61 protein-coding genes and 2 tRNA genes (2 of these 63 running past the window's edge) are annotated in these 55,242 nt (G+C 68.0%); 30 read left to right on the top strand and 33 right to left on the bottom strand.

Features of this window, described 5'->3' with window-relative positions; all coding sequences use genetic code 11:
- Positions 1–943, bottom strand: the 5' portion of a protein-coding gene (locus JOD67_RS11040) for a glycosyltransferase 87 family protein (RefSeq protein WP_205117341.1). Its footprint begins 242 nt before the window's first position; the window shows 943 of its 1,185 coding nt (coding positions 1–943); its start codon is at positions 941–943; its stop codon lies beyond the left edge, outside the window.
- Between the two features lie 157 nt (positions 944–1,100).
- Here JOD67_RS11040 and JOD67_RS11035 point away from each other — a divergent pair, with 157 nt between their 5' ends.
- The 4 genes from JOD67_RS11035 (at position 1,101) to JOD67_RS11020 (ending at position 3,917) form a co-directional block, all read left to right on the top strand.
- Entirely contained in the window at positions 1,101–1,826 is a 726-nt protein-coding gene (locus JOD67_RS11035) for a GNAT family N-acetyltransferase (RefSeq protein WP_205117340.1), read from the top strand.
- Between the two features lie 80 nt (positions 1,827–1,906).
- A complete protein-coding gene (locus JOD67_RS11030; RefSeq protein WP_205117339.1) occupies positions 1,907–3,106 on the top strand; it encodes an MFS transporter in 1,200 nt (399 codons plus the stop codon).
- 113 nt (positions 3,107–3,219) lie between these two features.
- Positions 3,220–3,474, top strand: a complete 255-nt coding sequence (locus JOD67_RS11025) for a helix-turn-helix domain-containing protein (RefSeq protein ID WP_205117338.1) — start codon at positions 3,220–3,222, stop codon at positions 3,472–3,474.
- A 44-nt stretch (positions 3,475–3,518) separates the two neighbouring features.
- Positions 3,519–3,917 carry a DUF1304 domain-containing protein gene (locus JOD67_RS11020; RefSeq protein WP_205117337.1) on the top strand — a complete coding sequence of 133 codons (399 nt, stop codon included), beginning with the start codon at positions 3,519–3,521 and terminating at the stop codon, positions 3,915–3,917.
- Here JOD67_RS11020 and JOD67_RS11015 read toward each other — a convergent pair.
- Positions 3,910–4,953 (bottom strand): LLM class flavin-dependent oxidoreductase, encoded by a 1,044-nt coding sequence (locus JOD67_RS11015; protein WP_205117336.1) that lies wholly within the window; start codon positions 4,951–4,953, stop codon positions 3,910–3,912. The two genes, JOD67_RS11020 and JOD67_RS11015, sit on opposite strands and share 8 nt — an antisense overlap.
- A gap of 86 nt (positions 4,954–5,039) precedes the next feature.
- Here JOD67_RS11015 and JOD67_RS11010 point away from each other — a divergent pair, with 86 nt between their 5' ends.
- Positions 5,040–5,537 (top strand): GyrI-like domain-containing protein, encoded by a 498-nt coding sequence (locus JOD67_RS11010; RefSeq protein ID WP_205117335.1) that lies wholly within the window; start codon positions 5,040–5,042, stop codon positions 5,535–5,537.
- Here the strand turns inward: JOD67_RS11010 and JOD67_RS11005 are convergent.
- The 6 genes from JOD67_RS11005 to JOD67_RS10980 form a co-directional block, all read right to left on the bottom strand.
- Positions 5,523–5,843, bottom strand: a complete 321-nt coding sequence (locus JOD67_RS11005) for a putative quinol monooxygenase (RefSeq protein WP_205117334.1) — start codon at positions 5,841–5,843, stop codon at positions 5,523–5,525. The two genes, JOD67_RS11010 and JOD67_RS11005, sit on opposite strands and share 15 nt — an antisense overlap.
- Positions 5,844–5,861: 18 nt before the next feature.
- Positions 5,862–6,020 carry a hypothetical protein gene (locus tag JOD67_RS11000; protein WP_205117333.1) on the bottom strand — a complete coding sequence of 53 codons (159 nt, stop codon included), beginning with the start codon at positions 6,018–6,020 and terminating at the stop codon, positions 5,862–5,864.
- A 224-nt stretch (positions 6,021–6,244) separates the two neighbouring features.
- Positions 6,245–9,382: a type I restriction endonuclease subunit R gene (locus JOD67_RS10995; protein ID WP_205117332.1), complete on the bottom strand. Its 3,138-nt coding sequence runs from the start codon at positions 9,380–9,382 to the stop codon at positions 6,245–6,247.
- A complete protein-coding gene (locus JOD67_RS41850) occupies positions 9,382–10,656 on the bottom strand; it encodes a restriction endonuclease subunit S (RefSeq protein WP_205117331.1) in 1,275 nt (424 codons plus the stop codon). Before JOD67_RS41850 ends, JOD67_RS10995 begins: the two co-directional genes overlap by 1 nt.
- A complete protein-coding gene (locus JOD67_RS10985; RefSeq protein WP_307782353.1) occupies positions 10,653–12,398 on the bottom strand; it encodes a type I restriction-modification system subunit M in 1,746 nt (581 codons plus the stop codon). The genes JOD67_RS41850 and JOD67_RS10985 overlap by 4 nt, the downstream gene beginning before the upstream one ends.
- A gap of 382 nt (positions 12,399–12,780) precedes the next feature.
- Entirely contained in the window at positions 12,781–13,014 is a 234-nt protein-coding gene (locus JOD67_RS10980; RefSeq protein ID WP_205117329.1) for a hypothetical protein, read from the bottom strand.
- Positions 13,015–13,241: 227 nt separating this feature from the next.
- Between JOD67_RS10980 and JOD67_RS10975 the strand changes: the two genes are divergently transcribed.
- The 4 genes from JOD67_RS10975 to JOD67_RS42355 all read left to right on the top strand — a co-directional run bounded on the left by JOD67_RS10975 (position 13,242) and on the right by JOD67_RS42355 (position 15,604).
- Positions 13,242–13,475, top strand: a complete 234-nt coding sequence (locus JOD67_RS10975; RefSeq protein ID WP_205117328.1) for a hypothetical protein — start codon at positions 13,242–13,244, stop codon at positions 13,473–13,475.
- Positions 13,472–14,020, top strand: a complete 549-nt coding sequence (locus JOD67_RS10970; protein ID WP_205117327.1) for a DUF6879 family protein — start codon at positions 13,472–13,474, stop codon at positions 14,018–14,020. The genes JOD67_RS10975 and JOD67_RS10970 overlap by 4 nt, the downstream gene beginning before the upstream one ends.
- A gap of 25 nt (positions 14,021–14,045) precedes the next feature.
- Positions 14,046–14,900 (top strand): helix-turn-helix domain-containing protein, encoded by an 855-nt coding sequence (locus JOD67_RS10965; protein WP_307782352.1) that lies wholly within the window; start codon positions 14,046–14,048, stop codon positions 14,898–14,900.
- A gap of 332 nt (positions 14,901–15,232) precedes the next feature.
- Complete coding sequence (locus tag JOD67_RS42355) at positions 15,233–15,604, top strand: NUDIX domain-containing protein (protein ID WP_205117325.1); 372 nt, start codon at positions 15,233–15,235, stop codon at positions 15,602–15,604.
- Positions 15,605–15,718: 114 nt separating this feature from the next.
- On the opposite strand, the gene JOD67_RS10955 is transcribed toward JOD67_RS42355, so the two are convergent.
- The 7 genes from JOD67_RS10955 to galU all read right to left on the bottom strand — a co-directional run bounded on the left by JOD67_RS10955 (position 15,719) and on the right by galU (position 20,659).
- A tRNA-Ala gene (locus JOD67_RS10955) sits at positions 15,719–15,795 on the bottom strand.
- A 56-nt stretch (positions 15,796–15,851) separates the two neighbouring features.
- Positions 15,852–16,703 carry a divisome protein SepX/GlpR gene (gene sepX, locus JOD67_RS10950; protein WP_205117324.1) on the bottom strand — a complete coding sequence of 284 codons (852 nt, stop codon included), beginning with the start codon at positions 16,701–16,703 and terminating at the stop codon, positions 15,852–15,854.
- Between the two features lie 105 nt (positions 16,704–16,808).
- Positions 16,809–17,423: a GNAT family N-acetyltransferase gene (locus JOD67_RS10945; protein WP_205117323.1), complete on the bottom strand. Its 615-nt coding sequence runs from the start codon at positions 17,421–17,423 to the stop codon at positions 16,809–16,811.
- A 37-nt stretch (positions 17,424–17,460) separates the two neighbouring features.
- Entirely contained in the window at positions 17,461–17,946 is a 486-nt protein-coding gene (locus JOD67_RS10940; protein WP_239553806.1) for a MogA/MoaB family molybdenum cofactor biosynthesis protein, read from the bottom strand.
- The gene (moaC, locus tag JOD67_RS10935; RefSeq protein WP_205117322.1) at positions 17,934–18,410 is read right to left on the bottom strand and encodes a cyclic pyranopterin monophosphate synthase MoaC; all 477 of its coding nucleotides are present in this window, start codon (positions 18,408–18,410) and stop codon (positions 17,934–17,936) included. The genes JOD67_RS10940 and moaC overlap by 13 nt, the downstream gene beginning before the upstream one ends.
- A complete protein-coding gene (glp, locus tag JOD67_RS10930) occupies positions 18,407–19,627 on the bottom strand; it encodes a molybdotransferase-like divisome protein Glp (RefSeq protein ID WP_205117321.1) in 1,221 nt (406 codons plus the stop codon). Before glp ends, moaC begins: the two co-directional genes overlap by 4 nt.
- A 132-nt stretch (positions 19,628–19,759) precedes the next feature.
- Positions 19,760–20,659 (bottom strand): UTP--glucose-1-phosphate uridylyltransferase GalU, encoded by a 900-nt coding sequence (gene galU / locus JOD67_RS10925; protein WP_307782351.1) that lies wholly within the window; start codon positions 20,657–20,659, stop codon positions 19,760–19,762.
- Between the two features lie 454 nt (positions 20,660–21,113).
- Between galU and JOD67_RS10920 the strand changes: the two genes are divergently transcribed.
- Genes JOD67_RS10920 through JOD67_RS10910 form a run of 3 tightly spaced genes read left to right on the top strand, consistent with a single transcriptional unit; the run spans position 21,114 to position 22,690 of the window.
- Positions 21,114–21,710, top strand: coding sequence for a 5-formyltetrahydrofolate cyclo-ligase (locus tag JOD67_RS10920; protein ID WP_205117319.1), 597 nt, complete (start codon positions 21,114–21,116; stop codon positions 21,708–21,710).
- 29 nt (positions 21,711–21,739) lie between these two features.
- A complete protein-coding gene (locus JOD67_RS10915) occupies positions 21,740–22,129 on the top strand; it encodes a pyrophosphohydrolase domain-containing protein (RefSeq protein WP_205117318.1) in 390 nt (129 codons plus the stop codon).
- The gene (locus tag JOD67_RS10910; RefSeq protein ID WP_205117317.1) at positions 22,130–22,690 is read left to right on the top strand and encodes a P-loop nucleotide/nucleoside kinase family protein; all 561 of its coding nucleotides are present in this window, start codon (positions 22,130–22,132) and stop codon (positions 22,688–22,690) included.
- Here JOD67_RS10910 and JOD67_RS10905 read toward each other — a convergent pair.
- A complete protein-coding gene (locus JOD67_RS10905; RefSeq protein ID WP_205117316.1) occupies positions 22,687–25,227 on the bottom strand; it encodes a penicillin acylase family protein in 2,541 nt (846 codons plus the stop codon). The two genes, JOD67_RS10910 and JOD67_RS10905, sit on opposite strands and share 4 nt — an antisense overlap.
- 1,190 nt (positions 25,228–26,417) lie before the next feature.
- On the opposite strand from JOD67_RS10905, the gene JOD67_RS10900 reads away from it, so the two are divergent.
- Genes JOD67_RS10900 through JOD67_RS10875 form a run of 6 tightly spaced genes read left to right on the top strand, consistent with a single transcriptional unit; the run spans position 26,418 to position 33,712 of the window.
- Positions 26,418–28,568 (top strand): ABC transporter substrate-binding protein, encoded by a 2,151-nt coding sequence (locus tag JOD67_RS10900; RefSeq protein WP_205117315.1) that lies wholly within the window; start codon positions 26,418–26,420, stop codon positions 28,566–28,568.
- 39 nt (positions 28,569–28,607) lie between these two features.
- Positions 28,608–29,594, top strand: coding sequence for an ABC transporter permease (locus JOD67_RS10895; RefSeq protein ID WP_205117314.1), 987 nt, complete (start codon positions 28,608–28,610; stop codon positions 29,592–29,594).
- 12 nt (positions 29,595–29,606) lie between these two features.
- Positions 29,607–30,731: an ABC transporter permease gene (locus JOD67_RS10890; RefSeq protein ID WP_205117313.1), complete on the top strand. Its 1,125-nt coding sequence runs from the start codon at positions 29,607–29,609 to the stop codon at positions 30,729–30,731.
- Between the two features lie 53 nt (positions 30,732–30,784).
- Positions 30,785–32,059, top strand: a complete 1,275-nt coding sequence (locus JOD67_RS10885) for an ABC transporter ATP-binding protein (RefSeq protein WP_205117312.1) — start codon at positions 30,785–30,787, stop codon at positions 32,057–32,059.
- Positions 32,056–33,171, top strand: a complete 1,116-nt coding sequence (locus JOD67_RS10880) for an ABC transporter ATP-binding protein (RefSeq protein WP_205117311.1) — start codon at positions 32,056–32,058, stop codon at positions 33,169–33,171. The genes JOD67_RS10885 and JOD67_RS10880 overlap by 4 nt, the downstream gene beginning before the upstream one ends.
- A gap of 4 nt (positions 33,172–33,175) precedes the next feature.
- Positions 33,176–33,712 (top strand): hypothetical protein, encoded by a 537-nt coding sequence (locus JOD67_RS10875; protein ID WP_205117310.1) that lies wholly within the window; start codon positions 33,176–33,178, stop codon positions 33,710–33,712.
- On the opposite strand, the gene JOD67_RS10870 is transcribed toward JOD67_RS10875, so the two are convergent.
- From JOD67_RS10870 to JOD67_RS41845, 6 genes are all read right to left on the bottom strand, one after another.
- Complete coding sequence (locus tag JOD67_RS10870) at positions 33,709–35,370, bottom strand: hypothetical protein (RefSeq protein ID WP_205117309.1); 1,662 nt, start codon at positions 35,368–35,370, stop codon at positions 33,709–33,711. The genes JOD67_RS10875 and JOD67_RS10870 overlap by 4 nt on opposite strands.
- Positions 35,367–35,573, bottom strand: a complete 207-nt coding sequence (locus JOD67_RS10865) for a hypothetical protein (protein ID WP_205117308.1) — start codon at positions 35,571–35,573, stop codon at positions 35,367–35,369. Before JOD67_RS10865 ends, JOD67_RS10870 begins: the two co-directional genes overlap by 4 nt.
- Before the next feature lie 13 nt (positions 35,574–35,586).
- Entirely contained in the window at positions 35,587–35,823 is a 237-nt protein-coding gene (locus tag JOD67_RS10860; RefSeq protein WP_205117307.1) for a hypothetical protein, read from the bottom strand.
- A gap of 82 nt (positions 35,824–35,905) precedes the next feature.
- Positions 35,906–36,301 carry a hypothetical protein gene (locus tag JOD67_RS10855; RefSeq protein WP_205117306.1) on the bottom strand — a complete coding sequence of 132 codons (396 nt, stop codon included), beginning with the start codon at positions 36,299–36,301 and terminating at the stop codon, positions 35,906–35,908.
- 150 nt (positions 36,302–36,451) lie between these two features.
- Positions 36,452–37,930: a fused MFS/spermidine synthase gene (locus JOD67_RS10850; RefSeq protein WP_205117305.1), complete on the bottom strand. Its 1,479-nt coding sequence runs from the start codon at positions 37,928–37,930 to the stop codon at positions 36,452–36,454.
- 185 nt (positions 37,931–38,115) lie between these two features.
- On the bottom strand, positions 38,116–38,493 hold the full coding sequence (locus JOD67_RS41845) for an FmdB family zinc ribbon protein (RefSeq protein ID WP_205117304.1): 378 nt from the start codon (positions 38,491–38,493) through the stop codon (positions 38,116–38,118).
- A 247-nt stretch (positions 38,494–38,740) separates the two neighbouring features.
- On the opposite strand from JOD67_RS41845, the gene JOD67_RS10840 reads away from it, so the two are divergent.
- From JOD67_RS10840 to mscL, 4 genes are all read left to right on the top strand, one after another.
- Positions 38,741–39,262, top strand: a complete 522-nt coding sequence (locus JOD67_RS10840) for a TrmH family RNA methyltransferase (protein ID WP_307782350.1) — start codon at positions 38,741–38,743, stop codon at positions 39,260–39,262.
- Positions 39,263–39,344: 82 nt separating this feature from the next.
- On the top strand, positions 39,345–40,172 hold the full coding sequence (locus JOD67_RS10835; protein ID WP_205117303.1) for an S-methyl-5'-thioadenosine phosphorylase: 828 nt from the start codon (positions 39,345–39,347) through the stop codon (positions 40,170–40,172).
- Between the two features lie 3 nt (positions 40,173–40,175).
- Positions 40,176–40,796, top strand: a complete 621-nt coding sequence (locus tag JOD67_RS10830; RefSeq protein WP_239553805.1) for an SAF domain-containing protein — start codon at positions 40,176–40,178, stop codon at positions 40,794–40,796.
- 88 nt (positions 40,797–40,884) lie between these two features.
- Positions 40,885–41,280, top strand: coding sequence for a large conductance mechanosensitive channel protein MscL (gene mscL, locus JOD67_RS10825; protein WP_205117302.1), 396 nt, complete (start codon positions 40,885–40,887; stop codon positions 41,278–41,280).
- Positions 41,281–41,295: 15 nt separating this feature from the next.
- On the opposite strand, the gene JOD67_RS41150 is transcribed toward mscL, so the two are convergent.
- The gene (locus tag JOD67_RS41150) at positions 41,296–41,418 is read right to left on the bottom strand and encodes a hypothetical protein (protein ID WP_275577067.1); all 123 of its coding nucleotides are present in this window, start codon (positions 41,416–41,418) and stop codon (positions 41,296–41,298) included.
- Between the two features lie 37 nt (positions 41,419–41,455).
- Between JOD67_RS41150 and modA the strand changes: the two genes are divergently transcribed.
- Genes modA through JOD67_RS10810 form a run of 3 tightly spaced genes read left to right on the top strand, consistent with a single transcriptional unit; the run spans position 41,456 to position 44,051 of the window.
- On the top strand, positions 41,456–42,235 hold the full coding sequence (modA, locus tag JOD67_RS10820; RefSeq protein WP_307782349.1) for a molybdate ABC transporter substrate-binding protein: 780 nt from the start codon (positions 41,456–41,458) through the stop codon (positions 42,233–42,235).
- The gene (gene modB, locus JOD67_RS10815; RefSeq protein WP_307782348.1) at positions 42,232–43,020 is read left to right on the top strand and encodes a molybdate ABC transporter permease subunit; all 789 of its coding nucleotides are present in this window, start codon (positions 42,232–42,234) and stop codon (positions 43,018–43,020) included. Before modA ends, modB begins: the two co-directional genes overlap by 4 nt.
- Positions 43,017–44,051, top strand: coding sequence for an ABC transporter ATP-binding protein (locus JOD67_RS10810; protein ID WP_205117300.1), 1,035 nt, complete (start codon positions 43,017–43,019; stop codon positions 44,049–44,051). The genes modB and JOD67_RS10810 overlap by 4 nt, the downstream gene beginning before the upstream one ends.
- Here the strand turns inward: JOD67_RS10810 and JOD67_RS10805 are convergent.
- From JOD67_RS10805 to JOD67_RS10795, 3 genes are all read right to left on the bottom strand, one after another.
- Positions 44,039–44,383 (bottom strand): hypothetical protein, encoded by a 345-nt coding sequence (locus JOD67_RS10805; RefSeq protein ID WP_205117299.1) that lies wholly within the window; start codon positions 44,381–44,383, stop codon positions 44,039–44,041. The genes JOD67_RS10810 and JOD67_RS10805 overlap by 13 nt on opposite strands.
- A 2-nt stretch (positions 44,384–44,385) precedes the next feature.
- Positions 44,386–44,988: a winged helix-turn-helix domain-containing protein gene (locus JOD67_RS10800; protein WP_205117298.1), complete on the bottom strand. Its 603-nt coding sequence runs from the start codon at positions 44,986–44,988 to the stop codon at positions 44,386–44,388.
- A gap of 123 nt (positions 44,989–45,111) precedes the next feature.
- On the bottom strand, positions 45,112–45,309 hold the full coding sequence (locus JOD67_RS10795) for a DUF5302 domain-containing protein (protein ID WP_205117297.1): 198 nt from the start codon (positions 45,307–45,309) through the stop codon (positions 45,112–45,114).
- Positions 45,310–45,499: 190 nt separating this feature from the next.
- Here JOD67_RS10795 and JOD67_RS10790 point away from each other — a divergent pair, with 190 nt between their 5' ends.
- Positions 45,500–47,290, top strand: a complete 1,791-nt coding sequence (locus JOD67_RS10790) for a PKD domain-containing protein (protein ID WP_205117296.1) — start codon at positions 45,500–45,502, stop codon at positions 47,288–47,290.
- 43 nt (positions 47,291–47,333) lie between these two features.
- On the opposite strand, the gene JOD67_RS10785 is transcribed toward JOD67_RS10790, so the two are convergent.
- The 6 genes from JOD67_RS10785 to JOD67_RS10760 all read right to left on the bottom strand — a co-directional run bounded on the left by JOD67_RS10785 (position 47,334) and on the right by JOD67_RS10760 (position 52,098).
- On the bottom strand, positions 47,334–47,534 hold the full coding sequence (locus JOD67_RS10785) for a hypothetical protein (RefSeq protein WP_205117295.1): 201 nt from the start codon (positions 47,532–47,534) through the stop codon (positions 47,334–47,336).
- Positions 47,535–47,805: 271 nt separating this feature from the next.
- Positions 47,806–48,576: an SDR family NAD(P)-dependent oxidoreductase gene (locus JOD67_RS10780; protein ID WP_205117294.1), complete on the bottom strand. Its 771-nt coding sequence runs from the start codon at positions 48,574–48,576 to the stop codon at positions 47,806–47,808.
- A 42-nt stretch (positions 48,577–48,618) separates the two neighbouring features.
- Positions 48,619–49,620, bottom strand: a complete 1,002-nt coding sequence (locus JOD67_RS10775; RefSeq protein ID WP_307782347.1) for an LLM class flavin-dependent oxidoreductase — start codon at positions 49,618–49,620, stop codon at positions 48,619–48,621.
- A gap of 2 nt (positions 49,621–49,622) precedes the next feature.
- Positions 49,623–49,991 (bottom strand): thioredoxin, encoded by a 369-nt coding sequence (gene trxA, locus JOD67_RS10770; protein WP_205117292.1) that lies wholly within the window; start codon positions 49,989–49,991, stop codon positions 49,623–49,625.
- A gap of 47 nt (positions 49,992–50,038) precedes the next feature.
- The gene (locus JOD67_RS10765; RefSeq protein ID WP_205117291.1) at positions 50,039–50,779 is read right to left on the bottom strand and encodes a helix-turn-helix transcriptional regulator; all 741 of its coding nucleotides are present in this window, start codon (positions 50,777–50,779) and stop codon (positions 50,039–50,041) included.
- Positions 50,776–52,098: an amidase gene (locus tag JOD67_RS10760; RefSeq protein ID WP_239553803.1), complete on the bottom strand. Its 1,323-nt coding sequence runs from the start codon at positions 52,096–52,098 to the stop codon at positions 50,776–50,778. The genes JOD67_RS10765 and JOD67_RS10760 overlap by 4 nt, the downstream gene beginning before the upstream one ends.
- 102 nt (positions 52,099–52,200) lie before the next feature.
- Here JOD67_RS10760 and JOD67_RS10755 point away from each other — a divergent pair, with 102 nt between their 5' ends.
- On the top strand, positions 52,201–52,965 hold the full coding sequence (locus tag JOD67_RS10755; RefSeq protein WP_205117290.1) for a phytanoyl-CoA dioxygenase family protein: 765 nt from the start codon (positions 52,201–52,203) through the stop codon (positions 52,963–52,965).
- On the opposite strand, the gene JOD67_RS10750 is transcribed toward JOD67_RS10755, so the two are convergent.
- Complete coding sequence (locus JOD67_RS10750; protein WP_205117289.1) at positions 52,940–53,305, bottom strand: MmcQ/YjbR family DNA-binding protein; 366 nt, start codon at positions 53,303–53,305, stop codon at positions 52,940–52,942. The genes JOD67_RS10755 and JOD67_RS10750 overlap by 26 nt on opposite strands.
- Positions 53,306–53,323: 18 nt before the next feature.
- On the opposite strand from JOD67_RS10750, the gene JOD67_RS10745 reads away from it, so the two are divergent.
- The 3 genes from JOD67_RS10745 to JOD67_RS10735 all read left to right on the top strand — a co-directional run.
- On the top strand, positions 53,324–54,241 hold the full coding sequence (locus JOD67_RS10745) for a D-isomer specific 2-hydroxyacid dehydrogenase family protein (RefSeq protein WP_205117288.1): 918 nt from the start codon (positions 53,324–53,326) through the stop codon (positions 54,239–54,241).
- Positions 54,242–54,277: 36 nt separating this feature from the next.
- A tRNA-Arg gene (locus tag JOD67_RS10740) sits at positions 54,278–54,350 on the top strand.
- Positions 54,351–54,489: 139 nt separating this feature from the next.
- Positions 54,490–55,242, top strand: the 5' portion of a protein-coding gene (locus tag JOD67_RS10735) for a phosphotransferase (RefSeq protein WP_307782346.1). Its footprint extends 180 nt past the window's final position; 753 of the gene's 933 nt are visible here — the first part of the coding sequence; it begins with the start codon at positions 54,490–54,492; its stop codon lies beyond the right edge, outside the window.

The following is a 55,242-nucleotide window of genomic DNA, read 5'->3' as shown; positions in this document are numbered from 1 at the left end:
GGGTCAGCTCGCTGCTGAACAGCGTGGCCGCGAGCGGCACGACCCAGACCCAGTGATGGCTCCACGAGATCGGGCTGGCGAGCAGGCTGCCGAGTCCACACAAGGTCACTGCCAGGACGAGCTGGCCGCGGCGATGCCAGCGCGCGGCGGCGTACGCGGCGGTGAGGCCGACCACGACCGCGAGCACGATGCCCACGACCGGCGCCGCGCCGCCTTCGCCCAGGAGGCGGGTCGTGGAGCCGAGGACGGACTGGTTCGTGACGTAGTAGGTCGCGCCCGGCCAGATCTCGCCGGCCAGCAGCATGCGTACGTACCCGAACGTCTCGCGCTGCAAGACCAAAGCGGTGACGGCGGTGACCGCGACGGCCGAGACGACGGCCGTCAGCGCGGCGCGCCACTGCCGCGCGAACAACAGGTAGATCACGAACAGCCCAGGCGTCAGCTTGATCGCCGCGGCGATGCCCGTCGCCACACCCTGCAGGCGGTGGGCGTGGCGTCGGGTGAGGTCGAGGAAGACCAGCGCGAGCAGGACGAGGTTGACCTGGCCGAACGTGAACGTGGCTCGCACCGGCTCGACGAACACGATGCACACGGCCGTGACCAGGCTGAGTTTCCAGCCGTGCAGCCCGAGCCGTCGGATCACGAGCACCAGGGCGACGACGTTCAGCAGGATCCAGCCCGCTTGGGCGAGCGTCTGCGGGAGCGGCGCGAGCGGGACGAACAGCAGCGCCGCGAACGGTGGATAGGTGAACGGGAGACCCAACCGCGGCTCGCGCGCGGTGAGGATGTCACCGCCGCGCAGCAGCTCCCTCGCGAAGAACTGGTACACGTCGAGGTCGACGGTGATCGGATGCCACGGGATCAGCGTGCCCTTGGTGAGGATCGGCAGCGCGATCAGCGCGACGACGAACGGCAGCGTCACCACCGCGGCGGCCGCGAACACCCTCCGGGCGCGCCCACCGCGAGCCGTGGTCTCCGTACTGCCCTGCTCGCCTGGTGTGCTGTGCCGGGTCGCGGTCCGCTCGTCGATGCGTCCGAGGCTATCGCCCCGGCGCCCTGACCGCTTTCCGCCGTTCTGCTAGCTCTGGTAGCAAGGGAGGATGCGATCGATCCACACCCTCGACGAGCTGCGAGCGCTGACCGACGACCCGTACCTGCTCTGGTCCGCCCAGGGCTTCCGCCCGGGCGTGCGCGCCTGGACGGACGACAGCGTTGGCGCGGTGGCGATCGCCGTCGACTTCGCCGGGAAGGACCTGCTCGTGGTCGACGGTGCGCTCGAGGACGTAGTGCGGCTCGTCGCGGCGACCACGGGCGACAGCGCGCTGTGGCCGATCGGAGACGCGGATCTCCTGTCCAGGCTGCACGAACGGCTGCCCGGGTACGACCTGCGCCGCGTGTTCGGCTGGATGCAGACCACGCTCGCACCCGCGCCAGACCCGCGCGCCGAGCTCGCCACCGTGACCGAAGAGCCGGCGATCGACGCCCTGCTCGAGGCCGCGTTCCCCACCTCGCTCGCGCGCCCCGGCAAGCCCGGCGTGGCCCGCTGGTGGATCGTCCGCGGTTCTGACGGGTTGGACGGCCTGGACGCGTGCGGTGCCGACGCGTGGTCGACCGAGGGCGTCGGCTTCCTCGCCGGCGTCGCCACCTCGACCGCTGCTCGCGGCAAGGGCTACGGAAGGGCGATCGCCGCGACGGCCATAGCGACGCTGGTCAGCGACTTCGGCGCCGCCGCGCTCATGGTGGACGCCGACAACGTGCCCGCACGCAAGCTGTACGAGTCGCTCGGCATGTCGTACCGCCCCTTGCGGGCCATGGTTCCCCGTTGACGCAACGGGTAAGCTGCGACTGACAACAGAACAGCACGTGCACAGGGTCGATGGGTGGGAACACACCTGGAGGTTTGGTCGTGTTCCGCCCATACGTACGTCTACTGCGCGTCCCCGGTGCCGCGCTCCCCGCGCTGGCCAGCTTCGTCGGCGCTCTCCCGATCGGCATGCTCACGCTGAGCGTGCTCCTGTTCGTCCGGTCCAGCACCGGCTCCTTCGCCCTCGCCGGCGCCGTCAGCGGTGCGCTCACCGCCGGCAACGCCATCGGACTGCTGCTCCAAGGGAGGCTGATCGACCGGTACGGACAGCCACGCGTGCTCGTACCCACCGGGCTCGCATGCCTGGGATCCCTTGTCCTGTTGGTGATCAGCGCCAGAGCGCCGCTGAGCTGGCTGATGCTGCTCGCCTTCGTCGCAGGCGCCTGCATCCCGGCCGTACTCAGCTGCATGCGGGTGCTCTGGCCCGAGCTCGTCGCCGAACGGGACCGTCGAGACACCGCGTACGCGATGCTCTCGATGCAGTTCCAGGTCGCGCTGATCCTCGGCCCGCTCGTCGTCTCCGCGCTGCTCCTCGTCGCCCGGCCGGCAGTCGCCGTCCTGGTCGCCGGCGTGATGGCCGGAGGCGCCGGGATCCTGTTCGCGGCCACGCCGGCGTCCCGACGCTGGCAGCCGCCAAAGCGGTCCAGGACCCGGCGCGGGTCGAACGCCGGCGCACGGACCCTGCTCGTCGGCGGCGTCCTCGCAGGACTGTCCGCCGGCCTGCTCGCGGTCGGCATCCCCGCGGCCGCCGTGGCCACCGGCACCGCCTCGTTCGCGGGCGTGCTCTTCGCCGCCCTGTCGGCGGGCGAGCTCGTCGGCGGTGCCGCGTACGGCGCCAAGGCCTGGCGCACCCCGCACGTCCGCCGCCTGCTCGGCGCCCAACTGCTCGGCACCGGCGCCCTGCTCCTCGCCGCCGCGGCAGCAGGGTGGCCGCTCGCCCTGCTGGCCGCGCTCGCCGTACTCGGCCTCGTCCTCACGCCCGCTGCCATCTCCTCGTCCGCATTGCTCGACGACGTCGCGCAGGCGGGCTCACTGACCCAGGCCTACACGTCGATCGTCGCCGCCTCCCTCGTGGGCGCCGCGGCCGGCAACGCGCTCGGGGGTTGGATCGTCGCCCAGTTCGCCCCCTGGACCCCGTTCGCGGTTGCCGCCGTCACCCTGGCGGTCGCCGCACTATGGACCGCCAGTCGCCGTTTCTCTCTGCAGTTGTCAAGGACCGCCGGGTCGAGCACGGATGCCTGAAAGCCTCGCTCGCTACCGAACCAACGGCAACCGACGATGCAAGGGCTGTGGATAACCACGCGCTTGTCAGGACTCCTTGACAAACATGCGTGCGTCAGGACATCCTGACAGGCATGGAGAAGACGACAGAACACTTCGACGACCTCGACAAGCCGGTGCAGGTCGACGTCACCGTCGGAATCAGCGGTGACTGGCGAGCCGAGCCCATGAAGGTGATCACCGGCATCACCCAGGGCATCAAGTCCATGGAGACCACGCTGGCGGAGTCGGTCCGCCTCGCCCGCAAGCAGGGCGCCACGTGGGAGGAGATCGGCAAGGCACTGGGAGTCAGCCGGCAGTCCGCGTGGGAGCGGTTCTCGGTCGACTGACCCTCCCGTGTCAAGATGTCGTTGACAAGGACGGTGATGTCGCCATGGCGCTCCTCGCGCAGATCTTCGCGTTGCTAGCTGGACTCTTCCACGTCGTGGTGTTCGTGATGGAGTCCGTTCTGTTCGAACGTCCCCGCGTCTACCACGGGGTCTTCGGCGCGACCGCCGAGGACGTCAAGCCGATGCGCGTGTGGGCGTTCAACATCGGCTTCTACAACCTGTTCCTCGCCATCGGCGCGATCGTCGGCGTCATCCTCTGGTGGGCCGGGAACGACGTCGCCGGCAGGACGTTGCTCGTCTTCACGATGGCGGCCATGTTCCTGGCCGGCTGCGTTCTCTTCCTCTCCGATCGGCTCGGCCTTCGTACCGGCGGGAGCATCACCGGCCCGCTCGGGCAGGCCATCCCACCACTCATCGCCCTGATCGCGCTCGCGTTCAGCTGAGCAACGGAAGCAGCTGGTCGCCCACGCGCGCGATCTCCTGCTTGTACGGGGTATCGGACAGGATGAAGTGCGTGATGCCGAGCTTGGCGTACGCACGCAGCGCGTCCGCGACGTCGTCGGGTGAGCCGACCAGCCAGGTCGTGCCGGCGCCACCACCGCCGAACTTCCCCGGCGTCGTGTACAGGCAGGAGTCCAGCACCTCACCGCGTTCGGCGAGTTCGAGCAACCGCTGCTGACCAACAGCCTTGAAGAACTGCGGACGCGGCGCCCGCTGCGCATCCGCCAGCTTCGCGACCTTCGCCTCGGCGTCGCGCCACGCCTCCTCGGCGGTGTCGCGTACGAGGGTCGTGATGCGCAGCCCGTACTCCAGCGGCGCGTGTGCCCGTCCGAGCGAACGGCTCAGCCCCTCCAGCCGCGCGATCCGGTCGGCGATGCCGGCGAGCGGCTCGCCCCAGAACAACTGCACGTCGGCCTCGGTCGCCGACACCTGCTCGGCGGCCGGCGAGGCGCCGCCGAAGTAGAGGCGCGGCCCGGTGCCTGACGGGCGCGGGGCCACCGTCGAGTTCTCCACCTGGAAGTACTCGCCGGCGAACGTGACGTTCTCCTCTGTCCACAGGCGCCGAACGAGTTGCAGAAACTCCTTCGTTCGCGCGTATCGTTGAGCCTGGTCGCCCTCGCTGTCGCCGTACGCAGCGAGGTTGTCCTGCCCGCTGACGATGTTCACCAGCAGCCGGCCGCCGCTGAGCCGGTCGAGCGTCGCCGCGGCGCTGGCGAAGTGCGCCGGCCGCCAGTAGCCGGGGCGGATCGCCACGAGCGGGCGGAACGTCGACGTACGCGCGGCCAGCGCCGTCGCGACGGTGAACGTGTCCGGGCGTCCCCACCCCGTTCCGATCAGCGCACCGCTCCAGCCGTGCTTCTCGGCCGCGACGGCGAGGTCGGTGGAGAAGTCGAGCGTGCCCCACCCGTCCGCAGTGTCGTCGCCGCGATGGCCGGGCTCGACGGTGTTCGGGATGTACCAGAGGAACTCGAGGGTCATGCGTCAAAGCCTACTAGATAAGTAGGAATTGGCCAGAGTCTCGATTCCTTGACTCCGCCCCTGGGGCAGGCCTGACCATGATCGGCATGGAGCTCCTCGAGCCGCCCCGCGTCGTCGACCGCGCACGGGTCGACTGCCTCGGCATCCGGGTGGTCACGCCGTTCCGCGGCATGCTGCGGGTACGCGACGAGCTGCTCGCCGAGCTCGCCGCGTGCCTGAAGACCCACGACCTCGAGCCCGACGGGCCGTTCTTCCACAGGCTGCACCTCATCGACATGGACGGCCCGATGGACATCGAGGTGGGCGTGGTCACGTCCGCGCCGGTCGGGGGCGACGACCGCGTACGTCGCACGGAGCTCCCGGCGGGCCGGTACGCCACACTCACGTACAGGCTGCACGCGCGCCGGGCGAACAAGGCGCTGCTCGACTGGGCCGCGGAGCAGGGGCTGGCGCTCGATCGCTGGGACGTGGCCGAGGGAGATCGGTTCGCCTGCCGGTACGAGGCCTACCGCACCGACCCGCGAACCGAGCCCCGCAAGACCCAGTGGATCGCCGAGCTCAACTTCCGGCTAGCGGACGGCTAGCTCACCGAGCTCGGACCAGTCCGTTCCGGGCACCTGGAAGTTCACGATCCGCGGCGTCTCCGCGAGGTGCCGCGGCAACTCCTGCTGCGCCGTACGGAAGTGCTCCGAGCCCACGTGCGCGGCAGCGGCGTCGTCCTCGAACGCCTCGACGAGCACGTACTCGTTCGGGTCGTCGAGGCTCCGCGACCAGTCGAACCACAGGCAGCCCGGCTCGGCCCGCGTCGCCTCGGTGAACGAGCGCGAGATCTCCGGCCAGTTCTCGGCGTGCTCCGGCAGGATGCGGAACTTCGCGGTGATGAAGATCAACGGATTCCTCCACGTACGCTAGGGAACGAGGATCGCGCGCCCTCGGACGCGGCCCGCGTCGAGGTCGTCGATCGCCTTCTGGAAGTCGTCGAGAGCGTACTTCGCGGTGTGCAGGTTCACCGCCCCCCGCGCCGCGAGGACCATCAACTCGCACAGGTCGTTGTACGAGCCGACCAAGGTTCTGGCGGTCTCTCGGTGTTGTCTTCGTCTTGGGAGGAGGCTCTTGCGCTGGCCCGTTCTTCGCTTGCGTCTGGACGGGGCGGTCGCAGGGCATGTCACGGTCGACGATCAGGGCGACTTGCTCCACAGATGTCGGTGTAGAAGAGACCGAGATTCGTCGAACAAGTCGCTAGGGCTAGCTGTTCAACCTGTGCCGCACCGTCCCTCAGGGGGCAGGCTGCTCACACGTCCGTCGGCTCATCGATCGCGGCCTCGTAAAAGGCGTCTGCGAGCGCCACGGTGACGGCGCTGACGCCAGGCCCGTCGCTGAAGAAGTAGTCGGCCATGGTGGTGTGGGCCGACTTGTTCTCAACCACTGCCTCCATGACGGCCGCCTGGAAGTCCTGCGACTCCATGAACTGCTTCTTCGAATTGACCCTGGTCTGGTTGATCAGGTCCGGATAGGCCAGCAGCCGCTGGACGAGTCCCAGCACGAACTCTCGTACCTGCGATTCGGTGAATGACTCAGCACCGAAGAGGTCGTTCATCTTGTCGATGACGATCTGGAGTGCGACGTACTTCGGATCCTTCCTGGTGCCCGTACCAGCGGCGCCGATCCCCTTCAGATCGCCGTCGCCCGTCAGCGAGATGTCGACCGCGGTCCCCTTGATGTGTTTGACACCGATCAGGACCACGTCGGACAGGTCGACTTCCGCGGCCCACGATGAGTCTGCGATGACCTTCTCAAGGAGCCGAAGGAAGATCGACAACATCTCCATGCCAGGGTCGCCGTAGTCGACGATCTGACTCATGAAGTCGTAGAGCCGGACGAAGGTGGAGACGTCCTTACGGAACAGGTCGAGGGTGTTGAGTGTGACCTTGTCGTCGGCGTCGATCGCGGCCGCGTAGCGGCGGGCGAACTCGTTCTTGGCTGGGCTGATCGCCGCCGAGAGCGCGTTGTTGCCCTTCCGCGTGATCCATAGTTCGGCGACCTTCCGGACTTGATCTGACGTGTAGATCCCAGCCTGTTCGAGCTTGGTGGCGAGGTGGAACACGACATATGGGTCGGTCTCGGTCTCCAGGGTGGCGTTGGTGAAGTACGGCTCGAACGCCTCCCGGATGTCGTCGGGTTTGTTCACGAAGTCGATGACGAACGTCTTTCGCTTCTGGTCCCCACCCGCAGTGCGATGAGTGCGGTTCAGCCGCGAGAGTGTCTGCACCGCCGTGACACCGGAGAGCTTCTTGTCGACGTACATAGCGGAGAGCAGTGGCTGGTCGAACCCTGTCTGGAACTTGTTGGCAACCAGCATGATCTGGTACGTCGCGCCCTTGAAGGCGGCAGCGAGGTCCGATCCGGCGCCGGGGTTCAGATTGGCCTCGGTGAACTCGTCATCCTTGCTCGGCTGCAGGCCCCAGTCCGACTCCCACGTCTCGTCATCGGCCATTCTGACTGAGCTGGAGAAAGCGACCAGGGTGCGGTAGCTGTACGAGGAGTCCTGATCAGCCCGCTTGGCGATGTAAGCGTCGATCGCCTTCTTGTACTTCACCGCGGCCTTGCGCGAGTCGGTCACGACCATGGCCTTCGCTTTGCCCTCCAGCAGGCGGGCAACGTTGACGTGGAAATGCTCGACGATGATCTGAACCTTCTGGCTGATGTTGGTCGGGTGCAGCTTCACCCACCGCATCAGGCCCTTACGTGCCGCAGCCTCCTCCACCACCGTCGCACCATCGCCGCTCTCAAGCTGACGGGCGATCTTCAGCGCGGTGTCGTAGGACTGGTAGCCCCTGAGCACGTCGAGGATGTAACCCTCCTCGATCGCTTGCCGCATCGAGTAGAGGTGGAACTCGACCGGCTTCCCGTCAGCACCCTTGCGGCCGAAGAGCTCTAAAGTCTTGTTCTTCGGCGTCGCGGTGAATGCGAAGTAGGAGATGTTCTTCGACTCCGCCCGTTCAGTCATCTCCGCGGCCAGGATCGCCTCCACGTCGACCGAGCCGCCCTCCTCGATTTCCTTGATCTCCTCCGCGGTCAGCACTGCCTTGAGCTTCGAGGAGATCTGGCCGGACTGCGAGGAGTGCGCCTCGTCCGCGATCAGCGCGAACCGTTTGCCCTTCAGACCCTTGTCGGCCCGTATCTCGTCGAGGGCGAACGGGAAGGTCTGCACGGTCACCGCGATGATCAGCTCACCGTTCTTCAGCGCGGTCGCCAGTAACCCGGACTTCGACTTCGCTCCCGCCTTTCGGACGTCCTCCGGGCTGATCGTGGCCACGATGTTGCTCGATCCGTCCAGCTGCCGGATCGCATCCTGGAGCTGCCCGTCGAGCACGGTGCGGTCCACGACCACGATGACCGAGTCGAAGACCTTGTCGTCGTTCACGTGCAGCCGCGCCAGCCGATGGGCGGTCCAGGCGATGGTATTCGTCTTCCCCGAGCCTGCCGAGTGCTCGATTAGGTAGCGTTGCCCCACACCCTCTTCGCTCACCGCGGCCACGATGTTCGTCACGGCCTCCCACTGGTGGAACCGTGGGAAGAGCATGCTCGTACGCCGCACCGACGTGCCGGTGGCGACGTCCCACTCCTCCTTGGTCTCCACGATCATCAGCCGGCCGATGATGTTGAGCCAGGCGTCCTTCTCCCAGATCCGCTCCCACAAGTACGCAGTCGCCGACCACCCATCCTCACCTGGCGGATTCCCCGCACCACTGTCGTGACCCACGTTGAACGGCAGGAAATGCGTCGTCTCGCCCTCGAGCCGGGTGGTCATCGCAGCCAGATCGTTGGAGACCGCGAAGTGCACCAGGGCCCGATGCCCGAACGACAGCAGCGACTCGGGACGCCCATTGGTCAACGGGTGCCGGTTCCTGCGGTACTGATTGACCGCCTCATCCAGCGACTGGGTGAAGTCGGTCTTCAGCTCCACTGTCGCGACCGGGAGCCCGTTGACGAAGAAGACCAGGTCGAGGCTGCGCTGGTCAGCGGTAGAGAAGTGAACCTGCCGCATCACCCGCACGCGCATCGCGGCGTACAGTTCGTTGGTAGTCGCATTCAGGCTGGTCTCGGGGCGAAACTGCGCCACCTTCAGCAAGCCACCGCCGATGTACTGCACCCCCTTACGCAGGATGTTCAGCGTCCCGCCACCATGTTCAAGTGGCTTGTCGAGCACTGTCGTCAAGACGTCGAGGAACTTCGCCTTCGAACCTGCGGCCTTCAAAGCCTTCTCGTACGCCGGATTCTGCGTCTCCTCCAGCCACGCGAACAGGTCCTCGGGAAACAGCACCCGCTCCCGGTCGTAACCGGCGTCGTTCGGCGAGTACAGCCACCCGTGGTCGGCCAGGTACTCGCAGATCTCGGCCTCGAAGACGACCTCGTTGTGATCCGCCATCACACCATCTCCCGTACGTCGATCTGCCCCGTCACCGCCGCCGTGACCAGCGCCGCCCGACGCTCGCGGGCAATCGCGATGAATCGCTCGGTCTCTTCGAGCAACACGTCGATCTTCGCGGTCTGCCCGTCCAGGTAGGCGGCGATGCTTTTTTGCTCATCAAGCGGAGGGAATGGCATCTTGAACTTCCGGACCTGCCACTCGCTGACGTGGGGCACGCTCACGCCCGTGAACTGTGGCTCCAAGTAGGTGAGAAACGCATCGGTCGACATGACGTAACGCATGTATCCACGTCCAGCCTCGCTGATGGGCCGGATACGCATGACCCGCTGAAGCAACAGCGTCGGAAGATCGTTTCCGGAGACCGCTGCGACACGCACGCCGCCTCCCACAAACGGGCGGTCCATGCCGAATACAAGATCGCCGACTTCGAGTACGAACTCACTCGGAACAGCCGTCGCTTCGACATCCCAGTAGACGGTGTCGGCCCAGTTGATCCTCCCGGGCTTTACGTTCACTCCACGTAGCAGACGAACATGATCCTCATCGGCACTGAAGCCATTGCTGGGGAACGGATAGCCCGCGACGGTGTCACTCACGAAACCGAGTTGGACGACCCGCCAGTGGGACGGGGTCGGAGGAAGCCACGACTCAGCGTTGATCGTCATGGGACCACCGTCAAGCCCGGAGAAGACGGCCTGCTCAACGACAGCCCTACGGCGTCCCCGCAGCATCTCGATCAGGCGCTGCTGCTCCTCGATGAGCGTGTCGATGCTGGCAGTCTCGCGGTCGAGGTAGTCGGCGATGACGCGCTGCCCGTCTGCCGACACGAGGGGCACGGTCATCGCCTGCAGGTCGCTGATGTTTAACCGGGGAGTTCGAACGTTCCCGGTCTCGGTTCCGCCGATCCCCCGAACCAAGCTTGCCATCGTCGCCACTGTGGGTCCGCTGGTAAGGAGGTAGTTCAGCCATCGCTTGTCGACCTTCGGGTCGACACGCAGCACCGCGTAGTCCGGACTGACGATCCCGTCCTCCGGGGCGATGCCGAGTGCGCCCTGAAACGCCCGCATCCGGTTGATGACAAGGTCGCCCGCGCGGCAGAGCTTATAGTTCGACAGGTCCTCGGAAGCCGCCCGCGTGGTCGTTTCCGACTCCTGGCGACGTCGGACACCCCAACTGATCGATACCGACAGCAGCGGCAGTGTCTCGGCTCTCGCCCCCGCTCGCGCGTCGGATTGGCTAAGCAGCCATTTGAGACGGACCGAGCCGTTCACCCCTCAACCTCCCGCAGCAGCTCGAGGATCTTGGCTACCTGTTTCTCCAGGTCAGCGTCAATCTCAGCAAGGGGGCGGGGTGGGACGTACGTGTAGAAGTGGCGGGTGAAGGGAATCTCGTAGCCGGTCTTAACCTTGGTCCAGTCGATCCAGGCGTCGGGGACGTGCGGCTGTACCTCGGCGTCAAAGTACGCCTGAATGACTTCTACCTTGCCAGCTGCCCCAGCGTCCGAGCCACTGTATGTGAACAGGACGTTCTCGGTGTCCCGCTTCTTCGGGTCTGACTTGAGTTTGCCCTTGCGGTCGACTGCGGGGCTGCTGGACTCGTCCACGAGGGGGCGCTCGACCAGGATTGTCCAGTAGCCGAACTCGTCGTTGCGCAGCACCTTGGAGTAGTCCGGATCGGCGTCGGTGAAGTCGACGTACAACTTCACCACCTGGGCGCGGTCTGCGTCGCTGATCTCGCGGCCCTTTGAACCGAGGTTCTTCCGCATCTTGGTCCAGAACGACGTGCCGTCGATGAGCTGGACACGGCCCTTGCGATCGGAGTGCTTGTCGTTGTCGAGGACCCAGATGTAGGTGGCGATCCCCGTGTTGAAGAACATGTTCGTCGGCAGTGCGACGATCGCATCTACCAGGTCGTTCTCCAACAGCCATTGACGGATGTCGGACGGGCCGGACTCAGCAGCGCCATTGAAGAGCGGCGAGCCGTTCATCACGATCCCGGCCCGACCGCCGCCGTCCTCCGGCGCCCGCATCTTGTGTACCAGGTGGAGCAGGAAGAGCATCTGCCCGTCAGAGGTCGACGGCAGTCCGGGAGCAAACCGGCCGTAGGGGCCTGCTTCCTCGCGTTCTTTCGTGATCGCCTTTGCGTACTGCTTCCAGTCGACGCCGTACGGCGGGTTGGACATGCAGAAGTCGAACTTGCGGCCCTTGAACGCATCATCGGTGAGCGTGTTGCCGAAGGCGATGTTGGATGCGTCATGGCCCTTGGCCAGCAGGTCGGACTTGCAGATCGCATACGACTGCGGGTTGTACTCCTGGCCGAACAGGCCCAGCTTCGCATCGGGGTTCTGCCCGAGCAGGTGTTCTTCGGCCAGGGACAGCATGCCGCCGGTGCCCGCGGTTGGGTCGTATAGCGTGCGGATGATGCCGGCCTCGGTCAGGTCAACATCCTTCTCAGCGAAGAGCAGGTCGACCAGCAGCCGGATCGCGTCTCGCGGGGTGTAGTGGTCCCCGGACGTCTCGTTCGCGGCCTCGTTGAACTTGCGGATGATGTACTCGAACGCATCGCCCATGTCGGCGTTGGACACGACGTTCGGATGAAGGTCAACGGCCTTGAAGGACGTGATGACCTCGCGCAGGAGCCCTGCCTTCTCCAGAGCGAGGATCTCTTTCTTGAAGTCGAAGTACTCGAACACGTCGACATCCGGGGAGAACCGGTCGATGTAGTCAGCCAGGTTGTCCGCCAGCCCGTCGGCGTCAGCTAGCAGGTTGGCGAACGAGTAGTTCGAGGTGTTGTAGAACGGACGGCCAGTGGCCTTATTGACCTCAATCCTGAGCCGGTTCGGGTTGTCGTGCTTAGCCGCCAGCGTGCGCACGGTCCCCCGGTCGGGCTCGAGGATGCAGTCGAGGCGGCGCAGGATCGTGAGCGGGAGGATCACGTTGCCGTACTGGTTGGGGCGGTAGGGACCTCGAAGCTGATCGGCGATCGACCAGATGAAGCTACCGAGGCTGCTCACGGGGCTCCTTACGAGGCTCACTCGACGATAGATGTCGGACGCCCAGCGCGAGCCCGTGCGCGCCGTACGAACAGGCGGCATACCGTAGCCGGTGCGTCACAAGGAGATCATCGCGCATGACGACACCCCGCGTGCCACGAAGTCCGCAGTGCGACTGGCTCATCAAGCGACGGAAGCCGCACGAGCGACCTTCCTGACCCTGCTTCCTACCCCTCTGAAGCCGTAGCCGGCGTGTGCAGGAAGGGCGAAGTTGCACAGGCTCGACACGGCGCGAAAGGACCCGCCATCCCCAGGCCTAAGGGAACGGCGGGTCCGTTTCGTCGCTCCACCCGGGGTGGCCAAGCTCCGGTGGAGCGAGCTTTGGCGCCGGCAGGTCTTGATCTCAGATTCTGGTGTCGGCGAGCAGGGTGCGTGTCCATGCCCGGTCGGTTTCGAGCGCGTTCGCGCGGCGCCGCAGCCAGCCGCGGTACGCCCACTGCGCGCCTGGCCCGTAGTGCTCAGGTAGTTCGTCGGCGAGCTTGGCCAGCACGTGTGCGACCAGCTCACGCGTGGCCGGCGCCTCGGATGAGTTGGCGAGCAACTTGTCGAGACTCTCGACTATCGAGTCCGGGATCATCTGCTTCTCGGCCGCCTTCCCCGTTGCTGCGTTCTGGTGCGGCGCGACGGCCAGGGAACGTTCTTGGGGGCATCCAACCGTCGCGCCGTGATCAGATCCTGGGTCTTGGGATGCGAGAAACGGAAGGAAGTTGCTTGAGATTTCTCGGGATGTCTTGACGGATTCCCGATTTGGCGCGCACCATGGCCGGGCGTGGGCCATCAGATCACCACGGAGGAGACCCGGACATGGAGCAGCCGAAGCACCTCGTTCACCTTGGTACTGACAACGACACCGGCAAGGACGGCAGTCCCTCGTTCTACGCCACCAACGACGGCCGCTACGTCGTGCAGGGCTACAAGCTGACCGACGAGACGACCCGCTCGCAGCTGGTGCACTTCCCGCCCGAGCGCGAGGACGCGGTCATCGTGACGCAGGAACTGATCGACATCATCGTTGCTCAGCACGGTGGGCGGCAGTGACGAGGCCGACCGGCACGTTCGTTGATCTCAAGGGCTTCGTCCAGTTCGCCCGCAGCTACCAGTTCACGGCCTTCCGCCTCGAGGTGCGCGACAACTACGCCGATCCCGGCGAGGCCGAGCATGTTCAGCGGTTCCTCGCCGGCAAGCCGGACGACGACTCCTGGATGGATGACTGGACCGGCCTGATCATGCGCCGCACGCTCGCCGGTCAGCACATCGAGCGGGTGCGGGTGGTGTCGGAACCGTGGTCGGACTACACCCGGTTCGGACTCAACCTGGCCAGACTCAACGTGCACGCCGGGGAGGACATCCGCTACCTGGAACGCTCCAAGGCCGACGCTGTCGGCCTGCCCGACTACGACTACTGGCTGATCGACGCGCACAAGATGTGCGTCCTGCGCCACGACGAGCAGGATGTGCTGCTCGGCGCGGATATCGTCGAGGATCCCGCGGTGGTGATCGAGCACACCCACTACCGGGAAGTCGCCCGCTTCCACGCCACGCCGCGGGCGGAGTACATCGCCGGCTACGAGAACCGCAAGTAACGAGCAACACGAGAGGTCCTGCAGGGTGTCCAGCTTCCAACGTACCCGCGAAGCCCTAGGCAACCGGCTTCGCGAGATGAGGCTGGACGCCCACCTCACCGGCCGCCAACTGGCGGCCGGTGCCGGTTGGACGCCCTCGAAGATCTCCAAGATTGAAGCCGGCAACCAAACGCCGTCCGATCTCGATCTGGAGACTTGGGCCCGCCTCTGCGAACGCACCAACCTGATACCCGAGCTGGTCGCCAGCCTGCGTTCGCTGGAACAGCAGTACGTGGAACACCGCCGCATGTACCGGCCAGGCCTTCACGTACGCCAGCGCCGCATCGCCGACATCGAGAGCCAGACCGCCCTCACCCAGAACTTCGAGCCCTGCTTCGTGCCCGGCCTGCTGCAGACTGCCGAGTACGCCCGCTACCGCTTCCTCGAGGGCGATGAAGGCGACGTCGACCGCGGCGTACCCAGGTCCACCGAAGAGCTCGACGCCGCCATCGCGGCCCGCATGGAACGCCAGCAACTGCTCTACCGGCCCGGCAAGAAGTATCACTTCGTCATGACCGAAGCCGTGCTGCGCTACCTGGTCTGCCCACCCGATGCCATGGCCGGGCAACTGGGGCAGCTCGTGTCGATGACCACACTGCAGACCATCCGGCTCGGCGTCATTCCGTTTGGCAAGCCGCTCAGTGTTGGTCCTCTGCACGGCTTCTACCTCTATGACGACACCATGGTGGTGGTCGAGCTGTTCACCGCCGTGCTCAACATCACCCAGCCCGAGGAGATCGCCGCCTACCAGCGGACGTTCAAACATCTGGCCGACGCCGCGGTGTACGGCAGCGATGCGCGGAAGGTGCTGACGGGAGCACTCAACGAGCTGGCGTCGTAAGCCCGGGCGACAGCATTGCTTGCCGACGAAGCAGTCACGACCTGGTGCCTCGCGCTCGACCTGATGGAGGGCATGAGCTCCCACCGCACCAAGCAGGCCGTCGCATCGATCCGGTCTAGCGTGGCCCTCTACCCGTAGACGCAAGTTGCCCGGTTCCGCCGACCCAGCGCAACGTGCCCACGATGTACTCACCAGCCGGTAGGCAGCGAACATCCGACGAACCGACGAGAGGACCAGCGTGGCCCGGCCGATCAGCCAGCAACCGCCCAACACCGACGGCGACCTCGAGCCCGCTACGGAGTCCATGACCTTGCTGGTCGCCGCCATCATCCATGACCTCGACACAACGCGTCGTCCTCCTGCAACGGGGCCTTAAAGCCAAATTCGCCCAAGGCATGTGGGACCTCCCCGTCGGCAAGAACGACCCTGGTGAACCCATAACCGCAACGGCCATCCGAGAACTCAGAGAAGAAGCTGGCCTCCACGTCGACAGAGGCGACCTTCGGCTCGCCCACGTCATCCACGGGGCCAGGGGGTCGAAGCACCCGATGGATTCCTCACGGTCGTCTTCGCCTGTCACCATTGGACTGGAACGCTCACCAACGGTGAACCCCACAAGCACGCCCAAGTCGCCTGGATCTCCACCGATGAAATCCCAAGCGAGTTCGTCTCCACCACAGCCACCGCCCTCCGCAGCTACCTGACAGGTGGTCCAGACGTTTCCGTCGACTCATGGGCGGACCGGTAGCCCGACCCACCGGGAACGAGAAAGGACCAGCGGAAGCGGCTTTGCCGCGACCAAACTGGTCCTAGATCGTTGGTGGAGCTGAGGGGATTTGAACCCCTGACCCCCTCGATGCGAACGAGGTGCGCTACCGGACTGCGCTACAGCCCCCAGATGGGTGAACCGACGAAGAGAATAGCATCCGGGCTCCGCTTGGGCCGAAGGGGTTAGTCGCCTACCGCCCTGCGGTGCTCGAGCTCCTCTTCTGGTGGCGGTGGGGGTTGGACGGTCGTCTCGATCAGCTCGGCCGCGTCCATCGAGGCTCGGAGCAGCAGCTCGGCCTCGGGGAGGCGGCCCGACGTCCACGTTCCCGGTGAGCCCAGCTCGACCGTACGCACGGTGAAGGGGGCTCGGGCCTTGGTCACGTACGTCGGCAGCGGCACCTCTACGGGGTCCCAGAGTCCGTCGTCCCTCTTCTTCGCGACCGCGGGCGCCGGCTCGGCGGTGGCTGGTTCGTCGGAGGCTCGGCGGACGATCACCGTCGGTTCGTCGTCAACGCCGGGTTGCGCCACGGACGAGCCGTGGGCGTACGACGCTGTTACGCGGGCGCTGCGGCGTACGGGGCCGTGGTCGCGACGTGGGGTGCGGGCTGCGGCGGCGCGTTCGGCGCGTGCGGACGAGGCGGAGACGAACAGGAACGCCAGCACGACGCCCGAGGGGATCGCTACCGCCCACCAGGGGACCAGGGCCACGACGGCGAGCACGGTGACGACTGTCAGGGCCGCGACCAGGGACACCAGCACCCGTCGGCGCCGCGTAGCCGCCGACACCGCGGGCCGGGCAGCGGCAGAGGTACGGGGCGGCGGGCCGAGCACCGGACGCCGAGGCAACTGGTCCGCGGCCTCGTCGGCCGGCGTCGCGTAGGCAGGCGTCTTCCGCCGCGCCAGCACGCGCATGGCGTCGGAGAACTTGTCGACGGAACGCGAGGCAGCCGCCTCGTCGTGCCGGCGGAGCCAGAGGGGGACGAGGTAGGCCGCCCACGCCGCGACGATCGCTGCGTAGATCAGACCGGTACCCACAGATACGAAGGTACGCAAGCAACGGATCATCGTGGCGCAAATGATCCGGTGTGTCGCGTGGGCGGCATGTTACTCATGGGGCTGAAGTGACAGCCAAGCGACACCCTACGACGACGCTGGCGATCCCTGACGAGGCTCCCCCGCCGCTCGAGAACGCAACCAGCGGGCGACCAATCCGTCCGGCACTTCCTCGGCTGTCAAGGCGAAAGACAGGTGATCACGCCACGCCCCGTCGATGTGCAGGTATCGCGGTCGCAGCCCCTCCGGGCGGAAGCCGAGCTTCTCCACCACGCGCAGCGACGCGACGTTCTCCGGCCGGATGTTGATCTCGATCCGGTGCAGCTCAGCCCCGAAGAAGCAGTGGTCGGTCGCCAGCGCCACCGCGGTCGGCGTGATGCCGCGCCCCGCGTACGCCTGGTCGATCCAGTACCCGACGTGCGCCCACCGCGCCGAGCCCGTCGTGATCCCGTTCACCGTCAGCTGCCCGACCAGGCGGTCGTCGTAGGTGATCACGAACGGCATGCACATCCCCGCGGTCGCCTGCCGCCGCAGCATCCGCACCATCGAGGCGAACGTTCGCGGCCTCGGGTCGCTGCCCAACGGCGGCGTCGCCTCCCATGGCCGTAGCCAGGCCAGGTTCCGCGACCGCACCTCGCGCCAGGCACGCCCGTCCCGGACCCGGATCGGACGCAGGCCGACGGGTCCTTCCGCCAACTTCACCGGCCACCCCTTGCTCAGGGCCGCCTCCTTCACGCCATTACGAGTGGTCGCCGCCACGCACCTGCTCGACCGCGTGCACCAACACCGGGGCCAGAACGGCAATGCCGTCCTTCGCGCCGCCTGGCGAGCCGGGCAGGTTCACCACCAGTGTCCTACCCGCCAGCCCCGCGAGGCCACGCGACAGTGCCGCGGTCCCGACACCGTGGGCGATACCGTACGCCCGAATTGCCTCCGCGAGACCAGGAACCTCCCGATCAATGACCCGCCGAGTGAGCTCCGGCGTCTCGTCGGTCGGGCTGAGCCCCGTTCCGCCGGTGGTGAGCACCACGTCGTACGCGCTCGCCACCGCGTCCCGCAGCGCCCCTTCGACCGGAGTGCCGTCCGGGATCACCTTCGGACCGTCGACCTCGAACCCCAACCCGACCAGCCCGTCGACCAGCACCGGGCCGGCGCGGTCGGCGTAGACGCCGGCGGAGGCACGGTTGGACACGGTGATCACCAGCGCCCGCATCACCGTCGCCATGTCCCTGTCTTGCCTCCGGTCTTCTCCTCCACCCGGACCTGCGTGATCGTCGCCGCCGGGTCGACCGCCTTGACCATGTCGATCACGGCGAGCCCAGCGACCGACACGGCGGTCAGCGCCTCCATCTCGACGCCGGTCCGGTCGGTCGTCCGTACGGTCGCCACGATCTCCACCGCGTCGTCCGCCACCGCGAGGTCCACCTCTACCCCACTCAACGCGATCGGGTGGCAAAGAGGTACGAGGTCGGGCGTACGTTTCGCGCCCATGATCCCGGCGATCCGGGCCACCGCGAGCGCGTCGCCCTTCGGTACGCCCGCGCCGCGGAGCAACGCGACCACCTCGGCCGAGACCAGCACCCGTCCGGACGCCCGGGCCGTGCGAGCGGTCACTGGCTTGGATGACACGTCAACCATTCGAGCCGCACCCGACTCGTCGACGTGCGTCAACCGTGGGTTGTCAGTCATCGCGCGTCGAGCAGCATCACGTCGACCGTGTCACCGGGCGAGACCTCGGTCGTGTCCTCGGGTACGACCGCCAACGCGTTCGCGCGCGACAGCCCGCCGACGAGGTGCGAGCCCGGCCCGCTGACCGGCGTCACGCGGCCGGCGCCGTCCGAGCCGATCGAGTACTCCACGCGGGTGAACTGCCGCTTGTCCGGCGACGACCGCCAGCCCTGAACGGCTGTTGCCGAAACCATCGGCGTCACGTACGGCGTGAGCCCGAGCATCTTGCGCAAGGCTGGCTTGACGAAGAGCTGGAACGACACGTACGCGCCCACCGGGTTGCCCGGCAGCGTGAAGATCGGCGTACGGTCCTCGCCCACCACGCCGAAGCCCTGCGGCATGCCGGGCTGCATCGCGACCGTCGTGAACTCGACCGTGCCGAGCTGGCCGAGCACCTGCTTGACGATGTCGTACGCACCCATGCTCACCCCGCCGCTGGTCACGACAAGGTCGGCGCGGACGAGCTGGTCCTCGAGCACGTCCATGAACTTGCGACTGTCGTCGGGTACGACGCCGACGCGGTAGACGATCGCGCCGGTCTCCTTGACCGCGGCGGCGAGCGTGTAGCTGTTGGAGTCGTAGATCTGCCCCTGGCCGAGCGACTGCCCGGGCTCGCGGAGCTCCGAGCCGGTCGACAGGACGACGACGCGCGGCTTCGGACGTACGCGCACCCGATCGCGACCGGAGGCGGTGAGCACCGCGATCTGCTTCGCGTCGATCACCGTGCCCGGGCCGGCGAGATGCTGCCCGACCACGACGTCCTCGCCGCGGCGGCGGATGAACCGGCCGGCCTCGGCGCCGTGGTAGACCGCGACCTTCGCGACGCCGCCGTCGGTCCACTCGACGGGTACGACGGTGTCGGCGCCGTGCGGGATCGGCGCGCCGGTCATGATGCGCAGCGCGAGCCCGGGGGCGACCGCGAGCACCTTCTCGATGCCCGCGGCGACGTCGCCGACGACGGGCAGCACGATCGGGTCGTCCTCGGTGGCGCCGACGACGTCCTCGGCGCGGACCGCGTACCCGTCCATCGCCGAGTTGTCGAACTGCGGCAGGTCGAACGTGGCGACGACGTCCTCGCAGAGCGCGCAGCCGTGGGCGTCCAGGATCTGCTGCGCGAACGGCGGCAGCTCCTCGATCGTGTCGAGGATGACTGCCAGGTGTTCGTCGACGCTCTTCATGCGCCCAGCGTATGCCGGGGCGCGGTCGTGATCATGGAGCCGAGCCGCTGCATTGCCGTGAGTCGCACCGGTCGGCGGCACCAGTCGGTGCCATCTCGACGGAGGGCACCGCCGCCGCCGACTCTCTTGCGACTAGGGGCGTTCCTTGACGAACTCCCGAAGCCAGGCGACGAACTCCGGGCCGAGGTCCTCGCGGTCGGCGGCGAGGCGGACGATCGCGCGCAGGTAGTCGGCCTTGTCGCCGGTGTCGTACCGGCGGCCGCGGAACAGCACGCCGTGAACGGGGCCGCCGGCGTCCTCGCGGGTGGCGAGCACGCGCAGCGCGTCAGTCAGCTGGATCTCGCCGCCGCGGCCGGGCTCGGTCTTCTGCAGGACCTCGAAGACCTCGGGCGCGAGGACGTACCGGCCAATGATCGCGAGGTTGCTCGGCGCGTCCTCGGCGTCGGGCTTCTCGACCAGGTCGGTGATGCGTACGACGCCGTCCTCGTCGGTGGGCTCGACGGCGGCGCAGCCGTACAGATGGACCTGCGTCGGGTCGACCTCGATCAGCGCGATCACGCTGCCCCCGCGGCGGCGCTGTACGTCGATCATCAACGGCAGAAGGGGATCGCGCTCGTCGATCAAGTCGTCGCCGAGCAGGACGGCGAACGGCTCGCTGCCGACGTGCGGCGCGGCGACGAGGACGGCGTGGCCGAGGCCCTTCGGTGCGCCCTGGCGGACGTAGTGGACGTCGGCGAGCTCGCTGGAGTGCTGGACCTCGGCGAGCTTCTCGGTGTCGCCCTTCTCGCGGAGGGCCTCTTCGAGCTCGTACGCGCGGTCGAAGTGGTCCTCGAGCGGGCGCTTGCCGCGGCCGGTGACCATGAGCACGTCGGTGAGGCCGGCGGCGACCGCCTCCTCGACGACGTACTGGATAGCCGGCTTGTCGACGACGGGAAGCATCTCCTTCGGCGTCGCCTTGGTCGCCGGGAGGAACCGGGTGCCGAGGCCGGCCGCGGGGATGACGGCTTTGCGAACCGCTCGTACGTCAGTCACGGGTGCTATGTCCGTTTCGGGTTCTATGTCCGTTACAGTCGCGATTGCGGGGTCGGGCGATGTACCGACTGCGCTGGAGGAGCCGAGGTCAGCCATGGGCCGAACCCTAGTCGCAGCCCGGCTCGTCGAAGAAGCCACGTCCGAGCGCCGTCAAGCCGCGCGGCAGACGGTGGCGTACCGCGAAACTGAGCGAGCCGGGGCTGCGACCATCGAGGCTAGCGCTGCGTGTTACCTGCTCCTGAGCGCCGTCTGTGAACCTGCTGGTGGGGCGGCGACGAGGCGGCCAAAACCGGCATCCGGAAAATTTGCCTACAGAGAGTCGCCGAACATTTCGGGCGTTTGTCACCGTGGGTCAGATCTCACGCTACCTTCTGGCCACGCTGTGTCAGCTCGGGGAATCGGGTTGAGCCGAAAGCCTCCCGTTAACCCGCAAGTCGCGGAAAGATAACGAAGCATGCGGGGCTTGCCGGACGTGCGCGTGGACAAGGATCGTCTCCGCCGTCGTGCTGCGGCGAAACGGAGCAAGCTGCGACCGCTCGATCTGCGGGACGCGGCGGTTGCGCTGCGTGCTGTGCTGCTCAGCGTGGCGGAGGTGCACCGTTCTGCCGTGGTCGCGGTGTACGTGGGCGTGGGAACCGAGCCGGGCACTGGACCGTTGCTGGAGTCCCTCGCCTGCCGCGGCGTACGCGTACTGCTGCCGGTGCTGCGGCGTGACGCGGACGTGGACTGGGGCGTGTACGAAGGTCCGGACTCACTGGCCTCGGCGCCGCTAGGTCTGCTCGAGCCGGTGGGGCGCCGGCTGGGCGTCGACGCGGTGGCGACGGCCGACGCGGTGCTGGTGCCGGGCCTGGCCGCCGACCGAACGGGCATGCGCCTGGGGCGGGGCGGTGGCTCGTACGACCGGGTGCTGTCCCGGATCGCGCGGGACGCCTTCAGCTGCATCGTGCTGCACGACGGCGAACTGCTGGACGACGTGTTGCCCAACGAACCCCACGACCGCCGCGTCGACGCCGCGGCAACGCCCTCCGGGCTGGTCCGCTTCCCGCTCTGATCGGTCGGCGCTTCCGTACCCTGCGGTGGGTGAGTCCTGCTGAGCTGGTGCGCTCGTTCCACGAACGATTCGGCCTGACCATCGCCTCGCGCCCCACACTGCCGTCGGCGGAGTTGGCGGAGCTGCGACAGCGGTTGCTGACGGAGGAGGTGGCCGAGGTCGGGGAGGCGGCCGCGCGCGGCTCGGCGGTGGAGGTGGCGCACGAGCTGGCCGATGTCGTCTACGTCGCGTACGGCACCGCGCTGACGTACGGGATAGACCTGGATGCGGTGATCGCCGAGGTGCACCGGGCGAATCTCAGCAAGCTCGCGCCGGACGGCGAGGCGGATCGGCGCGCGGATGGGAAGGTGCGGAAGGGCGAGCACTACCAGCCGCCGGACGTCGAGGGCGTCCTGCGCGCGCAGGGATGGGGTGGCTGAGTGTTCCTCCTGCAGATGGCCGGCCGGAGCGGCGCGGGGAAGAGCTCGGTCGCGGCCGGCGTGGCGAAAGCGACTGGCGCGGTCGTGCTCGATCTCGACGTACTGAAGTCCACCGCGCTCGACGTCGGCGTGGAGTGGAACGTCGCCGGCCGGCTCGCGTACGAAGGCGTCTGGGCGGTGGCCGAGTCGCTGCTGGGCCAGGGCTTCCACGTGATCTGCGACAGCCCGTGCCGATTCGAGAACATCGTGACGCAGACCATGGCGCTGGCCGAACGCAAGGGCGCGGCGTACGGCTTCGTCGAGTGCGTCACGTCCGACCGCAACGAGCTGGACCGCCGACTGCGATCCCGACCCCGCAGGCGAAGCCAGGTCGTCGACCTCACCGCGACCTCGGCAGACGCGCCGCGGGACAGCGAGCTGGTCCGACGCATCCAGGGCGGGGACGACACGATCTGGGCGACGATCTACCCGCCCACGCCCTGGCTCCAGCTCGACACCACCGAGCCGCTGGAGACCACGGTCGAGAAGGCCCTCGCCTACCTCGCCGAGCGCCAGGCCTAGGGCGCCAGGACCAGGGTGGAGTGGGCGGTTTCTCGGACGGCCTTCTCCGTGAACGGCCACTGGATCGTCCGGCCCGCAACCCACAACGGGGCTTGGTCGTTGTAGTTCGGCGACATCGGATGCCCCGACGCTCCGGTGAGGTTGATCCAGCGCGACTGGTCCAGGTTGGCCAGGTCGACCACCATCCGCATCGACGGCACCGAGGCCACCTCGTAGCCAAGCAGGCCCGGCTTGTTCGCCGCCCAGCCGGAGGCCAGGACCGCGTCGGAGCCGCCGCCGAGCTCGTACGGGCCACGGTTGAACAGGGCCTCCAACGGGGAGATCCCACTCGAGCCGAACGACTGGTTCGTCAACGACAGCTGGTGCAGCTTCCCCCACCGCCACCGCTCGGGCGACTTCGCCATCAGGCGGGTCAGCTCGTCGCGCGCGTCCGACAAGGCCCGCACCAGGATCGCGTCGCGGTCCTCGCGCACGCCGCGGGTCGACACGTCGTCCCACCAGGGGTTCGTCGGGTCGTCCAGCATCCCCCGCACGACCTCCCACCACCGGTCGCGCCCGCCCGGCCAGGTCGACTCGGGGAGCTCGTCGTGGAACGTCGCCGCGAGCAGGTTCTTCCATACCGCATTGAAGTACGCCGCCGCCGCCGAGTCCGGGGGCTGCGAGAAGTCCCAACCACGCAACAGAGTCTGACCCTCGGCAGCGAAAGCCGACACGCGAACGCGAAGCAGGTAAGGCACCAGCACGGGCGCCAAACCGTTCGAGGTGTCAAGTTGAAGTTGCGCCATCGCGTCCGGCGACACCTTGCCGCCGGATTTCGTCAACGAGTCAATGACATCGCCGATCCGGTCACTCCGATAGCCGTACGACCAGGTGTCCGCCAGCTTGTACGGGAACGACGACTCGATCACCGCCTGGTTCGCCGTGACGATGTACCCCTTCGGCGGATCCAGCACGTATGGCATCCGGTCGTACGGGATCCACCCGATCCACCCGTACGCCGACGTCCAGCCCGGCATCGGCCAGCCGCCGTCGCCGCCGCGGCGGATCGGCACGCGCCCCGGGGCCTGGTACCCGATGTGCCCGTCGACGTCCGCGTACACCAGGTTCTGCGACGGCACCTCGAAAGCTTCGGCCGCCTTCCGGAACTCGGCGAAGTTCCGCGCCTGGTTCAGCAGGAAGATCGCGTCCGCCGTACGGCCGGGGATCAATGCCGTCCACCGCAAAGCCAAGGCCGGCGTCACGTCGGACATCGGATCCTGCCCCGACGCGGGCGCGACCTGCGACACCCGGCGCAGCTCCGCGTCGGCGTCCGACACCAGCGGCCCGTGCCGCGTCGCCCGGACGGTGATGCGCACCGGCTCGGAGCGCCCCTTGACCCGGACCTCCTCGGTCCGGCTCGCGAGCGGGAACCACTGGTCGTCATACAAGTACGAGTCGCCGTTGAGCCGCTCGACAAACAGATCCGTCACGTCCGGGTCGAGGTTCGTGAACCCCCAGGAGACCCGGTCGTTGTGCCCGATCATCACCCCCGGCACCCCGGAGAACGTGAAGCCGGCCACGTCGAACGGGCAGACCGCCACCTTCTTCCGGCAGTGCAGCCCCATCTGGTACCAGATCGACGGCATCGCCGGCGCGAGGTGCGGATCGTTCGCGAGCAACGGCTTGCCCGTCGTGGTCAACCGGCCCGAAACGACCCATGCGTTCGAGCCGAAGCCCGCACGGTCGCCGGCCCCCAGCTGCGCGGGCAGCCCGCTGACGACCGAACGCAACGACTCCAACGCCTCCGCCGTACCTGGCGGCAGGGCCGCACGCCCCGGCGCCTGCAGCGTGGGCGGCGCCATCGACACCGGCGTGGTCATGATCGGCGCGTGGTCCTTGAATGGGTAGCCCGGATAGAGCGTGGCTACGCGATCCGTCGAGACCTTCGTCGCGGCGATCACCCGGTCGATCTCGTTCTCCATGTTGCCGCGCAGATCCCAGGCCATCGCCTTCAGCCACGCGAGCGAGTCGACCGGCGTCCAGGGCTCGGGCTTCGCCGCAGGCCCGAGCAGCCCACCGGTGTACTCGACCGACAGCTGCCCGCCGCTGCGTTCACCGAGGTAGGTGTTGACGCCCTCGGCGTACGCGGTCAGGTACGCCCGCGTCGTCGGCAGCAGCTTCGGGAACTCGAGCTCCGCCACCCGCCGCCAGCCGAGCGTACGCAGGAAGATGTCGGTCTTCAGCTGGCTCTCGCCGAACCACTCCGAAAGCCGCCCGCTCGTCACGTGCCGGCGGAAGTCCATCTCGTAGAAGCGGTCCTGCGCGTGCACGTACCCCTGCGCGCGAAACAGGTCCTCCGCGGTGTCGGCGTAGATCTGCGGGATGCCGTACGCGTCCCGCCGCACCTCGACGGGCGTCGCGAGGCCTGACATCGACACCCGGCCCTCGACGTCCGGGAACGACCGGCGCACGCCAAGAACCCCGGCGGCCGTCACGACGCCGAGCAGCAGCACGAGCACACCACCGACGATCGCGGTGACCCGGAGGAGTCGGCGCACGACTCAGAGCCTAGGGGAGGCTGTCCGAGACGGCCTCCCGGTCGCGTCCGCGATGGGCCATCTCGCCCGACTCGTCCACATCAGGCCGTCAAGCCGGGCCGCCGGCACCCCGTCAAGCGAGCATTGACGAGACACCGAACGGCCACGCGGACGGACCTTTCGTCCACGAACCCAAGAGCACCGCCCCGACGCGGCCTCGACCACCCCGAACGACGGGCCCCAAGCAGGCCGAGGGATCGGCCCACGCAAATCCCGGCGACGCGCTTGCGGTAAATACTGCAAATCGCTTCCAAGAAATACCTCGACATCGAATTACCAATTGGCAAAAGGGCCGGATCCGGACTGATTTCGAATGTAGGCTTGGCAATTCTCGAACGCGTCCGATAGTTACGGCCGGGGCCAGATCTAGGACGCGGAACGCTACGGAGTGTCAGGTCCGTCATGCACCGGTGGTCCCGGAGTGGGACCGATGCCAGACTCACGACATGACGGACGTTCAGGCACGAGATCCACCAAACCAGACAGCGATCCAGACCCGATCCAGCGACCGTCCGCAGCCGAGCTCTGACAGGGGGTAGCCGATCACACCGTGTGAGAACTGTGATCATCCAGGGCCTTTGCCCGGGCGGCCTCTCGGCATTAACATGCCCGAAATTGCACGGGAACCGGTCAAGGCCGGCCCCGACGAAGAGCTGTGGCAAAAGCGCAACGATATGGTCTCGAAATTGATGATGGTTCGCGAGTCTGCTGCCCGTACCGAAGGCACCAGCGTCCTCGCCCGGCCCGACCTCGGCCGGCAGCGAGCCATGAGCCATTGCAGGGCGTTCGATCCCCGGGGGAGCTTCCCGCGGCGCACCGCGTCGCCCGGCTGTCAGAGACTCACGTGACCACCCGGCCGTCCGTGGCCAGGTCATGTGCGGACACCTGGCAACGGCCGGATCCTCGCTGTTTCCATCGCACCCACACCGACCGGGCGCCGTCCGGTAGGTCCCTCCCCACGGTGCCCGCAGGCACGACGGCGCGTCGAAGAAGTTGCGAAGTGATAAAAGCGCCTAAGGTCTGCGCACCACGTACAACACTCGTACTGTCTAGGTACCCCGCAAGCAGCTGGTCGGGACGCCTTCGTCCCACGGAGGGACCGCGTGCTGCAAGATCCCTCAGCCCGCTGAAGGGAAGGGAGTAAGAACCCCATGAGCGACAACCCCCAGGTGAGCCGTCGCACCATCCTTTACGGCACGGCCATCGCGGCCGGTTCGGTCATGCTGGCCGCCTGCTCCGGTGGGGGCGGCTCGACCCCCGGCAGCGGTGGCAACACGAGCGGCACCGGCGGAACAGGTGGCGCGGTCGGTGGCAAGGGCTCCGCCAAGGAGCCGCTGCCGGTGCCCGCCACCTTCAAAGAGTCCCCACTCCTCAAGGCGCAGGCCGACTCCGGTGCGATCCCGCCGATCAAGGATCGACTGCCCGAGAAGCCGTTGGTCGTCCCGCACAACTGGGTGCAGGAGGGCAAGTACGGCGGCAAGATGCAGATGCTGGCTGAGACGACGTCCGGAGACCGGGCGAGCTCGATCGGCGAGTTCTTCTGCGGCCACAAGATCATCCGCTTCATCAACGACGGTCTCGACATCATCCCCGGCCTCGCCGAGAGCTGGGAGATGAACGCGGACGCCAGCGAGTGGACGTTCCACTTCCGCAAGGGCCTCAAGTGGTCCGACGGCGAGCCGTGGACGACCGCCGACATCATGTTCTGGTGGGACGACATCGTCATCAACGAGGAGCACACCGAGGTTGCTCCGGACGAGGCCCGTTCCGGCAAGAACACGCTGGCCAAGTTCGAGGCCGTCGACGAGGTCACGCTGAAGATGACCTTCGACGCACCCGCTCCTCTCACCGCGCAGCGGATCGCGATGTGGGTCAACGGGCCCATGCAGAACGGCCCGTGGTGGATGGTCCCGGCGCACTACGCCAAGCAGTTCCACCCGAAGTACAACAAGTCCGCGCCGAAGAACTGGGCAGCTGCCGGTGGCGCGTTCGAGACCAAGGTCGACTTCACCCGCAACGCGGACTGCCCGACGATGGCCGGCTGGCGGGTCAAGAACTACCGCGAGGCGCAGAGCATCACGTTCGAGCGCAACCCCTACTACTACGTGGTGACGAAGGAAGGCTCGCAGCTTCCGTTCATCGACGAGGTCGTCTTCACCGCGGTCCAGGACCCCGAGGTCGGCAAGCTGCGAATGCAGCAGGGCGGCGTCGACTACGTCCAGGGCCAGTTCATGAAGGTCGGGCTGTCGGACATCTCGACGTTCCGGCAGACCGAGAAGCAGAGCGGTCTCGACCTGCTGCTCTGGGACGGCGGCTCGGGCACGAGCTCGATGTGGTTCGTCAACTACGACGTCAAGGACCCGGAGCTCCGCAAGGTGTTCCGCGACCCGAAGTTCCGGCAGGCGCTGTCGTTGGCGTTCAACCGTGAGGAAGCTCAGAAGGCCATCTACTTCGAGCAGGGCGAGCTCACCAGTGGCACGCTCAGCCCGAAGGCCAAGGAGTACCTCGTCAACGACCAGGGTAAGCAGGCCTACCAGGAGTGGCGGGACGCGTGGGTCAAGTACGACCCCGAGGCCGCGAAGAAGCTGCTGGACGAGATCGGCGTTGTCGACAAGGACGGCGACGGGCTCCGCGAGCTCCCCAGCGGGAAGAAGCTGAAGCTGTCGATCGACTACTCGGCGAACGCCGACCCCGAGCACATCGCCAAGGACAACCTGCTGCTGCAGAACTGGAAGGCGATCGGGGTCGACGGCACCACCAACCCGATCTCGCCCGAGGGCTTCAACGAGCTCTGGGACAACGGCTCGCTGATGGTGCACAGCAACTGGGAGGTCGGCGACGGCCCCAACCACCTGCTGTACCCGCAGTGGCTGGTCCCGCTGGAGCAGAGCCGGTGGGCTCCGCTCGAGGGTCGGATGTACAGCCTCCGCGGCACGGCGGCGGAGACCCAGCAGCTCGACCGCGACCCGTTCGCTCGGACACCTCCGCGGATGGAGGCCGAAAAGGGCGGTCCGATCGAACAGTTGTGGAATCTGTACGACAAGACCAAGCTCGAACCAGACGAGTTGAAGCGCACCCAGTCCGTCTGGGACATGATCAAGATCCATGTCGAGCACGGTCCGTTCTTCAGTGGCACGGTGGCCAACACGCCTCGGGTCATCCTGAAGAAGAAGGATCTGAAGAACGTTCCCGCGAAGGAAAACCTCCAGCTGGGTGGGTTCGCGAACCCGTGGATTCACCCGACTCCATCGGTCTACGACGTGGAGACCTACTACTGGGACAACCCCGACCAGCACGCGTAGGAAGCAGTAGTTCCGGCTGAGCCACCGGGAGGGCCCTCGATGCTCGCGTTCATCATCAGGCGACTGCTCTACATGGTCGTCACCATGTTCATCATTTCGATCGTGAGCTTCATCTTGATCGAGGCCCCTCCCGGGTCGGCGCTCACCGCCGAGATCGACCGACTCCGGGCGCTCGGCAACAACGTCTCCCAGGACCAGATCACAGCCCTGGAGAACCGGTACGGCGTCCACGACCCGGTGCTCGAGAAGTACGGGAAGTGGGCGGGCAACTTCATCAAGGGCGACTTCGGCGAGTCGTTCACGCGGCGGTCACCGGTCAACGACCTGGTGTACTCGCGGCTCCCGTACACCCTGCTCTTCACCGGCGGGTCGCTGATCCTCGCCTGGCTGATAGCGATACCCGTCGGGGTCTATTCGGCGACCCACCGATATTCGTTACCCGACTACATCGTCACCGTGATCCAGTTCGTCGGAGTCGCGGTGCCCGAGTTCCTGCTGGCGCTGGTGGTGATGGTCATCGCGTCGCGATATCTGAACGCGGATGTCGGTGGCCTGTTCTCCACCCAGTTCCAGAACGCACCCTGGAGTTGGGCCAGACTCGTGGACTTCTTAGGCCACCTCTGGGTGCCGTTGATCGTCATCTCGGCCGGTAGCACGGCCTGGCTCACCCGCGTGATGCGCGCCAACCTGCTGGACGTGCTCAACCAGCAGTACGTCCAGACTGCGCGCTCCAAGGGTCTGCTCGAGCGACGCGTGATCTGGAAGCACGCCGTACGGAACGCCGTTCACCCGTTGATCATGGCGCTCGGTACGACGCTCCCCCTGCTGATCTCCGGCGAGGCGATCGTCGGCATCGTGCTCAACCTGCCGACGATGGGTCCGCTGCTCCTGGAGGCGCTCGTCGACCAGGACATGTATCTCGCGGTCAGCCTGCTGATGTTCCTGTCCTTCTTGATGATCATGGGCAACCTGTTGGCCGACTTGTTGTTGGCCTGGGTCGACCCGCGCATCCGGACTTCGAGATGAGGTGCTGAAGCGATGGCAGGCGTAATCGGCGAACCGGTGCAGGAAGCCACCGCGGCGGCTCCCACCGAAAAGGGTTCCGACGTTGGCGAGATCCCCCAGTGGCGGTTGATGGTCCGCCGCTTCAAGCAGAGCAAGCTCGCGGTCGGCGGCGGCATCGTGCTGCTGCTCATGTACATCGTGGCGGCGCTGGCTCCGTTCCTCGCCTCGAACGACTACGACGTTCTCAACTCCGGCGCGAAGAACGCCGCGCCCTCGGCGTTGACCTGGGACGGCGGCCTCGCGATGTGCGGGGTCACCCAGACGCTCAACGAGGACACGTTCGAGTTCGTGTACCAGAAGGACTGCACGAAGACGATCCCGATCCACTGGTTCGGCAAGGGCCACGAGTACACGCTGTTCGGCTTCATCAAGACCGACCGGCACCTGATGACCGTGGACGGCGACACCAAGCTCTACCTCTGGGGTGCCGACACACAGGGCCGCGACATCTTCGCCCGGACCGTGCAGGGAGCCCAGGTCTCGCTCACCATCGGTCTGTTGGGTGTCGCGATCTCCACCGTTCTGGCGACGTTGATCGGCACGATCTCCGGCTACTTCGGCGGCATCGTGGACAACGCGATCCAGCGCGTGATGGAGATCATCCTGTCCGTACCGACCCTCCCGCTCTGGGCGACGCTGGCCGCCGTCCTTCCCCGGGACATGCCGGTCGAACGAAGATACTTCTTCATCACCTTGATCCTGTCGCTCGTCGTGTGGGCCAACACCGCCCGCCAGGTACGTGGCAAGGTCCTCGGCTACGCGCACGCTGACTACGTCAACGCCGCGCGGGCGGCCGGCAGCTCGCACAGCCGGATCATCGTCACGCACATGGTCCCGAACGCGATCAGCCACATCGTCGTCGTCGCGGCGCTGGCGATCCCGGCGACGATCATCGCCGAGACCTCGCTGTCGTTCCTCGGCATCGGCATGCTGCCTCCCGCTGTGAGCTGGGGGGTCCTGCTCAAGGACGCGCAGGAGATCGCCGTGGTCACGCAGTATCCGTGGATGCTGATTCCGGCGATCGCCGTGGTCATCGCGGTGACCTGCTTCCAGCTACTCGGCGACGGCGTCCGCGACGCCGTGGACCCGTACGGCTGAGCGGCCAGTGCACCGCAGGGCAGGACATTGGGGCGACCAGGCAGGGGTTTTCAATGGCTGAAGCAGCAACGACCAGCACGAAGCTGGAGCTGGCCGAGGACACGGTGGTCAGCATCCGGGACTTGCATGTGGAGTTCCCGACCGTCATCGGCCGCGTCCGGGCGCTCAACGGCGTGAGCTACGACGTTCCGCGCGGCAAGGTGCTCGGCATCGTCGGCGAGAGCGGTTGCGGCAAGAGCGTCACGGCCCGGGCGATCATGCAGATCATCGAGAAGCCGGGCAAGATCACGGGCGGGGAGATCCTGTTCCGGCCCGGTCGGGTGGAACGTACGGCTGGCAAGCGGGCCCGGGGCACGGGCACCGAGGCTCCGGCGAACGGGAACGGCGACGCCAAGCTGGTCGACCAGCACGACATCCGCGAGGACATCCCGGAGCTCGCGCGGAGCGGCATCATCGACCTGACGACGCTCGACCCGCACGGACCGCAGATGCGAGCGATCCGCGGCCAGGAGATCGCGATGATCTTCCAGGAGCCGATGACCTCGCTCAACCCGGTCTACACCGTGGGCGACCAGATCCGTGAAGCGATCCTGCTGCACCAGACGAAGGACAAGGACGAGGCGGACCGGCGCGCGGTCGACATGCTGCGCCGCGTCGGCATGCCGAACCCGCCGCGGGTCGCGAAGAGCTACCCGCACCAGCTGTCCGGCGGCATGCGGCAGCGCGCGATGATCGCGATGGCGCTGTCCTGCATTCCCACGTTGCTGATCGCGGACGAGCCGACGACCGCCCTCGACGTCACGACCGAGGCGCAGATCCTCGAGCTGATGCGCGAGCTGCAGGCCGAGTTCGGCATGTCGATCATGTTCATCACCCACTCGATGGGCGTCGTCGCGCAGCTGTGCGACGAGGTCGTCGTGATGTACCTCGGCCGCGTAGTCGAACGGGCTTCGGTGGACGACCTGTTCTACAACCCGAAGCACCCGTACACGATCTCGCTGCTGCGCTCGATCCCTCGGATCGGCGTGAGCCGGCACCAGCCGCTCGAGGTCATCAAGGGCTCGGTGCCCGACCCGTACTCGACCGTCACCGGCTGCCCGTTCCACCCGCGCTGCCCGAGCGTCATGCCGGGGCTGTGCGACACGGTGATGCCGCTGGAGACGGCGGTCGAGGGTACGGGGCACACCGCGCGTTGCCATCTCTATCCAGGCAGTACGCCAGCGGACGTGTCGTCAGCGGCGACGGCAGAGGCCGCACCCGTGGCGGTTGACGGCTCGAAGGACGGTTCGGCTGACGGCTCGGCTGACGTCGAGAGGGGCGACTCGTGAACGACGTACTGCTCGAGGTCAAGGACCTGAAGAAGCACTTCCCCATCCATGCCGGGCTGCTGCGGCGCACCGTGGGCCACGTCAAGGCGGTCGACGGCGTCAGCCTGTCGATCAACCGCGGCGAGACGTTCGCCGTGGTGGGCGAGAGCGGCTGCGGGAAGAGCACGACGGGCCGGACGATCCTGCGCCTGGAGGAGCCGACCGACGGCGAGGTCATCTTCCACGACAAGTCGCTCGGCGCGGTCAACATCGAGAAGGCCGACGCCAAGCAGCTGAAGAAGATCCGCCCGCAGATGCAGATCATCTTCCAGGACCCGTTCTCGTCGCTCGACTCGCGCATGACCGTCGGCCGGATCATCGCCGAGCCGATGGTGATCAACCGGACGCACGAGGGTCGTGCGCTCAAGGACCGCATCGCCGAACTGCTCACGGTGGTGGGCATGCGGCCCGAGCACGCGAGCCGTTACCCGCACGCGTTCTCCGGTGGTCAGCGGCAGCGGATCGGCATCGCGCGGGCGTTGGCCCTGAACCCCGAGCTGATCATCTGCGACGAGCCGGTGTCGGCGCTGGACGTGTCGGTGCAGGCGCAGGTGCTCAACCTGCTCGAGGATCTGCAGAACAAGTTCGACCTGACGTACATGTTCATCTCCCACGACCTGTCCGTCGTCGAGCACATCGCCGACCGGGTCGCCGTGATGTACGTCGGCAAGGTCGTCGAGGTCGCATCCACCGAGCAGCTGTTCTACAACCCGAAGATGCCGTACACCGAGGCACTGCTGTCGGCGCTGCCGAAGCCAGACCCGCGGAACCGTACGCGTCCGACGGCCTTGACGGGCGACGTTCCCTCGCCGGCGAACCCGCCCTCGGGCTGCTACTTCCACCCGCGCTGCCCGTACGCACAGGACATCTGCGCGGTCGAGGCGCCGCCGCTGCGTGACACAGGCGACGGACACTTCGCCGCGTGCCACTTCTCCGACACCTTGACGCTCAAGGGTGCGACTAAGCTGCAGGACGTGCCGGTCGCGACTGCCGAGGAGGCAGCCGCGGACGTCATCGACGCACACGCATCCACCTCGGACTCGGGGTCTGGCACGGCAACGGAAGCGAGATAGTTCTATGGCGCAGTACGTCCGGGAAGGGCGGCCCCGGTTCACCGGTGTGACCTCCTACCAGGATCCGCTCGGGCGGTTCTCGTTCCGCTACCCGTCCGACTGGCGTCAATACGAGCTTGACGACGAGCTCGAGGGCTCGATGCTCTCGCCGGTGAACGCCGACATCACCACCTACATTGGCGCTTGGGTCGCGCAGCTGGACACGAACGTGGTGGCCGAGGACCTCGACATTCTGCGCGAGGGCATCGAGGACGGGCTGGCGTCGTTGCCGGACCTGGTGGTGGAGAAGTCCGACGACACGGTGCTGAGCAACCTGGTCAAGTTCGAGCGGATCTACACGTTCACCGAGGACGGCGAGACCCGCAGGCGCCGGGCGTGGATGCTGTACGTCGACAAGTGGCGGATCGTGCTGATCTTCCAGGGCAGCTCGATCGACGAGTACGAGTACTGGCTGCCGATGGGCAACTACGCCTTCGCCACGTTCGATCTCCCGCAGGCGTTGTGGTTCGCGACCGACCGCGACCTGAAGGCGAACGACTAGCTCCTGGTCCCGACCCACTCGGTGCGGATGGGGTCGAGCTCGCTGTTCGGGCAGTTGGTCACCTCGGCCGTGAGGTCCTGCGTCCCGGTGATACTGGTGACCTTGCCGGACTTGTCCCGGATGACGACGAGCTTGGTGTCGTACGGGTACGGGACCTTGATCGAGGGGTTGCTCGGGCACGCGCCCGGCACCGTCCCCTGGTAGCGCAGCTTTCCGCCGACCAGGCTGGAGGTTCCGAGGCCGGGGAACGTCACCGTGCAGTTCGCCCCGTCGCACTCGACGGTCAGCGTGGCGGTGAAGTTCGAGCTCGTGCCGACAGGGTTGTCCTCGTTGCCGTCGACGACGGTTCTGGTGAAGGCGAACGTGCCCGAGAGGTCGGCTGCCGTGATCGGTCTCGCCGTTGCCGCGTCGGTCGGCGCGAGTGTTGGGGCTGAGGTTGGTGCTGCTGGAGGCGGTGCCGCAGCGAGCTGGTTACCGTCGCCGCGTGGCCAGAGCGCGTACGTCGTGACGAGGACCGCGGCCACGACTCCGGCGGCCGTGGCGGGTACGGCCCAGCGCATCCAGGAACGGGTCGGCTTCGGTTTCGGCCGCGGGTTCCTGGGCTCCTCGGTGCGGTGCTTGTCCTCCCGTCCGCCGGCGCCGTTGCCGCCGATCAGCCCGGTGCCGGGCATCCGCTCCAGCGGCTGCAACGTGGTGTCGTTCCCGAGCGAGCCGAACACACCGCCGCGACCGACCTGTTCGGCCGCCAGCAGGGGCGAGAACGCGGTGTCTGGAGTGGCGACGATCCGTCGGAGCAACTCGTCCAGCTGGCCGCCGGCGAACAAGCTCACCAGCTTGCTGGCCCGCTCGGCGGGCACGGCGAGCAGCCAGGTCCGTTCCCTATGGGTGAGCTCGAACACGACCTGCTCCCACGTCGCGAGGACCGCGACCAGGCTGAACGCGAGCCGGCGGCGATCGGCCGTCAGATCCGCGCCCCACGACGTGAACGTGCCGTGGTTGGCGTCGTCGATGTCGGGCCGCTCACAGGGCAGCGGGTGGTCGCCGCGGACGACGGTATCGGTGGTCGCCAGCTCCGTGTCCGTGGCGAACGTGGCCGCGTCTCGGCGCACGATCTCCCACGAGCGTTGAAGATTCCACTGAGCCGTACGGCGGCCGATGATCGTCGCGCGGCCGGTCGCGTACAGGTCGCCGCCGAACGCGCGCCGGTCGACGTAGTAGCCGAACCGCTCGCGGGCAGGTTCGACGACGAACCGGCCGTACGTCGAGCGTCGTCCCACCCGCTGGCAGTCCATGACCGCCGCGGCGGCGAAGACGGTCGCGGCGACGAGCTGCGGGCCTGTGACGTACTCGCCGCCGAGCTCGAGCCGCCCGCGACGAGGCCGAACGAGCAAGCCTGGCGAGTGTTTCCGATCCAGTAGCAGCATCATCGCCAGCGAGTGCCTCGCGACGAAGCGCTTGGCGATGGAGGTGGCGCGGCGGTCGGCGACTTCCACGTTCACGTGGGTAGAGCCGCCGTCGACCAGGAAGTCGGCACCGAGGGTCGCGTCGAGCTCGTTCCGGCCGCGCGCCAGCCAATCGCTTAGCCTGTTGGTGAAACCGGGTGCCAGGGTGGCCGGCGGCGTGGCGATCTCGGCCTCCCGCCCGTCGGCAGTGATCACGCCGCCCCACGGCAGGCGATGTGCGTGCGGGTCGCCGCGGTCCAACCGCTTGCCCGGTAGCCAACCGCGCGGGCAACCGACGCGAAGTCGACGGTCGTTCCGCCGCGCGTGACGACGAACTCCTGCTCGATCCCGATCCGCCGGCTCGGTGGGCGCGGTTCGTCGAGCAGGCGGGCCAGCTCGGCCCGCAGCCAGCGGTCCATGAGACGGTGGCCGCTAGTCGCTGTCGGGTCGCCGAGGCCCGAATTCGTCCTTGCCGGCTTGGCGATCCAGCCGTTCGCGAGCCTCGTCGATCGCGGCGTCCGCGACCTTGTCGACGAGCTTGCTGCGCAGTGATTCCGCCGTATCCGTGGTGACATCGACGACGGCGGACGTCGCGAACGTCGTCACCCGGTCACCGACACTCTCGATCGCCTGCACAGGCACGGCGTCGACCGCATTGCCTTTCTCCATTGCCAGTCCCCTCCCGCCCCGCACCATCAGCGTAGAAGGCAGAACGACCGTCGCGGGCAGGATCTGCGAAAGACGAGGTTGGTTAGGCAGCACTCACCAGTTGTTGTGCGCGTTGGTAGGAGATGTCGAGCACCTTGGCAATGTCCCGTACCGACAGGCCCTTGGCGCGCAGCTCAGTGGCCGCTTCGGCCGTGAGCTCGGTAGCCGTTGCGGTGGACTGTCTAGCCTCCTCGCGAGCAGAACGCGCACGCTGCACCAGCTCGTCGAGATCTGGACGAGTAGTCGAAACGTTCAGCTCGATCTCCATCGCCGCCTCGGCGCTGCGCGACAAGTCCAGGCTGACAGCGATCGACTCCCGGATGTTTCGCTCGACCTCCGTGAGGCTCCGCCCGGCCGTGAACGCCCCGTCGACCCCCTCCGCCTGCGCCGACCAGTCGCCGTTCGGTTCGCGCCACACGTCGACCTGATAGGTGGTCATCGCAGCCACCCCTTCCCGAAGACCGGCTCCATCTGCCGCTCGATCGCCCGCACCAGACCGGGTCCGAGATCTCGCCGCGCGATTTCTCGAGCATTCACTACCGATGTCTACTCGATAGTCGATGCAACTGTCCAATCGCTAGACATCTCGTCAGCGGGCGAGGAGCTGGTCGACCGGGGCGTACGCGTCGGTGAGGATGCGCGCACCGTCGCTGAACTCCGTGACCCGGTCCTGGCCGGAGAGCAGGGTGAGCGACTTGTCCCGTTCGGCCAGTCTGGCTTGGAGGTTCGCGACCGGCAGCGGCTTGTCGGAGGCGACGATGACGAGGTTGCCGCCGTCGGCCTTCGCGAGGATGCCTGGCTCGGCGATGATCGCGACGTTGTCGAAGACGCTGGCGATCGTGGCGATCTCGGCGCGCGCGAAGCCGAGCGGCGGGTAGTCGATCACGTTCACCGCGTAGACGCCACCGGGTCGGAGGATGCGGTGAATGCTCTGCACGACCTCCTTCGTGGTGAGGTGCCACGGTACGGAGACGCCACCGAACGCGTCCCCGACGACGACGTCCCGGCTTGCCGCGGCCTGCTCGGCAAGGCCGATCCGCGCGTCGCGGACGCGGACGTCGATGCCGTCGCCGGTGCGCAGGCCGAGCTGCTCGACGTCGAGGTCGACGACACCCTTGTCGATCTCGTACACGACCGAGTCCGTGCCCGGCCGCGTCGCGTCCAGGTAGCGCGGCACGGTGACGCCGCCACCGCCGAGGTGCAGCGCGTCGATGCGTTGGCCGGCGGGCCAGTAGACGTCAAGCAGGGAAGCGATCCCGCGGATGTACGCGAACTCGAGGAACGTGGGGTCCTTCAGGTCGACGTACGAGTGGGACAGCGTGTCGAGCCGCAGCGTACGGCCGGTCGGCCGGTCCGGATCGGCCTCGACCTTCGCGCAGTGGTAGGCGGTTTCGACGTCGCACGGCTGCGGCGCGAGCGTCGTGGCGAGCGAGCCGACGAGAGCGGCGGCAACGAACGGTACGGCTTTCTTCAACCCACGCAGGCGAATCGTGACGATCGCGCCGACGACCACGAGCAGGCTGCCGAGCCCAAGCAGGATGTAGTGGGTCGGGACCGCGGCGACGAGGACGAAGCCCGTACCGAACGTCGCGACGATCGCGCCGAACGTACCGATGCTGGAGAGCCGGCCGACGACCGAGCCGGTCTGGGCGAGCGTTGCCAACCTGAGCTTGACGATCATCGGCGGGATCGCCGACATCAGGGCTGCCGGGACGAACACGGCGATCGCGGCCATCAGCAGTACGACACTGAGGTCGGCGCCGCGGACGATGCTGCCCGTCCAGCGCACGGCCGGGCCGACGAACATCACCAGCGCGCCGGAACCGAGGATCAGCGGCCCGACCAACCGTTGCGGCGGGGCGAGGTCGGCCGACCTCCCACCGAGCCACGCCCCGAGGGCGATCGCGGTGAGGGCGATCCCGATCACCGCGGTGTTCGTCTCGAGCGTCAGGCCGATGTACGGGGCGACAAGCCGGAGGCTGACCAGCTCGAGCACGAGCACGCCGCCCGAAGTGAGGAACACCAGGGCCGCGGCGGCGCGGCCGCTGAGGGGTACGTTCTCTGCCACGAGAGGACACGCTTCCGTACGCGCGCCGTTCGGCTGCAAGGAGGGCCTACGGTGGCCAGCATCCGTCGCCCCGGCAAATGATCAGGTTTACACGGCGGCTGGGTGCTTTACCCGGCGTCCACGCCACGTAGAGCGGCAAATGATCATGTCAACATGATCATTGGCCGGCGACGGATGCGCGCGAGTTATGCGGCGGACTCAGACTTGGTCGTGGAGGACGAGCTACTGCTGGAGTCCTTCGAACCGGAGGCTGAGCTGCTGGAGTCCTTCGAGCTCGACGAGTCGGACGAGCTCGACGAGTCGGACGAGCTCGAGGAGCTGTCGGAGTCCTTCTTCGCGGTCGAGCTCGAGCCGTTGCTGGACGCCGGAGTCTTGCTCCCGGAGCCCGTACGGCTGTCGTTGCGGTAGAAGCCGGATCCCTTGAACACGACGCCGACCGGGCTGAACACCTTGCGCAGGCGACCCTGGCAGTTGGGGCACTCGGTCAACGCGTCGTCGGTGAACTTCTGGACGACCTCGAGGCCCTCACCACACTCGCTGCACGTGTACTGGTACGTCGGCACGGCTTCCCTCCACGGACTGTCAGCACCGGAAAGGTTAGCACTCCGGTGCAACGACTGCTAAAGAACGGTTCCGACTCCGCGCCCGATCGGGCAGGGATCGGTGCATTCCGGGCGATCGGGTGCATCCATGGCCGATGCTGGGGGCGTGGAGACGTTCGAGACTATCGGCGACCGGTACGACGCCTGGCACGCGTCCGGGTAACATGCGAGCCATGACGACGCGAAAGGCGGAGCTCCGCCTCGACTGGTGAGCCCGAACGTGCGGGTGCGTACCCCGCGCGACCTTCGTCGACAGCGCCGACCTCGCGCGCACTCCTGTTGGAACCATCTGATCGCGGCGCCGCTCTGGCCGCTCCACGGCCTGAACCTCGGGACGCTGCTGCGTACCTGCGACGCGGTCGGAGCCTGCCTCGCGGTGCCTCGGTTGCCGTGGGTTCCGGAGGCGCTCGCGCGGGGCAACACGCTTCGACACCGATCCTGCGTGCACTGGGTCCGCGGCCCGCGGACGGCCTGGCTGGCCGAGCAACGTGCCCGCGACTCCACCATCCTCGGCGTCGAGCTCGCCGAGGAGGCTGTCCGGCTCGCCGATCTGCCCGCCGCGAGGCGGCGGACGGTGGTCGTGCTGGGCCACGAGCAGACCGGCATTCCGGCCGAGGCGCTGGGGCTGTTGGACACGGTCGTCGAGATCCCGATGGTGGGGACGGGCGTCAGCCTGAACGTGGCCGTCGCGGGCTCCTTGGTGCTCTACCGGGCGGTTGGGCTGCTGTGATCCTGGCCGCGTTTCCGTCCACAGGGACGGCCTGTGGACGGCCGTTCGGCAGCTTGGCCGAACCCGGCATAACGTTCGGCGCATGACTGCAGAAGCGCCTTCCAGCACACGGGCCGAGATCGGGGTGATCGGCGGCACGGGGCTGTACTCGTTCCTCGTCGACCCGACCGAGGTCGCCGTCGAGACGCCGTACGGCGAGCCCTCGGATCGGCTCGTCGTGGGCGAGATCGGCGGCCGTCGCGTCGCGTTCGTGCCGCGGCACGGGCACGACCACCGGCACCCACCTCACCAGGTCAACTACCGGGCGAACCTCTGGGCGCTCCGCTCCCTCGGCGTCCGTCAGGTCCTCGGCCCGTGCGCGGTCGGGTCGCTGCAGCCACGCTTCGGGCCGGGCAGCCTGGTCGTGCCGGACCAGCTCGTCGACCGGACGATCGGCCGGGCGCAGACGTTCTACGACGCGGGCGGGCCGGTGCACGTGTCGTTCGCCGACCCGTACTGCCACGTCGGCCGTTCCGCCGCGGTCCGCGCCGCCAGCGACGGCGGCTGGGAGCCGGTCGACGGCGGCACGATGGTGGTGATCGAGGGGCCGCGCTTCTCCACCCGCGCCGAGTCGCAGTGGTACGCCGCGCAGGGCTGGTCACTGGTCAACATGACCGGCCATCCGGAGGCCGTCCTGGCCCGCGAGCTCGCGCTTTGCTACACCTCGATCGCGCTGGTCACCGACGTCGACGCCGGGCTCGTCGAGGGCGACGGCGTGAGCCAGGACGAGGTGTTCGCGACGTTCGCCTCGCATGTGGACCGGCTGCGGGACCTGCTGTACGCGATCGTCCCCAGCCTCCCGACCGAGCGCACCTGCCCCTGCGGCCACGCGCTCGACGGGGTCGAGCTGCCGATCGAGCTCCCGGAGTAGGCCATGGCGATCCCGACCACGTTGCTGCGCGACCTGCGGCGCGCGCTGCCCTCGCACCGCCGGCTGCTCGCGGCCGGGCTCGCTGCGGCAGCGGTCGCGGTCGGGATCCAGGCGCTCGAGCCCGCCCCCGCGCCTACGGTCGAGGTGCTCGCCGCGGCCCGCGACCTGGACGGCGGGACGAAGCTGGCCGCCGCGGACGTACGAACGGTCGCGCTTCCCGAGACCGCTGTGCCAGCCGGCGTTCTCCGGCCGGGCGAGGCCGACGGGCGGCTGCTGGCCAGCCCTGTCCGAGCGGGTGAGCCGCTCACCGACGCCCGGTTGCTGGGTCCGGCGTTGCTGGACGGGTATGGGCAGGGCTTGGTCGCGGCGCCGGTCCGGGTCGCCGATCCAGGCGCGCTGGCACTGGTACGTGTCGGCGACCGGATCGACCTGCTCGCGACCGCGGCAGCCGGCGACCAGCCGGCGCGTACGGTCGCCGCGGCGACGCCGGTCGTGGCGCTCCCCCGCCCGGACGAGGCCGTCGAGGGTGGGTTGCTGGTGGTCGCGGTCTCGCCGGCGACGGCTGCTGAGCTCGCGAGGAGCGCGGTGGCGTCGCAGCTGTCGCTCGTCCTCCGGCCACCGTGACGGCGCGGCTCACCCAGGCGTAGGCGCTTTGGGGTTACCGTGCGTCGGGGAATCCTCACCCCGAGGCAGACCTGATCCAGGAGGGGCAATGATCCAGGGCTTCAAGGCGTTCCTATTGCGCGGAAACGTGCTCGACCTGGCCGTCGCGTTCGTCATCGGTGTCGCGTTCACCGCTGTCGTCACCGCCATCGTCAAGGGCATCATCACGCCGCTGATCGCCGCGATCTTCGGCGACCCCGACCTCACCAAGGTGATGACGTTCCAGATCAACGGCGCCGACTTCAGCATCGGCCTCGTCCTCGACGCGCTCATCAACTTCATCCTCGTCGCAGCCGCCGTCTACTTCGTGATCGTGCTGCCGGTGCAGAAGATCCAGGAGCGCCGCAAGCGCGGAGAAGAGCCCGTCGAGGAGGCGCCGGCGGAGGACGTCGCGCTTCTCCGCGAGATCCGCGACCTGCTCTCCACCCAGAACCGCCAGTCGTAACCAGTCGGTAAGAAGTCAGCCGTGGTGGGGCGGCACCTCGTCGAGGATGCGTCGATCGTCCTCGTCAGAGCGGTCGCCCCAGCTCTCCGGGTCGTCCTCGGCGGCCCGGTCGGGCAGCACCGGTTTGTCGGGCGTCATCCCTCTACGGTGCCACATCGGTCCTAAGATCAGGTACGTGCGCAAACTCCTGGTCGGGATTCTGGCCGTCCTCGCCCTCGCCGCCTGCGGTACCGCGAACGAACCCGGCAGCTCTCCGTCCGGGTCGCCGGCCGCCGAGATCAAGGGCACGATCACCGTTCTCGCCGCCGCCTCGCTGACCGAGACGTTCACCAAGCTCGGCAAGGAGTTCGAGGCGCAGTACCCCGGCACCACCGTCAAGCTCAGCTTCGGCGCCAGTTCGACGCTCGCCCAGCAGATCACGAACGGCGCGCCCGCCGAGGTGTTCGCGGCCGCGAGCCCGTCGACGATGAAGCAGGTCACCGACGCGAAGTCCGCCAGCGGCGAGCCCGCGATCTTCGTCCGCAACCGGCTCCAGATCGCCGTCCCCCAGGGCAACCCGGCCAAGATCACCGGCCTGAAGGACTTCGCGAACGCGGACCTCAAGATCACCCTCTGCGCGAAGGACGTTCCCTGCGGAACGGCGGCCACCAAGGCGTTCGACGCGGCCGGCATCACGCCGAAGCCCGACACGTACGGCGCCGACGTCAAGGCCGTCTTGACGACCGTCCGGCTCGGTGAGGCGGACGCCGGCATGGTCTACAAGACCGACGTCATCGCCGCTGGCGACGACGTCGACGGCCTCGACTTTCCCGAAGCCGACAAGGCGATCAACGACTATCCGATCGCCACGCTGACCGAGGGGCCGAACCAGGAAGGCGCGAAGGCGTTCGTCGAGTTCGTCCTGTCGGCCAAGGGCCAGGAGACCTTCACCGCGGCGGGCTTCGACCTGCCGTGACCGGCTTCAGGAGGCCACCCCTCCTGCTCCTCGTCCCGGCGGTCCTCGGGCTCGCGTTCCTCGTCGTGCCGCTCGCCGGCATGCTCGTCCGGGCACCGTGGACCCGCATCGTCAGCGACCTCGCCGCCCCGGGCGTCTGGGACGCGCTGCGCCTCTCGCTCATCTGCGCGACGCTCGCGACCGTGCTCGCGACCGTGCTCGGCGTCCCGCTCGCCTGGCTGCTCGCGCGCAGCGACGTCCCCGGCCGGGGCCTGATCCGCGCCCTCGTCACCGTCCCGCTCGTCCTGCCGCCCGTCGTCGGCGGCGTCGCGCTCCTGCTCGTCCTCGGTCGCCGCGGCCTGATCGGCGAGCATCTGAACACGTGGTTCGGCATCTCGCTCCCGTTCACGACCCCCGCGGTGGTCCTCGCCGAGGCCTTCGTCGCGATGCCGTTCCTCGTCCTCGCCGTCGAGGGGGCGCTGCGGGCGGCGGACAGCAGGTACGAGGACGCGGCGGCCACGCTCGGAGCGGGCGGCTGGTACACGTTCCGCCGCGTCACACTCCCGCTCGTCGCCCCCGGCATCGCCGCCGGCGCGGTCCTCGCCTGGGCCCGCGCGCTCGGGGAGTTCGGCGCGACGATCACGTTCGCCGGCAACTTCCCCGGTACGACGCAGACGATGCCGATCGCCGTGTACGAGGCCCTCGAGACCGATCCCGACACCGCCGTCGTGCTCAGCCTGCTGCTGCTGATCGTCTCGATCGCCGTACTGGTCGCCCTCCGCGACCGATGGGTGCCGACCGGATGAGCCTCGACGCGCACCTCGAGGTCGACCGGCCCGGGTTCAGCCTGCGCCTGGACCTGCGGATCGAGGCAGGCGAGGTCGTCGCGCTGCTCGGGCCGAACGGCGCCGGCAAGACGACCACGCTGCGAACGCTCGCCGGCCTCCAGCGCGTGGACAACGGGCACATCACGCTGAACGGGGAGCGGCTGCACGACGTACCGCCCGACCGCCGCCCGGTCGGGCTGGTGTTCCAGGACTACCTGCTGTTTCCGCACCTCAGCGCGCTGGAGAACGTCGCGTTCGGGCCTCGCGCGCACGGCGTACCTCGCGATCAGGCGCGTACCGTCGCCCGCGACTGGCTCGAACGGGTCGGCCTCGCCTCCCACGCGCTCGCCAAGCCGCGGGCGCTGTCCGGCGGCCAGGCCCAGCGCGTCGCCCTCGCCCGGGCGCTCGCGGTCGAGCCGCGGCTGCTCCTGCTCGACGAACCGCTCGCGGCGCTCGACGCCAGCACCCGCCCGGAGGTCCGCGCCGACCTGCGCCGCCACCTCAGCGCGTACGACGGCGTCTGCGTTCTGGTGACCCACGACGCCCTCGACGCGATGGTGCTCGCGGACCGGATCGTGGTGCTCGAGTCCGGCCGGGTCACCCAGGAGGGCACGCCGAGCGGGGTCGCCCGGGCGCCGCGGACGGAGTACGTCGCCCGGCTCGTCGGCCTCAACCTGCACCGAGGCAAGGCCGCCGGCGACCGGGTAACCCTCGACGGCGGCGGCGAGCTCACCACCGCCTCACCGGCGCACGGTCCCGTCTTCACCGCGTTCCCGCCGTCAGCGGTCGCCCTCTACCCGCACCGCCCCGAGGGCAGCCCGCGGAACGCCTGGCCGGTGACCGTGGCCGCGATCGAGCAGCACGGGAGCGTGGTGAGGGTACGCCTGACCGGACGCCCGTCGGTATTGGCCGACGTGACGCCCGGCGCGGTCGCGGACCTCGGCCTCATCCCGGGCGCCGCGGTCTGGGCAGTCGTCAAGGCCACCGAGGTACACGCCTACCCGGGCTGAGCCGTCAGCCCTGGCGGAACATCCGCCGAATCGCTCGAACTGTCCGCCGAACTGGTTCCGAACGGTCGCATCGACGGCAAGATGCCCGCCGCGAGTTGTCGCGTAACCCCTTGCTGGGCGAGCAGAGCGGTACATGCGAACCGCGCCGCGTCGTACGCGAGTGTCCACGCGCTCTCCGGATCGCTGTCCGCAACGACGGTCGCGGTGGAGAGCGTCCGTCGCGCCTTGGTCAGCCACGGATCCCCATCCGCTGCTGATCCAGACACCGTTTGCAGCTCACCGTTTGCAAGAAGCTGTTCGATCGCGGCCTCGCCACGCTGCCATCGCGCCATCGCTACATCTGCTCCAGACGAGACGTGGCGTGGTCGACAACAGTCAGATAGGGCCGCGCCTGAATCTCACGTACCAGAGCTCCTGACGGATGCTCCCACTCGGTCGCTGTGCACACGGTCGGGTTGACTGCGCGCCTGAGTCGCTCCTCCGCGCGCCTCGCGGATTCGTACATCTCGAGTCGATCTGGAGTCCCCACGACCAGCACGTCCAGGTCCTGAGGCACTTGGCCATGTTCGCCGCTATAGCGTGCCGCCCAGGAACCGAAGATGATCACCTGGAGGATCCCGGCCATGGCGCCGAACTCGTCAGCGATGACCGTGTGGGGTCCGTAGGTCAACGTGACGAGCTCCGTAAGTGGCGGCACCAAAGGGGACCGGGTGTCGGTACGCACGAGCCGGGACCGACCTACGGCGCGGACAGTCAGGATGCCTGCGTCAGACAGTCGCCGTACTTCCCCGCTGACAGTCGACTGAGGGATGTTCAGCTGGCGGGCCAGGTCCGTGACTGCGTACTCCTCGCCCGGATGGAGGAGGAGCATGGTCAGGAGGTCGGCCTGATGACGCGACCTCAGGATCGGTAGCAGGACCGGCGCATCGCTACGCATAAACCGATCATATCATCGTTCTATGCGATGTGTTCGCGCTGGCACGAGGACAAGCCAGACCAGACGTCCGTCGGTGTTGGCCGACGGGACGCCCGGTAGGGACGCGGTTCCTGAGCGGCTGACTCAGCCGCTCTTCCGGCGGAACTGACGCTTCTTGTGGGCGGCCGCGGCGTGTCCCACCACCTTGCCGTCCTCCGCGTCGACGGGTCCGGACTGCTTGCCGCGTCCGGTCTTCTGCTGGAGGGCTTCGCGGAACTTGCGGTGCAGCTCGTCCTCGCCCGTGGTCTCCGAGGTCTCCTCGGACGTGGTTTCGTCGGACATGCGGCAAGTCTTTCACGTTCCGGAGAGTGAGCGCACAGCAGATTTCGGTAGGCGTGGCGACCACGGGCAGCTGAGCGGCCCGGCCGACCGCCGGCCCGACCCTCGATATACGTCATTCGACGGATACCGACCAGCCAGTCGCGAGCGCAGCCTGCAGAGGCCACCAGCACTTCATCTTTGGGGGGACACCATGCGACGAAGCATGGCCGCGGCACTCGTGCTTGGCCTCATCACGTTGTTCTTAGGAGCGGTAGGCGCCGGTACGGCGAACGCGGCGGAGACGAAGACCGCCACCATGACCCTGTCGGGAAGCGGCGAGGACCCACTTCTCCGGACGTTGATCCACTGCGATGGTTGCGCCCCGGACGCGATCTTCGACTGCGGTGACGACTGCGAGATCACCGCGGGGATCAAGTTCGGCGTCACCACGCAGCTCGAGTGGTCCGCGCCGTTCACCGTTCGGACGACGCACGATCCCGCCGACATCCACCAGGGCGATACGACGAACGTCTCGAACACCGTGAGCGCTGGCGCGGGCACGATGCGGGTCAGGTTCGCGGTCCCGTGGGAGGCAGGGCTGTTCGCCTGCGGCGGAAGCTTCAAACCCTGTGGACCCAAGGGCACCGACGACTGGCAGTCGACGAACTACCGGGTGTCCGGCACGTTGACCATGACGTCGGCGCCGGTGACCTGCACGCCGCCCATCACCGGCCTGGGTCCGGTCGCCTGCAACTACTCCGCGTCCGCCACCGTGCTGCCCGAGACCTGCATCGACCCTGCTTGCCTCGTCGACATCCAGGCGCGCCTGGGCGTCACAGGAACGGTCAGCGTCGACGCCGCCGGCGTGATCGTCAGCAGGACGGCGACGTTCCACGGCGCCAAGGACCTGACCGTTGCTTCCTCGCCCGCAGCGGACGACCTCGCCATCCCGTGCTCCGCGGCCGCCGGCACCGACCTCGTCTACGGCGTCGGCCCGGCGACGTACCGGTCGCCCTCGGTCAGGGCCACCGGCAACCTGGGCCTCAACATCTACGTCGACGGCCCCGGCCCGGCGAACCTCGAGGAGAACATCGGCCTCGCGTCAGGGACGATCTTCGACCAGCCGTTGTCGCTGACCGGCGGAAGCCGGACCAACCACAACCTCGGCGACGTGCAGCGCGACGCCATCGCGCCGCGGATCACCGGAGTCCAGCAGGCCGGGACGTTCGTCGAGGGTGCGAACGTCGGGTTCAGCGCCACCGTCACCGACAACTGCCTCGGCAACGGCGCCAGCTACGCGTGGGCGTTTTCCGACGGCGGTTCGGCAAACGGGAACCCGGCCCAGCACGCGTTCGCTGACAACGGGAGCTACACCGGAAAGCTGACTGTGTCGGACGCGGGCGGGAACCCGGTCAGCCACGACTTCGCGGTCCAACCGATCTCCAACGCCCCGCCCTCTGCGACCGCAACGCCCGTGGGGACGGCGTTCTGGGGTGTTCCGGTGAGCTTCCACGCGTCCGCTGTGGATCCGGGCCCTGCCGACCAGGCGACCTTGACGTACGCCTGGACGTTCGGCGACGGGGGTACGGCAGCAGGTGCGGACGTGACCCACACGTACGCGAACCCAGGCGCGTACACCGCGAAGGTCACCGTCACCGACAAGGACGGCGGGGTCGGGACGGCGACGGTCACCGCGACCATCGCCAAGCGCGCCACTGCCACCACCTACACCGGGCCTCGCAAGAGCCTGCCGCTGCTGCGGGTCACGCTCACCGGGCGGTTGGTCGATGGACTCGGCAACCCGGTGACCGGCCGTACGCTGCGGTTCGCGCTCGGCAGCCACACCGACACGGGACGCACGAACCAGTCGGGCAACGCCTCCGGCTCGGTCGTGCCGCCAATCCTGCTCGGAACCACGAACGTGAAGGCGTCCTTCGCTGGCGATGCGTTCTACGAGCCTTCGCAGGACGGGCCCTACCCGTTCCGAGTCGGCATCCTCTAGCCCGCCTCGATCGCCCGCGGTTGACCCGGTCAACGGCGGGCGATCACCAACTGGCGGTGAAGGCGTACCAGGGCCCGCCGAGGTGGCGGTAGTTCGGCGACTCGAAGCCGCCGTTCTCCAACTCCGGCGTCGGGCCGCCGGGCAGGTAGGCGAACCCCGCATCGTCGAACAAGTTGCCGTTGGCCTCGTAGAACAAGACGCCGCCGGGCACTGTCTCCACACGGATGACCTCGTACGAGCCCATCCGTGCGCTGGTGTCCGGACCAGCGTCGTGGGCGGCCGAGTCGACGCCGGGCGACTCAGCTCCCAGCGTGCCTGCAGCGGAGCGTCTGTCGCGAGCAGGGCGACGACGGCGAGGTGAAATCCCGAGGCTAGGTCGCCTTACCCGGCCAGTGACCGCTCTACCTGGCGTCCACCCCACGTAAAGCGGCCAATGACCACGTAAACATGATCATTGGCCCCAGGGCGGGGCAGGGCGGTCCGGTCGAACCCACCGCCGAACAAAGAGATCGAGGCTAGCCGGCGTACCTCGCGCCGAGGCCGCCGTCGGCGGACCATTCGGCGCCGGTCACGAAGGAGGCGGCGTCGGAGGCGAGGAAGCAGATCACCTCGGCGATCTCCGGCGGCGTGCCGATCCGGCCCATCGGATGCGCGTCCAGCACCTGCTGGGTGTACGACGGCTCGTGCCGGTCCAGCACCTCCTGCACCAGGCGGGTACGGGTCCAGCCGGGGCTCACCGCGTTCACCCGGACGCCGTGCGGGCCGAGGTCGAGCGCAAGGCTGCGGGTCAGGCCGACCAGGCCGGACTTGCACGCCGCGTACGGGAACATCCCCTGCGTCGTCAGCCGGGCATGGATCGACGCGATGTTCACGATCGAACCCCGACCCCGCGACTTCATCGCAGGCAGCACCGCCCGCGCCATCATCCAGGCGCCCTTGAGATCCACGGCGAACACGTCGTCCCACTCCGCGACCGTCATCGCGACCGGGTCGGCGTAGGAGTTCCGGCCGGCATTGTTGACCAGTACGGTCGCGTCGCCCAGCTCGTCGGCCACAGCGCCCACAGCCGTAGCCACCTGCGACTCCGAGGTGATGTCGGCGGTGACGAAGCACGCCTGCGCGCCGCCGGCCGTGACCTCGGCCAACGCGTCCGCGCCGCCTGCCTCGTCGACGTCGAGCAACCCGACCTTCGCGCCCTCGCGCGCCGCGACCACGGCGGTCGCGCGGCCAATGCCCTGTGCCGCGCCGGTGATCAGCACCACTTCGCCGTCGAGCCGTCCTGCCATCTGCGGTCCTTCCCACTCGCCACGGAGGTCAGGACGAGCTTGTCAGGTCAGGCCCCAGGCTTTCGCCAACAGGGCAAAGCTGGTCAGCCGTTCCGGGACCCCGTGGGTCATCGTGGTCACCATGAGCTCGTCGGCCTGGGTACGCGCGACCAGCTGCTCGAGCTCGTCGCGTACCTGCTCCGGCGTCCCGATCGACGGCTGGCTGGGCAGGTGGTCGAGCAGCTGCCGTTCGGCGTCGGACCACGCGTATGTAGCGGCTTCCTCCAACGTGGGAAGCGAACGAGGGCGACCGGTCCGCAGCGAGACCATGGAAATCCTTGCGGGCAAGGCGATTCGCTCCGCCTCGTCGCGCGTCTCGGCGACGAAGACCGACTGCGTGACGGCGGCATGCGGCTTGTCGAGGATCGCCGACGGGCGGAACGTCTTGCGGTACATGTCCATCGCCGGCTCGGTGTTCTGCGCGCTGAAGTGGTGCGCGAAGTTGAACGGCAGCCCCAGCAGCCCCGCGACCTGGGCGCTGTAGCCGCTCGAGCCGAGCAGCCAGACGCCCGGCGCGGAGGTCGCCTGCGGCGTGGCCTTGAGCTTGACCTCCTCGTTCGCGTACGGGCCACCGAGGAGGTTGAGCAGCAGATCGAGCTCGCGCGGGAAGTCCTCGGCGCCAAGCCCCTCCGGCGTACGTCGCAGCGCGGCAGCCGTCGCCGGGTCGGTGCCGGGCGCGCGCCCGATGCCGAGGTCGATCCGGCCGGGATGCAGCGCCTCGAGCATCGCGAACTGCTCGGCGACGACGAGCGCGGCGTGGTTGGGCAGCATGACGCCGCCGGAGCCGACCTGGATCCGTTCGGTCTTCGCGGCGACGTGGGCGATCAGAACCGCCGGACTCGTACTGGCGACTCCCGGCATGTTGTGGTGCTCGGCGACCCAGAACCGCCGGTAGCCCAGGTCTTCGACGTGCCGAGCGAGCTCGGCCGCGCCGGCGAGGGCTTGGGCGCTGGTCTGACCCGCGCCGACGGGGGCGAGCTCGAGAACGGAGAGGGGTACGTTCACGCTCACTGAGCCTGCTCGTTCTGGGCGATCTCGGCCCGAACCTGGTCCATGTCGACGTCCTGGACCTTCCCGATCAGCTCCTCGAGCATCGGCGCCGGAAGCGCCCCGGCCTCGGCGTACAGCATCACGCCGTCCCGGATCACCATCAGCGTGGGGATGGAGGAGATGTCGAACGCCTGCGCCAGCTCGAGCTGTGCCTGGGTGTCGACCTTGCCGAACGTAATGTCCTGGTGCTGTTCCGACGCCTTCTCGAACACCGGCGCGAACATCCGGCACGGTCCGCACCACTCCGCCCAGAAGTCGATCATGATCGTGCCGCTGCCGGTCACGATGTCGTTGAAGTTCTCGCTGGTCAGCTCGATGGTCGCCATGTCTCACTCTCTCGAACGGTCCTGTCCATGGTGACAACGCGTGGAGCTCACGGAGTCTTCCGCAGGGCGCCGGGCGAGCTGCCGGTGGCGGCCTTGACGTGCCTGCTGAGGTGGCTGACCGAGTCGTACCCGCACAGCTCGGCGATGGCCTGCAGCGTCAAGGTCGAATTGCGCAGGTAGCCGAGGGCGTGGCGAAGCCTGACGGCCTGTAGGTACGCGCGCGGGCTGGTGCCTCGGAGCTTGGCGAAGTGCGCCCTGAGGGCGGACGGCGAGCAGGACAGGTCGGCGCAGATCTCGGCGATGCGGAGACGTTCGGCGAAGCGCTCTTCGATGATGCGTTCGACGGCGGCGACCGTACGTTCGGCCGGGCTGATCGGCCGATCGTCGCCGGCGCGTCGGAGCTGGATGTCGAGCTCGTCGACGAGGATGGCGGTCATCCGGTCTCCGTGTCGGGCGGGGCGCATGTACTCGCGGGTGAGGGCGTCGAACAGCCTGCCGAGCGACCGCTCGCCGTCGTCGAACGCCACGCGCGGCCACGGCCAGTCGGGTGGCGCGACGATCTGCACGAACCTGTTGCTGTAGCCGGTGGCGGTGAGCTCGGCGTGCGGCGTGTTCGGCGGCGTGGCGAGGATCGTGCCGGGCGTTCCGTCGTACGTCTCGTTGCCGATCGGGCAGCGGGCGAGGCCGGTCGCGTAGTAGACGACCTCCCACGAACCGTGCGCGTGGGACGGGAAGTGCTGCCCGGGCGCGGCGACGTGGATGCCGGCGCCGATCATGCGGAGGGTCATGCGCGGAGCCTGTTCTCGATCCAGGCAGCGACACTGAGGGCCTTGCTGTCGTCCGCCGCGAGGATGGCGAGACCAATCGGAAGTCCCTTGCTGGGAAGGGGAATCGTGACGCATGGATGGTCGGTGAGGTTGGCGAGTCGGTTGTTGCGGATCAGCAGATCGCGGACGAGGTACGTACCGCTCGGGACCGTTCCGTGGGTCTCGCTCGCTGGCGGCGTGGTGATCGGGAGGGTGGGGAAGATCACGGCGTCGACGGATCGGAGAACGTCGTCGGCCGCCCTGGCGATCTCCGCCGCGTGGGCCTTTGCCCTGACGTAGCGCCAACCTGGGACCGCGAACGCGTCCGTCAATCGGATCTTGACGTCGGGCTGGTACTCGTCTGCCCTTGCGGGGAAGGTGTCTGCGTGGACGGCGGCGGCTTCGGGGCCTTGGAGGTCGAAGCCGGTCGCGAGGAGGTCCGGCCAGTCGGGCAACTCGAGGTTGACGGTCTTCGGGAATCTTGTGCGGGCGTGGTCGAACGCGGCGGCGACCTCGTCGGTGCTGTCCTGGAGCTGGGGATTGGTCGGAATGCCCAACAGGGGTTGGTCGATCGCGCCGCCTCCGAAGTCGTCATGCGTGAGGCTGGCGAGGGCATAACGGGCGTCCTCGACCGAGTGCGCGAAGAGGCCGAGGTGGTCGAGCGTCGACGAGAGCGGGAAGACGCCGTCGCGCGGAAGTCGTTGCCGGGTGGGCATCGCGCCGACGATCCCGCACAGCGCGGCGGGGATGCGTACGGAGCCGGCGGTGTCCGTACCGATCGCGAGCGGGGTGATGCCGGCCGCGACACCGGCCGCCGACCCCGCGCTGGAACCGCCCGTGATGCGGGTGGGGTCGTGCGGATTGTGGCTGGGGCCGGTCACGTTGGACTGGCCGGTGGGACCGTAGGCGAACTCGTGGCTGTGGCTGAGGCCGAGCACCACGGCGCCGGCGTTCCGCAGGCGGCGCACGATGTCGGCGTCGCGGTCGGCTCGCCGGCCCGCGAAGACCGCGGAGCCGCAGGTGAACGGCATGCCCTCGACCTCGATGATCTCCTTGACCAGGACCGGGATCCCGGCCAGCGGGCCGTCTGTGGCCCTGGCGGCGTCGGCGCGGACTCGTTCCGCATCGAGGTACACGACGGCGTTGAGCTCTTGGACCGCGTTCGCGCGCTCGATGGCGCGGTCGGCGAGCGCGACCGGGTCGATCGTGCCTGCCCGTACGCCCGCGGCGATGGCTTCGAGCGAGCCGAGGTCCTGCCAGCTGCCGAGCAGCGGTGGCTGTGGCTGTGGCGCTTCGTGCATAGGGCTCGTCGCCTCCTGCATTCTCAGTGCCGTTCGAGCGCGGCAGAGTCGAAGCAAAGCACAGCAGGCGCGCATCGTTCTATGCAACAGGAGGATCGGGCAATGGACATGCAGACGGCACTTCGGGACCTCGACGTTGCGGCGGACCTGCTCACCGACAAGGAGCGCGACCAACTCGACACGGATGGGTACCTGCCGCTCGAGGGTGTGTTGAGCCGCGAGGAGGTGGCCGCGTTCAACGAACGGCTGGCCGCCCTCACGTTGGCGGAGGGCGATCGGGCGGGGCTCGAGGTGCACCAGGAGAAGGGGACGGAGCGGCTCGCGGACCTGGTGAACAAGGACCCGCTCTTCGAGATGTGCTTCTCGCAGCCGCGGGTGTTGGCGGGGATCGCGCAGGTGTTGGGTTCGTTCAGGCTGTCGTCGTTGAACGCCCGCTCCGCCCTGCCGGGGCAGGGGCATCAGGGGCTGCACGCGGACTACGGCGAGCCGGTGGCGGCGGGCGCGTACCAGGTGTGCAACTCGATCTGGCTGCTCGACGACTTCACGGCGGAGAACGGCGCGACGCGGGTGGTGCCGGGGTCGCACCGGAGCGTGTCGATGCCGAAGGACATGATGTCGGACCCGGCTGACGCGCATCCGGACGAGGTGCTGCTGCTCGCGCCGGCCGGGACGGTGGTGATCTTCAACAGCCACCTGTGGCACGGCGGGACGCTGAACCGGTCCGCGGCGCCGCGGCGGGCGATGCACTCGTACTTCTGCCGGCGGGATCTGCCGCAGCAGCTGGATCAACAGGCTTACGTACGGGTGAACACGTACTCGCGGCTGTCGCCGGCGCAGCGGTTCATCCTCGACGTGACCATGGGGTGACGTCGTCGGGGAGCTCGTCGAGCAGCTTCTGGGGCGCGGACAGGCGCCAGGCTTCGAAGACGAGCTCGTGCAGCTCGTCTGCGTCGATGCCTTCGAGGTAGACGACGACCCATCCGTACCCGCCGGCCGTGAACTGGATCTCGAAGACGTCCGGGCGCTCGGCGACGAGGGCTCGCTGCTCGGACATGGTCTGCTTGAGGCCGACGGTCTGGGTGCGGGGCCAGTAGTAGCCGAAGCGCTTGCCCTGGACGGAGAACGACCAGTAGTGGTCGCCTTCGCTGCGCTCGACGTCTGGCAGCGCGTCCAGGATGCGGAAGAAGTCGTCGTTGGTCGCGGCCACAGCGCAGTATAGGTCGCTGTGACGACAACGAAGATCTACATCACGCCCGAGGCGCCGGCCGAAGTCTTCTCCGCTGCGAAGTCCGTGGGGGCGGACCTCGTCTCCTCGCCCGCCGAGGCGTCGGGGCTCGTGTGGTTCGGGCACTCGCCTGCTTCGCTTGCGGAGGTCCTGCATCCTGGCGTGCGGTGGGTGCAGCTGCCTTCCGCGGGTGTCGAGGGGTGGCTGTCCTCGGGGGTGCTTGTGGCTCACCCCTCGGTGGTTTTCACGTCGGCGACGGGGTCGTACGCGGACCAGGTGGCCGAGCACGCGTTGGCGCTGATGCTTTCTTTGGCGCGGCAGGTGCCTGCTCTTGCGCGGACGTCGACCTGGGAGTGGGTGTCGTCCGCGTCGCTGTACGGGGCGGTGGTGGGCGTGGTCGGTGCTGGCGGGATCGGGCAGGAGCTGATCCGGCTGCTTGCACCGTTCCGTTGCCGGGTGCTGGCTGTTCGTCGTTCGGGCGTTCCTGTCTCGGGGGCCTCGGAGACTTTGACGCCGGACGCGTTGGACCGCGTACTCGCGGAATCGGACTTCGTGGTGATCGGCGCGCCGGCGACGTCAGAGACCCAGCACCTGATCGGTGCGCGCGAGCTGGCGTTGATGCAGCCGCACGCGTACCTGGTGAACATCGCGCGGGGGTCGCTGATCGACACCACCGCCCTCGTCGCGGCATTGGCCGCCGGCTCGATCGCGGGCGCGGGCCTGGACGTGACGGACCCCGAGCCCCTGCCGGACGGTCATCCGCTGTGGTCCGAGCCGCGAGCGTTGATCACGCCACACTCGGCCAACCCCACCCACATGCTGTACCCGGCGCTGGCCCGCCGCGTCGCGGACAACATCACCCACTTCACCGCCGGCAAGCCCCTGTTGGGAGTCGTCGACCCCAGCCGCGGCTACTAGCCCCAGCCCAGCGCCCGGTACGCTGGGCGCTGGCCAGCCCTCGTAGCTCAGGGGATAGAGCAATGGTTTCCTAAACCATGTGCCGCAGGTTCGAATCCTGCCGGGGGCGCCCTCTTCCAAACCTTTCGCACCGCCCCTGACCAGCGCGTTCGCGGAGCCCTCGCGGAATCAAGCCATAGGTCACGGTGCACCGCTCGAAGCAGCCGTTTGTCGCTGTCCACGGGATATACGCGGGATGAGGAGGTTCAGTGTCTGCGGGCAACGACGACGTGGATCCTGACAGGGCGCGGATGCTCGCCAGTGGCGGAGGTGCGAAGGACCCGGCCGAGCTGGTGGCGGAGGTCAACGATCGAGCGGGTTGCGACCTGTCGCTGGTCGGCGTTGCCGAGCACGGGGAATCCGGTGGAGCTGTGTACGTGCGGTGGCCGGACGGCAGGGAAGGCGTCGTCACTCGTTCGCCGGCCTCGTTGGCGCGGATGAGGCAGACGGCCGAGGTGCTGGCCGAGGCACGCGCGGCAGGGCTTCCGGTTCCGCGGCACGATGTGGTCGTCGAGCTCGACGACGGTGTCGTTGCGCTGGCCCAGGAACGCTTGCCAGGTGCACCCGCGAGACGCGTGGACGCCGACGTGATCGATGCGATGGTGTCGATGAACGATCGGTTCGCCGGGCTGCTCGCCGGTCGTCCGGACGTGCCGATCCTGCCGATGCTCCTGCAGCGTGGCGGATCCGGCGAACCCAAGCACCACGTGTTGGAGAACCACAGCGCCCGAACCCGGCGCCTACTGCACGCGATCCACGAGATCGGCGACGAAGAACCGCACGAGATGAGCGGCGACGATCTGGTCCATCCCGACTACACGTTCGGCAACGTTCTCTACGACGATCGACAGCACGTCAGCGGCGTTGTCGACTGGAACTGGGGCGTCAGTCGCGGAGACCGCCACCTCGCTCTGGTTCGGATCTACATCGACCTCTTCTGGAGCACGCTCTACCCCGGAAGC

Source organism: Tenggerimyces flavus, from assembly GCF_016907715.1.
In the GTDB taxonomy this organism is placed as follows: Bacteria; Actinomycetota; Actinomycetes; order Propionibacteriales; family Actinopolymorphaceae; genus Tenggerimyces; species Tenggerimyces flavus.
This window is presented reverse-complemented; position numbering and strand designations above follow the sequence as displayed.

What these genes read in the sequence shown, in the direction of transcription:
- moaC (WP_205117322.1), bottom strand. Translation starts at nt 18,410, where the DNA reads ATGACTGACAACCCACGGTTGACGCACGTCGACGAGTCGGGTGCGGCT.
- JOD67_RS10805 (WP_205117299.1), bottom strand. Translation starts at nt 44,383, where the DNA reads ATGGCGCGATGGCAGCGTGGCGAGGCCGCGATCGAACAGCTTCTTGCA.
- JOD67_RS10940 (WP_239553806.1), bottom strand. Translation starts at nt 17,946, where the DNA reads ATGGCGACGGTGATGCGGGCGCTGGTGATCACCGTGTCCAACCGTGCC.
- trxA (WP_205117292.1), bottom strand. Translation starts at nt 49,991, where the DNA reads ATGGCGACCATCGAGCTGACCAGCGAGAACTTCAACGACATCGTGACC.
- JOD67_RS10810 (WP_205117300.1), top strand. Translation starts at nt 43,017, where the DNA reads ATGAGCCTCGACGCGCACCTCGAGGTCGACCGGCCCGGGTTCAGCCTG.
- JOD67_RS10920 (WP_205117319.1), top strand. Translation starts at nt 21,114, where the DNA reads ATGCGGGGCTTGCCGGACGTGCGCGTGGACAAGGATCGTCTCCGCCGT.
- JOD67_RS10760 (WP_239553803.1), bottom strand. Translation starts at nt 52,098, where the DNA reads ATGCACGAAGCGCCACAGCCACAGCCACCGCTGCTCGGCAGCTGGCAG.
- JOD67_RS10795 (WP_205117297.1), bottom strand. Translation starts at nt 45,309, where the DNA reads ATGTCCGACGAAACCACGTCCGAGGAGACCTCGGAGACCACGGGCGAG.
- JOD67_RS11035 (WP_205117340.1), top strand. Translation starts at nt 1,101, where the DNA reads ATGCGATCGATCCACACCCTCGACGAGCTGCGAGCGCTGACCGACGAC.
- JOD67_RS41150 (WP_275577067.1), bottom strand. Translation starts at nt 41,418, where the DNA reads ATGACGCCCGACAAACCGGTGCTGCCCGACCGGGCCGCCGAGGACGAC.
- JOD67_RS10890 (WP_205117313.1), top strand. Translation starts at nt 29,607, where the DNA reads ATGGCAGGCGTAATCGGCGAACCGGTGCAGGAAGCCACCGCGGCGGCT.
- JOD67_RS10855 (WP_205117306.1), bottom strand. Translation starts at nt 36,301, where the DNA reads ATGACCACCTATCAGGTCGACGTGTGGCGCGAACCGAACGGCGACTGG.
- JOD67_RS42355 (WP_205117325.1), top strand. Translation starts at nt 15,233, where the DNA reads ATGACCTCGACACAACGCGTCGTCCTCCTGCAACGGGGCCTTAAAGCC.
- JOD67_RS10865 (WP_205117308.1), bottom strand. Translation starts at nt 35,573, where the DNA reads ATGGACCGCTGGCTGCGGGCCGAGCTGGCCCGCCTGCTCGACGAACCG.
- JOD67_RS10790 (WP_205117296.1), top strand. Translation starts at nt 45,500, where the DNA reads ATGCGACGAAGCATGGCCGCGGCACTCGTGCTTGGCCTCATCACGTTG.
- JOD67_RS10785 (WP_205117295.1), bottom strand. Translation starts at nt 47,534, where the DNA reads ATGGGCTCGTACGAGGTCATCCGTGTGGAGACAGTGCCCGGCGGCGTC.
- JOD67_RS10875 (WP_205117310.1), top strand. Translation starts at nt 33,176, where the DNA reads ATGGCGCAGTACGTCCGGGAAGGGCGGCCCCGGTTCACCGGTGTGACC.
- JOD67_RS10835 (WP_205117303.1), top strand. Translation starts at nt 39,345, where the DNA reads ATGACTGCAGAAGCGCCTTCCAGCACACGGGCCGAGATCGGGGTGATC.
- JOD67_RS11010 (WP_205117335.1), top strand. Translation starts at nt 5,040, where the DNA reads ATGGAGCTCCTCGAGCCGCCCCGCGTCGTCGACCGCGCACGGGTCGAC.
- JOD67_RS10885 (WP_205117312.1), top strand. Translation starts at nt 30,785, where the DNA reads ATGGCTGAAGCAGCAACGACCAGCACGAAGCTGGAGCTGGCCGAGGAC.
- JOD67_RS10800 (WP_205117298.1), bottom strand. Translation starts at nt 44,988, where the DNA reads ATGCGTAGCGATGCGCCGGTCCTGCTACCGATCCTGAGGTCGCGTCAT.
- glp (WP_205117321.1), bottom strand. Translation starts at nt 19,627, where the DNA reads ATGAAGAGCGTCGACGAACACCTGGCAGTCATCCTCGACACGATCGAG.
- JOD67_RS10830 (WP_239553805.1), top strand. Translation starts at nt 40,176, where the DNA reads ATGGCGATCCCGACCACGTTGCTGCGCGACCTGCGGCGCGCGCTGCCC.
- JOD67_RS11020 (WP_205117337.1), top strand. Translation starts at nt 3,519, where the DNA reads ATGGCGCTCCTCGCGCAGATCTTCGCGTTGCTAGCTGGACTCTTCCAC.
- JOD67_RS10860 (WP_205117307.1), bottom strand. Translation starts at nt 35,823, where the DNA reads ATGGAGAAAGGCAATGCGGTCGACGCCGTGCCTGTGCAGGCGATCGAG.
- JOD67_RS10895 (WP_205117314.1), top strand. Translation starts at nt 28,608, where the DNA reads ATGCTCGCGTTCATCATCAGGCGACTGCTCTACATGGTCGTCACCATG.
- JOD67_RS11025 (WP_205117338.1), top strand. Translation starts at nt 3,220, where the DNA reads ATGGAGAAGACGACAGAACACTTCGACGACCTCGACAAGCCGGTGCAG.
- JOD67_RS11015 (WP_205117336.1), bottom strand. Translation starts at nt 4,953, where the DNA reads ATGACCCTCGAGTTCCTCTGGTACATCCCGAACACCGTCGAGCCCGGC.
- JOD67_RS10755 (WP_205117290.1), top strand. Translation starts at nt 52,201, where the DNA reads ATGGACATGCAGACGGCACTTCGGGACCTCGACGTTGCGGCGGACCTG.
- JOD67_RS10765 (WP_205117291.1), bottom strand. Translation starts at nt 50,779, where the DNA reads ATGACCCTCCGCATGATCGGCGCCGGCATCCACGTCGCCGCGCCCGGG.
- JOD67_RS10995 (WP_205117332.1), bottom strand. Translation starts at nt 9,382, where the DNA reads ATGGCGGATCACAACGAGGTCGTCTTCGAGGCCGAGATCTGCGAGTAC.
- JOD67_RS10900 (WP_205117315.1), top strand. Translation starts at nt 26,418, where the DNA reads ATGAGCGACAACCCCCAGGTGAGCCGTCGCACCATCCTTTACGGCACG.
- JOD67_RS10980 (WP_205117329.1), bottom strand. Translation starts at nt 13,014, where the DNA reads ATGATCCCGGACTCGATAGTCGAGAGTCTCGACAAGTTGCTCGCCAAC.
- mscL (WP_205117302.1), top strand. Translation starts at nt 40,885, where the DNA reads ATGATCCAGGGCTTCAAGGCGTTCCTATTGCGCGGAAACGTGCTCGAC.
- JOD67_RS10780 (WP_205117294.1), bottom strand. Translation starts at nt 48,576, where the DNA reads ATGGCAGGACGGCTCGACGGCGAAGTGGTGCTGATCACCGGCGCGGCA.
- JOD67_RS10975 (WP_205117328.1), top strand. Translation starts at nt 13,242, where the DNA reads ATGGAGCAGCCGAAGCACCTCGTTCACCTTGGTACTGACAACGACACC.